51 protein-coding genes, 2 pseudogenes and 1 riboswitch (1 of these 54 cut by a window edge) are annotated in these 56,311 nt (G+C 70.4%); of the genes and pseudogenes, 15 read left to right on the top strand and 38 right to left on the bottom strand.

The features are described 5' to 3' along the window. On the bottom strand, positions 1–2,458 hold the 5' portion of the coding sequence (locus tag ACZ7NC_RS29055; protein ID WP_471492445.1) for a putative bifunctional diguanylate cyclase/phosphodiesterase. Its footprint begins 560 nt before the window's first position; 2,458 of the gene's 3,018 nt are visible here — the first part of the coding sequence; its start codon is at positions 2,456–2,458; its stop codon lies off the left edge, out of view. Positions 2,459–2,901: 443 nt separating this feature from the next. Further along, positions 2,902–3,852 (bottom strand): 2-hydroxyacid dehydrogenase, encoded by a 951-nt coding sequence (locus ACZ7NC_RS29050; RefSeq protein ID WP_471492444.1) that lies wholly within the window; start codon positions 3,850–3,852, stop codon positions 2,902–2,904. A gap of 161 nt (positions 3,853–4,013) precedes the next feature. Here ACZ7NC_RS29050 and ACZ7NC_RS29045 point away from each other — a divergent pair, with 161 nt between their 5' ends. Both ACZ7NC_RS29045 and ACZ7NC_RS29040 read left to right on the top strand, forming a co-directional pair. Continuing rightward, complete coding sequence (locus ACZ7NC_RS29045) at positions 4,014–5,012, top strand: aldo/keto reductase (RefSeq protein WP_471492443.1); 999 nt, start codon at positions 4,014–4,016, stop codon at positions 5,010–5,012. 143 nt (positions 5,013–5,155) lie between these two features. Beyond that, complete coding sequence (locus tag ACZ7NC_RS29040) at positions 5,156–6,298, top strand: PQQ-dependent sugar dehydrogenase (protein ID WP_471492442.1); 1,143 nt, start codon at positions 5,156–5,158, stop codon at positions 6,296–6,298. Positions 6,299–6,320: 22 nt separating this feature from the next. Here the strand turns inward: ACZ7NC_RS29040 and ACZ7NC_RS29035 are convergent, their stop codons facing one another. The 7 genes from ACZ7NC_RS29035 to ACZ7NC_RS29005 form a co-directional block, all read right to left on the bottom strand. Continuing rightward, positions 6,321–6,539, bottom strand: coding sequence for a DUF6191 domain-containing protein (locus ACZ7NC_RS29035; protein ID WP_471492441.1), 219 nt, complete (start codon positions 6,537–6,539; stop codon positions 6,321–6,323). Positions 6,540–6,576: 37 nt separating this feature from the next. Continuing rightward, positions 6,577–9,624 (bottom strand): helix-turn-helix transcriptional regulator, encoded by a 3,048-nt coding sequence (locus ACZ7NC_RS29030; protein ID WP_471492440.1) that lies wholly within the window; start codon positions 9,622–9,624, stop codon positions 6,577–6,579. A gap of 59 nt (positions 9,625–9,683) precedes the next feature. Next, entirely contained in the window at positions 9,684–9,881 is a 198-nt protein-coding gene (locus tag ACZ7NC_RS29025) for a hypothetical protein (protein ID WP_471492439.1), read from the bottom strand. Positions 9,882–10,087: 206 nt separating this feature from the next. After that, the gene (locus ACZ7NC_RS29020) at positions 10,088–10,669 is read right to left on the bottom strand and encodes a hypothetical protein (RefSeq protein WP_471492438.1); all 582 of its coding nucleotides are present in this window, start codon (positions 10,667–10,669) and stop codon (positions 10,088–10,090) included. A gap of 54 nt (positions 10,670–10,723) precedes the next feature. Then, positions 10,724–11,299 (bottom strand): GNAT family N-acetyltransferase, encoded by a 576-nt coding sequence (locus ACZ7NC_RS29015; RefSeq protein WP_471492437.1) that lies wholly within the window; start codon positions 11,297–11,299, stop codon positions 10,724–10,726. Next, positions 11,277–13,523, bottom strand: a complete 2,247-nt coding sequence (locus ACZ7NC_RS29010; RefSeq protein ID WP_471492436.1) for an MMPL family transporter — start codon at positions 13,521–13,523, stop codon at positions 11,277–11,279. The genes ACZ7NC_RS29015 and ACZ7NC_RS29010 overlap by 23 nt, the downstream gene beginning before the upstream one ends. Before the next feature lie 210 nt (positions 13,524–13,733). Continuing rightward, on the bottom strand, positions 13,734–14,084 hold the full coding sequence (locus ACZ7NC_RS29005; RefSeq protein ID WP_471492435.1) for a hypothetical protein: 351 nt from the start codon (positions 14,082–14,084) through the stop codon (positions 13,734–13,736). Between the two features lie 187 nt (positions 14,085–14,271). Between ACZ7NC_RS29005 and ACZ7NC_RS29000 the strand changes: the two genes are divergently transcribed. Beyond that, positions 14,272–15,075 (top strand): SAM-dependent methyltransferase, encoded by an 804-nt coding sequence (locus ACZ7NC_RS29000; protein WP_471492434.1) that lies wholly within the window; start codon positions 14,272–14,274, stop codon positions 15,073–15,075. Between the two features lie 60 nt (positions 15,076–15,135). On the opposite strand, the gene gatB is transcribed toward ACZ7NC_RS29000, so the two are convergent. The 5 genes from gatB to ACZ7NC_RS28975 form a co-directional block, all read right to left on the bottom strand. Then, positions 15,136–16,650 (bottom strand): Asp-tRNA(Asn)/Glu-tRNA(Gln) amidotransferase subunit GatB, encoded by a 1,515-nt coding sequence (gatB, locus tag ACZ7NC_RS28995; protein WP_471492433.1) that lies wholly within the window; start codon positions 16,648–16,650, stop codon positions 15,136–15,138. A gap of 15 nt (positions 16,651–16,665) precedes the next feature. Next, on the bottom strand, positions 16,666–16,905 hold the full coding sequence (locus ACZ7NC_RS28990; RefSeq protein WP_194040287.1) for a hypothetical protein: 240 nt from the start codon (positions 16,903–16,905) through the stop codon (positions 16,666–16,668). Continuing rightward, entirely contained in the window at positions 16,902–18,395 is a 1,494-nt protein-coding gene (gatA, locus tag ACZ7NC_RS28985; RefSeq protein WP_471492432.1) for an Asp-tRNA(Asn)/Glu-tRNA(Gln) amidotransferase subunit GatA, read from the bottom strand. The genes ACZ7NC_RS28990 and gatA overlap by 4 nt, the downstream gene beginning before the upstream one ends. A 3-nt stretch (positions 18,396–18,398) precedes the next feature. Then, positions 18,399–18,695, bottom strand: a complete 297-nt coding sequence (gene gatC, locus ACZ7NC_RS28980; RefSeq protein WP_007384860.1) for an Asp-tRNA(Asn)/Glu-tRNA(Gln) amidotransferase subunit GatC — start codon at positions 18,693–18,695, stop codon at positions 18,399–18,401. Positions 18,696–18,819: 124 nt separating this feature from the next. Then, positions 18,820–19,191, bottom strand: coding sequence for a DUF4267 domain-containing protein (locus ACZ7NC_RS28975; RefSeq protein ID WP_471492431.1), 372 nt, complete (start codon positions 19,189–19,191; stop codon positions 18,820–18,822). An 87-nt stretch (positions 19,192–19,278) separates the two neighbouring features. Between ACZ7NC_RS28975 and ACZ7NC_RS28970 the strand changes: the two genes are divergently transcribed. Further along, positions 19,279–19,863, top strand: a complete 585-nt coding sequence (locus ACZ7NC_RS28970; protein ID WP_471492430.1) for a TetR/AcrR family transcriptional regulator — start codon at positions 19,279–19,281, stop codon at positions 19,861–19,863. A 104-nt stretch (positions 19,864–19,967) separates the two neighbouring features. Here the strand turns inward: ACZ7NC_RS28970 and ACZ7NC_RS28965 are convergent, their stop codons facing one another. The 5 genes from ACZ7NC_RS28965 to ACZ7NC_RS28945 form a co-directional block, all read right to left on the bottom strand. Continuing rightward, the gene (locus tag ACZ7NC_RS28965) at positions 19,968–22,211 is read right to left on the bottom strand and encodes a putative bifunctional diguanylate cyclase/phosphodiesterase (protein ID WP_471492429.1); all 2,244 of its coding nucleotides are present in this window, start codon (positions 22,209–22,211) and stop codon (positions 19,968–19,970) included. 272 nt (positions 22,212–22,483) lie between these two features. Continuing rightward, complete coding sequence (gene ligA / locus ACZ7NC_RS28960) at positions 22,484–24,679, bottom strand: NAD-dependent DNA ligase LigA (protein WP_471492428.1); 2,196 nt, start codon at positions 24,677–24,679, stop codon at positions 22,484–22,486. A 15-nt stretch (positions 24,680–24,694) separates the two neighbouring features. After that, positions 24,695–25,702: a methionine synthase gene (locus ACZ7NC_RS28955; protein WP_471492427.1), complete on the bottom strand. Its 1,008-nt coding sequence runs from the start codon at positions 25,700–25,702 to the stop codon at positions 24,695–24,697. A 64-nt stretch (positions 25,703–25,766) separates the two neighbouring features. Continuing rightward, positions 25,767–26,456 carry an SDR family oxidoreductase gene (locus ACZ7NC_RS28950; protein ID WP_471492426.1) on the bottom strand — a complete coding sequence of 230 codons (690 nt, stop codon included), beginning with the start codon at positions 26,454–26,456 and terminating at the stop codon, positions 25,767–25,769. 27 nt (positions 26,457–26,483) lie between these two features. Further along, positions 26,484–27,023: an LOG family protein gene (locus ACZ7NC_RS28945; protein WP_471492425.1), complete on the bottom strand. Its 540-nt coding sequence runs from the start codon at positions 27,021–27,023 to the stop codon at positions 26,484–26,486. Positions 27,024–27,074: 51 nt separating this feature from the next. On the opposite strand from ACZ7NC_RS28945, the gene ACZ7NC_RS28940 reads away from it, so the two are divergent. Further along, positions 27,075–27,398 (top strand): DUF427 domain-containing protein, encoded by a 324-nt coding sequence (locus tag ACZ7NC_RS28940; RefSeq protein WP_471492424.1) that lies wholly within the window; start codon positions 27,075–27,077, stop codon positions 27,396–27,398. A 37-nt stretch (positions 27,399–27,435) separates the two neighbouring features. Then, complete coding sequence (locus ACZ7NC_RS28935; RefSeq protein WP_471492423.1) at positions 27,436–28,215, top strand: alpha/beta fold hydrolase; 780 nt, start codon at positions 27,436–27,438, stop codon at positions 28,213–28,215. A 37-nt stretch (positions 28,216–28,252) separates the two neighbouring features. Here ACZ7NC_RS28935 and mnmA read toward each other — a convergent pair whose 3' ends face one another. Then, positions 28,253–29,383, bottom strand: coding sequence for a tRNA 2-thiouridine(34) synthase MnmA (mnmA, locus tag ACZ7NC_RS28930; RefSeq protein WP_471492422.1), 1,131 nt, complete (start codon positions 29,381–29,383; stop codon positions 28,253–28,255). A 60-nt stretch (positions 29,384–29,443) separates the two neighbouring features. Between mnmA and ACZ7NC_RS28925 the strand changes: the two genes are divergently transcribed. Next, positions 29,444–30,115 (top strand): N-acetylmuramoyl-L-alanine amidase, encoded by a 672-nt coding sequence (locus tag ACZ7NC_RS28925; RefSeq protein ID WP_471492421.1) that lies wholly within the window; start codon positions 29,444–29,446, stop codon positions 30,113–30,115. A gap of 3 nt (positions 30,116–30,118) precedes the next feature. Here ACZ7NC_RS28925 and ACZ7NC_RS28920 read toward each other — a convergent pair whose 3' ends face one another. The 3 genes from ACZ7NC_RS28920 to ACZ7NC_RS28910 all read right to left on the bottom strand — a co-directional run bounded on the left by ACZ7NC_RS28920 (position 30,119) and on the right by ACZ7NC_RS28910 (position 31,894). Beyond that, positions 30,119–31,294, bottom strand: coding sequence for a cysteine desulfurase family protein (locus ACZ7NC_RS28920; RefSeq protein ID WP_471492420.1), 1,176 nt, complete (start codon positions 31,292–31,294; stop codon positions 30,119–30,121). A 125-nt stretch (positions 31,295–31,419) separates the two neighbouring features. After that, positions 31,420–31,698, bottom strand: a complete 279-nt coding sequence (locus tag ACZ7NC_RS28915) for a DUF4190 domain-containing protein (protein ID WP_471492419.1) — start codon at positions 31,696–31,698, stop codon at positions 31,420–31,422. Positions 31,699–31,741: 43 nt separating this feature from the next. Further along, complete coding sequence (locus ACZ7NC_RS28910) at positions 31,742–31,894, bottom strand: hypothetical protein (protein ID WP_383482693.1); 153 nt, start codon at positions 31,892–31,894, stop codon at positions 31,742–31,744. Between the two features lie 146 nt (positions 31,895–32,040). Here ACZ7NC_RS28910 and ACZ7NC_RS28905 point away from each other — a divergent pair, with 146 nt between their 5' ends. Beyond that, the gene (locus ACZ7NC_RS28905) at positions 32,041–32,667 is read left to right on the top strand and encodes a TetR family transcriptional regulator (protein ID WP_471492418.1); all 627 of its coding nucleotides are present in this window, start codon (positions 32,041–32,043) and stop codon (positions 32,665–32,667) included. 742 nt (positions 32,668–33,409) lie between these two features. Here ACZ7NC_RS28905 and ACZ7NC_RS28900 read toward each other — a convergent pair. Next, positions 33,410–34,273 (bottom strand): thioesterase family protein, encoded by an 864-nt coding sequence (locus ACZ7NC_RS28900; protein WP_471492417.1) that lies wholly within the window; start codon positions 34,271–34,273, stop codon positions 33,410–33,412. Between the two features lie 144 nt (positions 34,274–34,417). Between ACZ7NC_RS28900 and ACZ7NC_RS28895 the strand changes: the two genes are divergently transcribed. After that, entirely contained in the window at positions 34,418–35,656 is a 1,239-nt protein-coding gene (locus ACZ7NC_RS28895; protein ID WP_471492416.1) for an alpha/beta hydrolase, read from the top strand. Here ACZ7NC_RS28895 and ACZ7NC_RS28890 read toward each other — a convergent pair. The 9 genes from ACZ7NC_RS28890 to ACZ7NC_RS28850 form a co-directional block, all read right to left on the bottom strand. Continuing rightward, entirely contained in the window at positions 35,565–36,221 is a 657-nt protein-coding gene (locus tag ACZ7NC_RS28890; protein WP_471492476.1) for a trimeric intracellular cation channel family protein, read from the bottom strand. The two genes, ACZ7NC_RS28895 and ACZ7NC_RS28890, sit on opposite strands and share 92 nt — an antisense overlap. 63 nt (positions 36,222–36,284) lie before the next feature. Beyond that, positions 36,285–37,619 carry an ABC transporter ATP-binding protein gene (locus ACZ7NC_RS28885; protein WP_471492415.1) on the bottom strand — a complete coding sequence of 445 codons (1,335 nt, stop codon included), beginning with the start codon at positions 37,617–37,619 and terminating at the stop codon, positions 36,285–36,287. Beyond that, positions 37,616–38,698, bottom strand: a complete 1,083-nt coding sequence (locus ACZ7NC_RS28880) for an ABC transporter ATP-binding protein (protein ID WP_471492414.1) — start codon at positions 38,696–38,698, stop codon at positions 37,616–37,618. The genes ACZ7NC_RS28885 and ACZ7NC_RS28880 overlap by 4 nt, the downstream gene beginning before the upstream one ends. After that, positions 38,695–39,705, bottom strand: a complete 1,011-nt coding sequence (locus ACZ7NC_RS28875; protein ID WP_471492413.1) for an ABC transporter permease — start codon at positions 39,703–39,705, stop codon at positions 38,695–38,697. The genes ACZ7NC_RS28880 and ACZ7NC_RS28875 overlap by 4 nt, the downstream gene beginning before the upstream one ends. A gap of 95 nt (positions 39,706–39,800) precedes the next feature. Further along, positions 39,801–41,552 (bottom strand): ABC transporter substrate-binding protein, encoded by a 1,752-nt coding sequence (locus tag ACZ7NC_RS28870; RefSeq protein WP_471492412.1) that lies wholly within the window; start codon positions 41,550–41,552, stop codon positions 39,801–39,803. Positions 41,553–41,579: 27 nt separating this feature from the next. Further along, on the bottom strand, positions 41,580–42,578 hold the full coding sequence (locus tag ACZ7NC_RS28865) for an ABC transporter permease (protein WP_471492411.1): 999 nt from the start codon (positions 42,576–42,578) through the stop codon (positions 41,580–41,582). A 361-nt stretch (positions 42,579–42,939) separates the two neighbouring features. Then, a complete protein-coding gene (locus tag ACZ7NC_RS28860; RefSeq protein ID WP_471492410.1) occupies positions 42,940–43,734 on the bottom strand; it encodes an enhanced serine sensitivity protein SseB C-terminal domain-containing protein in 795 nt (264 codons plus the stop codon). A 108-nt stretch (positions 43,735–43,842) separates the two neighbouring features. After that, positions 43,843–44,631: an enhanced serine sensitivity protein SseB gene (locus ACZ7NC_RS28855; RefSeq protein ID WP_471492409.1), complete on the bottom strand. Its 789-nt coding sequence runs from the start codon at positions 44,629–44,631 to the stop codon at positions 43,843–43,845. A 584-nt stretch (positions 44,632–45,215) separates the two neighbouring features. Next, the gene (locus ACZ7NC_RS28850; protein ID WP_471492408.1) at positions 45,216–45,890 is read right to left on the bottom strand and encodes an AAA family ATPase; all 675 of its coding nucleotides are present in this window, start codon (positions 45,888–45,890) and stop codon (positions 45,216–45,218) included. A gap of 170 nt (positions 45,891–46,060) precedes the next feature. Next, positions 46,061–46,159: riboswitch (glycine riboswitch) on the top strand. A 199-nt stretch (positions 46,160–46,358) separates the two neighbouring features. Between ACZ7NC_RS28850 and gcvT the strand changes: the two genes are divergently transcribed. The 5 genes from gcvT to ACZ7NC_RS28825 all read left to right on the top strand — a co-directional run bounded on the left by gcvT (position 46,359) and on the right by ACZ7NC_RS28825 (position 51,412). Then, positions 46,359–47,486 (top strand): glycine cleavage system aminomethyltransferase GcvT, encoded by a 1,128-nt coding sequence (gcvT, locus tag ACZ7NC_RS28845; protein ID WP_471492407.1) that lies wholly within the window; start codon positions 46,359–46,361, stop codon positions 47,484–47,486. Positions 47,487–47,608: 122 nt separating this feature from the next. Next, positions 47,609–47,986 (top strand): glycine cleavage system protein GcvH, encoded by a 378-nt coding sequence (gene gcvH, locus ACZ7NC_RS28840; protein ID WP_471492406.1) that lies wholly within the window; start codon positions 47,609–47,611, stop codon positions 47,984–47,986. Positions 47,987–48,025: 39 nt separating this feature from the next. After that, positions 48,026–49,300 (top strand): serine hydroxymethyltransferase, encoded by a 1,275-nt coding sequence (gene glyA / locus ACZ7NC_RS28835; RefSeq protein ID WP_471492405.1) that lies wholly within the window; start codon positions 48,026–48,028, stop codon positions 49,298–49,300. Positions 49,301–49,393: 93 nt separating this feature from the next. Then, positions 49,394–50,761, top strand: coding sequence for an L-serine ammonia-lyase (locus ACZ7NC_RS28830; protein ID WP_471492404.1), 1,368 nt, complete (start codon positions 49,394–49,396; stop codon positions 50,759–50,761). Between the two features lie 93 nt (positions 50,762–50,854). Then, positions 50,855–51,412 (top strand): glycoside hydrolase family 25 protein, encoded by a 558-nt coding sequence (locus ACZ7NC_RS28825; RefSeq protein ID WP_471492403.1) that lies wholly within the window; start codon positions 50,855–50,857, stop codon positions 51,410–51,412. Between the two features lie 45 nt (positions 51,413–51,457). On the opposite strand, the gene ACZ7NC_RS28820 is transcribed toward ACZ7NC_RS28825, so the two are convergent. Beyond that, entirely contained in the window at positions 51,458–51,676 is a 219-nt protein-coding gene (locus ACZ7NC_RS28820) for an EF-hand domain-containing protein (protein ID WP_471492402.1), read from the bottom strand. Between the two features lie 117 nt (positions 51,677–51,793). Between ACZ7NC_RS28820 and ACZ7NC_RS28815 the strand changes: the two are divergent. Next, a pseudogene (locus ACZ7NC_RS28815) lies at positions 51,794–52,429 on the top strand (GNAT family N-acetyltransferase); the annotation flags it as partial. Between the two features lie 3 nt (positions 52,430–52,432). On the opposite strand, the pseudogene ACZ7NC_RS28810 reads toward ACZ7NC_RS28815, so the two are convergent. The 4 genes and pseudogenes from ACZ7NC_RS28810 to ACZ7NC_RS28795 form a co-directional block, all read right to left on the bottom strand. Continuing rightward, positions 52,433–52,696 (bottom strand): annotated as a pseudogene (locus tag ACZ7NC_RS28810) (ADP-ribosyltransferase); the annotation flags it as partial. Between the two features lie 89 nt (positions 52,697–52,785). Continuing rightward, on the bottom strand, positions 52,786–53,967 hold the full coding sequence (locus ACZ7NC_RS28805; protein ID WP_471492401.1) for a YVTN family beta-propeller repeat protein: 1,182 nt from the start codon (positions 53,965–53,967) through the stop codon (positions 52,786–52,788). A 572-nt stretch (positions 53,968–54,539) separates the two neighbouring features. Further along, positions 54,540–55,043, bottom strand: a complete 504-nt coding sequence (locus ACZ7NC_RS28800; RefSeq protein WP_471492400.1) for an ATP-binding protein — start codon at positions 55,041–55,043, stop codon at positions 54,540–54,542. A 287-nt stretch (positions 55,044–55,330) separates the two neighbouring features. Beyond that, a complete protein-coding gene (locus tag ACZ7NC_RS28795; protein WP_471492399.1) occupies positions 55,331–56,098 on the bottom strand; it encodes an enoyl-CoA hydratase/isomerase family protein in 768 nt (255 codons plus the stop codon). Between the last annotated feature and the right edge of the window lie 213 nt (positions 56,099–56,311).

Raw genomic sequence — 56,311 nt, 5'->3', positions numbered from 1 at the left:
TCAGCAGCGCCTCGATCGAGCCGAGCGGCATCGACCGGTCCAGCAGCCGGCGCGCGCTCATCCGCACCGCGACGGGTACGGCGAGCCCGGTCGCGGTGCGTTCGGCGGCCTGCTCCACGGCCTCCTCCAGCATCCAGCGGCCCAGCTCGGCGGTCTTGTCGCTGTCCTCGGCCACCCTGAGGAACTCGGCGGGCGTGAACAGCACCCCTTGCGAGGACCGCCAGCGCGCCTGGGCGGCGACCGAGGTGATCCGGCCGTCCTCCAGACACACCACCGGCTGGTGCAGCAGCGCGAACTCGCCGTCGTGCAGCGCGGCACGCAGACGCGTGGCCAGCTCCGCCTTGCGTACGACGTCCTGCTGCATCTGCGGCTTGTAGAGCTCCACGCGGCCCTTGCCGCCCGCCTTGGCGCGGTACATGGCGAGGTCGGCGTTGCGCAGCAGCTCCCCCGCGCCGAGGCCCGGTTCGGCGAAGGCGACGCCGATGGAGGCGTTGACCCGGACATCGTTGCCGTCGATGAGGTAGGGCTGTGACAGCGTCATCCTGAGGCGGTCGGCGAGCTCCAGGATGTGTCGTTCGCGGGCGGTGCGGTCACGGGTGTGGTCCCCGGCGATCAGGGCCGCGAACTCGTCGCCGCCCAGCCGGGAGGCGGTGTCCCCGCCCCGGACCGCGTCCTGGAGCCTGCGGGCGGCCTGGACGAGCAGCTCGTCCCCGGCCTGGTGCCCGATCGTGTCGTTGACGCCCTTGAAGCCGTCGAGGTCGATGAACAGGACCGCCGTGTTGCGCAGGGCGATGCCACGGTCGGAGGCGCGGCGGCCGGACAGGGCCTGCTGGACGCGCTGGGTGAACAGCGCGCGGTTGGGCAGGTCGGTGAGCGGGTCGTGCTCGGCGTTGTGCTGGAGCTGCGCCTGCAGGCGCACTCTTTCGGTCACGTCCCGGCTGTTGAAGATGAGGCCGCCGTGGTGCCGGTTGACGGTCGACTCGACGTTGAGCCAGCCGTCCTCGCCGGACCGGAAGCGGCACTCGATGCGCGTAGTGGGTTCCTCAAGTGGGCTGGCGGCGAGGAAGCGGCGCACTTCGTGCACCACGCAGCCCAGGTCCTCCGGGTGGATGAGATTGGCCAGTTCCGTACCCACCAGGTCCTCGGCGGAGCGGCCGTAGACCCCGGCGGCGGCCGGGGAGACGTACCGGAGGATGCCGTTGGGAGCGGCGATCATGATGACGTCGCTGGAGCCCTGTACCAGGGAGCGGAAGTGGTTCTCCTTCTGCGCCAGTTCCTGGGTGAGGGTGATGTTGTCGAGCAGCATGATGCCCTGGCGGACCACGAGGGCCAGCACCACGGTGCCGCCGGTGATGAGCACCACGCGGTCGACGCTGCGGCCGTTGAGGACGTTGTAGAGGATCCCCAGGGTGCAGACGGCCGCGGCGAGGTAGGGCGTGAGCGCGGCCAGGGAGCCGGCGATCGGGCGGTTGGCCGAGTACCGGGTGTGATCACCTCCCTGCGCGGGCGGGTGGTGGTGGCTTCCGCCGCGCTGTCCGGGCACGTGCTCGTGCACCACGCGCGTGTGCCCCGCCCGGTCGTGCCGGTCGCCGTCCTCCTGCCCGTGCCGGGGCGCGGCCCACGGGGCGTACGCCAGGAGCAGCGAGCCGGCGAACCAGCCCGCGTCGAGCAACTGGCCGGAGCGGTAGCTGTTGTGCAGCAGCGGCGAGGTGAACAGGGCGTCGCACATCACGGTCAGGGCGAGCGCGCCGATCGCGGTGTTGACCGCGGTGCGGTTGGCCGAGGAGCGCCGGAAGTGCAGCGCCAGCACCATGCTGACCAGGGCGATGTCGAGCAGCGGATAGGCCAGCGAGAGCGCGGTGTGCGCCACGCTCACCCCGCCGCCGGCGTCGATCTTGGCCGCCTGGGCGAGCGCGAGGCTCCAGGCCAGCGTCAGCAGCGAGCCGCCGATCAGCCAGGCGTCGAGCCCGAGGCACACCCAGCCGGCCTTGGTCACCGGCCGCTTGGCGAGCACCAGGAGTCCCACGATGGCGGGCGGCGCGAAGCACAGGAAGAACCCGTCGGCGTAGGAGGGGCTGGGCACGGGCCGCTCCAGGACGACCTCGTACCACCCCCAGACCACGTTGCCGAGGGCCGCCATGGCCGAGGAGAGCGCGAACAGCAGCCAGGCGGGTCGAAAGCGGATATGGCGGCTACGGGCGTAGCGGAAGCAGGAGAGGGCGGCCGCGCCGGCCGCCGCGGCCAGCCCGAAGTCGCCCATGATCAGCGCGACTTGGTCCGAACCCCAGCCGAGCGCGGAACCGACGGCGTATCCCGCGCACACCAGGGCCAGAACGAGTTGCGGCAGCATTCCCGAGCCGTTGCCCCTGGACGAGGGCCCAGGCAGCCTGATCGGCGACGAACGCCGCGCCCGCAGCGCTCCGTCGAGCGTGGTCGTGGGGTGCGGTGGCGAGCTCACCGGTCCCTCCCGGTCCGCGCCGCTCGCGGGTCCCGGTGCGCCGGGTGCGCATGCCGCCTGCGGCTGCTGTGCTTGGGGTGGTGATGGTTGTGACGGCAGCCGTGGGTGCCGTGCTGACCGCGTCTGCGGCCGGCCGTTCGCCAGGGTCGCCGCCGACGGCCCCGTCGCGTGGGATCGCTCGTCCATAGGCCGTGCATCGCCCGTCGCCCCCCTCACAAATCTGAAATGTCCATCCCCGGCGCCGAATACTGCGCGGCGCTGCCCCTGTCGGGACGATACACCAGTCTCGTCACTCAGGGACATAGCATCTCTACGCTCCGTGACGACCAGCGCATATGCGAGTACGGACCGCTTCCGTGAGGTTGCGGACGGTACTCGAAACGGATTATGGGCCGGTTGCACGCGACACGCGCGGCGTCCGCGCGATGGTCAGCCGTTCGGCGTCACGTGTGCGTCGCGCCCGTCGTAAGGATCACGTTGCGCAGGGGCTCCCGGTTCACATAACGAGTCAACTGGTCCACCAGAAGCCGCTTGGCGCGCGGCAGGAACGCGGACGTCGGACCTCCCACATGCGGGCTGATCAGCACTCCCGGCGCGCGCCACAGGGGGTGCTCCCGGGGCAGCGGTTCGGGGTCGGTGACGTCGAGCGCGGCGGTGATGCGCCCGGTCTCCAGCTCGGCCAGCAGCGCCTTGGTGTCCACGACTCCGCCGCGGGCGACGTTGACCAGCAGCGCGCCGTCCTTCATCCGGGCCAGGAAGTCGGAGTTCACCAGGTGGCGGGTGGCGTCCGTCAAGGGCGTGGACAGGATGACGACGTCCGCTTCCGGGAGCAGTGCGGGCAGTTCGGTGAGCGGATGCACATGTCCGCGCGCCGTGGTGCGCTCAGAGCGCGCGACGCGCGCCACCCGCGCGAGTTCAAACGGTGCGAGCCGGTCTTCGATGGCGGCCCCGATCGAGCCGTATCCCACGATGAGGACGCTCTTGTCGGCCAGCGCGGGCCGGAACCCACCGAGCCACTCCCCTCTGTCCTGGGCCCGTACGAAGTCGGGGACGCCGCGCAGCGAGGCGAGGATCAGCGTGAGCGTGAGCTCGCCGGTGCTCGCCTCGTGCACCCCGCGCGCGTTGCACAACCGCACGCCGGGCCGCAGATGCCGCAGTCCCGGCTCCACATGATCGGTGCCGGCGGAGAGCGTCTGCACGACCTCCACACCCGTCATCTCCGGCAGGGGACGCTGCCCGAGCCCGGGCGGCTTCATGTACGGGACGACGTAGAAGACGCACTGGGCCGGGTCGGCGGGGAAGTCCTCGGCACCGTTCCAGTAGCGGTAGTCGAGGCCTTCCGGCAGGCCCTCGATGTCTTCCGGCGGAATGGGGAGCCATACGTCAGGAGTCATGGTCAGGAGGCTAGGGCCTTCCCGGCGGGTCAGGCCCGAGAAAAGTAACGGTGCCTGATCAACCCCGCGCCCCGGCAAGACCCGTCGGGAAGGCCCTAGGGCAGGCGAACTGGAGTGCAGAGGTTAGGTTGGGGTGCCGGAAGAGGGAGGGTTACGGCCAGGTGGAGCGCAGGACGATCGGCGCGGCGGCACTCGCGGTGGGGGCCGTCGGGCTCGGGTGCATGCCGATGAGCTGGGCGTACAGCTCGTCGCGGCAGCGGGGCGAGGAGTCGGTCAGGGCGGTGCACCGGGCGCTCGATCTGGGCTCGACGCTGCTGGACACGGCCGATATGTACGGCCCGTTCACCAATGAGCTGCTGGTGGGGCGGGTGTTGAAGGAACGCCGCCAGGACGCGTTCGTGTCGACCAAGGTCGGTCTGCTGGTGGGCGAACAACACATCGTGGCCAACGGCCGCCCCGGCTATGTGAAGCGGGCCTGCGACGCCTCGCTGCGCCGTCTGCAGACGGACGTCATCGACCTCTACCAGTTGCACCGCGCGGACCCCGAGATCCCCGTAGAGGAGACCTGGGGCGCGATGGCGGAGCTCGTCCGGGCCGGAAAGGTACGGGCGTTGGGGCTGTGCGCGATGGGCGCGCGAGGTGGCCGGCGCTTCGGAACGAACCTGCACGACGCGACGATCCGGCAGTTGCAGCGGGTGCAGCAGGTCTTCCCGGTGAGCGCGGTGCAGGCCGAGCTGTCGGTCTGGTCGCCCGAGGCGCTGGAGGCGCTGCTGCCGTGGTGCGAGGCACGAGGCATCGGGTTCCTGGCGGCGATGCCGCTGGGCAACGGCTTCCTCACCGGCACACTGACCCCCGGCCAGGGCTTCGAACCGGACGACGTGCGCGCCCGGCACCCCCGCTTCACGGCGGAGATGATGGCGGCGAACCAGCCGATAGTGGCCGCCCTGCGCCGCGTCGCGGCCCGGCAGGGGGACGGGGTCACACCGGCACAGGTGGCGCTGGCGTGGGTGCTGGCGCAGGGGCGGCACGTGGTGGCGCTGCCCGGCACGAAGCGGGAACGCTGGGTGACGGAGAACGCGGGTGCCGAGGGGTTGCGGCTGACCGCGCGGGACCTGGCCGAGGTGGCGGAGGTGCCGCGGGCCCGGGGATCCTGGGACTGACGTCATCGGTTGATTCAAGGATCATGGAAAAGACACTGGTGATCCCCAACCCGGGAACCTGAGAGGCGCTTGCGGTGTATGACAGGTGGAACCCGCTTCGGGACCACCGCATCGAAGGGACCGTGATCGTGCAACGTCGAGCTGTGTCGGCCGTGTTGGCCACGGCCGCACTCCTGCTGACGGCCGGCTGTTCCTCCGACGACGGGGGATCGCCGGGCGAGGGCGGAAACAAGGCACCTGGCACCAGCACCGCGGCCTCACCCACCCAGCGGGCGGCCGAGACCCCACCGGCGCGGGGCTCGGTCAAGGTGGTCCGCACGGTCGCCGAGGGCCTGGGCACGCCCTGGGGCCTGGCCCCGCTGCCCGACGGCGACCTGCTGGTCTCCTCCCGCGACGACGCCACGATCACCCGGGTCGACGGGGAGACCGGCAAGAAGACCGAGCTGGGCGAGGTACCGGGAGTGTCACCGGCGGGCGAGGGCGGCCTCATGGGCCTGGCGCTGTCCCCTGACTACGCCTCCGACCACATGGTCTACGCCTACTTCACCTCGGCCTCCGACAACCGCATCGTCCGCATGCTGTACGACGAGCAGCGCTCCCCCGGCGACCAGCTCGGCGCGCCCGACACAATCTTCAAGGGCATCCCCAAGGGCTATATCCACAACGGCGGCCGGATCACCTTCGGCCCGGACAAGATGCTGTACGCGGGCACCGGGGAGAGCGGCGACAGGGGCCTTTCCCAGAACAAGGACTCCCTGGGCGGCAAGATCCTCCGCCTGACCCCGGAGGGCGAACCGGCGCCGGGCAACCCCTTCCCCGACTCCCCCGTGTACTCGTACGGCCATCGCAACGTCCAGGGCTTGGCCTGGGACTCCCAACAGCGCCTTTTCGCCGCGGAGTTCGGCCAGGACACCTGGGACGAGCTGAACGCGATCAAGCCGGGCGGCAACTACGGCTGGCCGGAGGCCGAGGGCAAGTCGGACGACTCCGCGTACCTCAACCCCCTGGCCCAGTGGGGCACCGACGACGCCTCCCCCAGCGGCATCGCCCACGCCGAGGGCTCCATCTGGATGGCCGGCCTCAAGGGCCAGCGGCTTTGGCGCATCCCGCTGAACGGCACGGAGGCCTCTGCCGACCCGCAGGCGTTCCTGGAGGGCGAGTACGGCCGGCTGCGGACGGTGGTGTCGGCGGGCGGCGACAAGCTGTGGCTGGTGACCAGCAACACGGACGGGCGGGGCGAACCCCAGGACGGGGACGACCGGATTCTGGAGCTGCAGGTGACCTGAGCGGCCCTTGCTCCTGGCGTCGTCACTCCTTGCCGTCGCCGCTCTTCTCGCCGCTGTCCTCGCCGCTGTTCTCGTCCGACGGCTCGGGCGGTCGGACGACGACCTTCCCGGACGCGAGGTCTATCGGTCCTCGCCCGGGGTCGTTGTCCCCGACGTCCTCGCGGGTCAGTTCCAGGCGGTTCTGTTCGTCGCGGGTGTGCTTGCGGCCCGGGGCGAAGAGTTCCTCGAACGCGTTGAACACGCAACCTCCCTGGCCGGCGTCCCTTACAGCGTAAGCCTCAGCTCGTCGTCCCCGACGTGAGCTTTTCGGCCGGAAACAGACCCGTTCGGTGCGCCACCGCCGCCGCCTCGCCCCTCCCGGAGACACCGAGCTTTCCCAGGATGTTCGAGACATGGACGCTGGCCGTCTTCGGGGAGATGAAGAGTTCCTCGGCGATCTGGCGGTTGGTGCGGCCGGCGGCGACCAGGCGCAGGACGTCTCGTTCGCGGGTGGTGAGGCCGAGGGAGCCGGCCGGGTCGGTCGGGGGCGGCGCCGTCGTGAGGCTGAGGCGGGCCCGCTGGGCCAGGTGTGTGGCGGCGTCGACGAGGGGGCGGGCGCGCAGGTGGCCGGCGGTCGCTCGGGTGAGGCGGAGCAGTTCCGTGGCGCGGGCGCGCTCGTCGTCGCCGCCGATGGCGAGCAGTGCCTCGGCCAGACGGTGGCGGACCTGGGCCAGGTCGTAGGGGCGCTCCAGGGCTTCGAAGGCGTTGACCACGTCCGACCAGGTGTCGGGGGTGCTCCGGCCCGCGGCCCGGTCGAGTTCGGCTCGGGTCCATCTCTCGTACGCCAGCCAGAGGGGGGCGCCCGTGGTGAGCTTGCGGACGGCCTCGAAGAGCCGTTCCAGGAAGGCGGCGCGGCCCTCCTGCGCGGCGGGCAGCGCATGGGCGCGGGCGTCGGACTCGGCGGTGGCGGCGGCCAGCAGCAGCGGCCACGCGTAGCGCTGGGTGCCGGGCGGGAAGCCCGCGCTCAGGGCGCGGTCGGCCTCCGCGCGGGCGTCGAGGAGACGGCCCTCGGCGGCGGCTATGCCGAGGGCGAGGAAGGACATCGGCAGGCTGTTCTGCGGCATGGGGTCGTGCGTGCCGTAGTGGGCGCGGGCGGCGGCGAGATGGCGGGCGGCCTCGGTGATCTCACCGCGGGCGAGTGCGAGTTGGGCGAGGCGGTTGGAGCCGCCGCCGCGCGGCTTGGCGGACTGTCCGGTGCGCTGGGCGTTCACGGCGGCCTCGGCGGCCTCGTCCCAGCGGCCCAGGGAGATCAGTGACTCGGCGAGGTTCGTCCAGATCCAGGCCTCCGAGTCGCGCAGGCCCCACTCCTGGGTGAGGCGCAGACCCTCGCGCAGGATGCGGACGGATTCCTCGGAGCGGCCGACGCCTTCGAGGACGGACGGGAGGTTCACATGACTGCGGCTCACCACGGCGGTGAGGCCACGGGCCAGTACCTCGTCCTTGACCTCGTACATCTGCGCCACCCCGGCCTCGATCTCGCCGGCGTCGACCGTGAGCACGCCGAGGGTGAGGCGCGCGTTGAGTTCGATGTCCTCGGCGCCCACCATGCGCGCGTACTCGACGGCCCGCTCGGCGGCGGACATGGCGTCGGGGCCGGGGGCGCGGAGCATCGACCAGTTGGCCGCGGCGGCCAGTACCTCGGCGTGCACCTCGGACGGCGGCAGGCCGCGCACCAGGTCCTGTGCGATGCCCAGTTCCTTCCAGCCGTCACCGCGGGCCTGCGCCTGGACGAGCCGGGAGCGCTGGACCCAGAACCAGGCGGCGCGCAGGGGGTCGCGCTCGTCCTCCAGCAGGTGCAGGGCCCGCTTGGTGATCTTCAGGGCGCGTTCGCGTTCCCCGCACAGCCGTCCGGCCACAGCGGCCTCGGCCATGAGGTCGAGGTAGCGCAGGGGTGTGGTCGCGGGGTCGCAGCCGCAGGGCGGGTAGACCTCCGCGTAGTCGACGGGGCGCAGGGTGGCGCGGATGTCCTCGGGGGCGGTGTCCCACAGCTCCATCGCCCGCTCCAGCAGCCGCAGTTGCTCGGCGTGGGCGTGTCGGCGGCGGGCGGTGACGGAGGCGTCCAGGACGGCGGGCAGGGCTTTGGCGGGGTCGTGGGCGTGGTACCAGTAGCTGGCCAGCCGCATGACGCGCTCGCCGGCCGGGACGAGCGTCGGGTCGGCCTCCAGGGCCTCGGCGTAGCGGCGGTTGAGGCGGGAGCGCTCGCCGGGCAGCAGGTCGTCGCCGACGGCCTCGCGGACCAGGGAGTGCCGGAAGCGGTAGCCGTCGCCGCCGGGCGCGGCGATGAGGATGTTGGCGTTGACGGCGGCCCGCAGTGCCTCGATGAGGTCGTCCTCGGCGAGCTGGGCGACGGCGGCCAGCAGCCGGTACTCGACGGTGGAGCCGCCCTCGGCGACGATCCGGGCGACCCGCTGGGCGCTCTCTGGCAGGCTCTCGACACGGACCAGGAGCAGATCGCGCAGGGAGTCGGTGAGGCCGGTGCGGCTGCCCTCATGGGCGGCGACGGCGAGTTCCTCGACGAAGAAGGCGTTGCCGTCGGAGCGTTCGAAGATGGCGTCGACCTGGGCCGGATCGGGCTCGTGGGCCAGGATCCCGGCGATCTGACGGCCGACCTCGGCGCGGTTGAAGCGGCCGAGTTCGATACGGCGGACGGTGCGCAGCCGGTCCAGTTCGGCGAGCAGGGGCCGCAGCGGGTGGCGTCGGTGGATGTCGTCGGAGCGGTAGGTGGCGAGGACGACCAGGCGGCCGGTGCGCAGGGTGCGGAAGAGATAGGCGAGGAGATGGCGGGTGGAGGCGTCCGCCCAGTGCAGGTCCTCCAGCACGACGACGACCGTACGGGCGGCCGTGACGCGCTCCAGGAGGCGGGCGGTGAGTTCGAAGAGGCGGGCCATGCCCTCCTCGTCGGAACGGTCCGCTCCGCGAGCCGGAGCGCTCTCGCCCAACTCGGGCAGCAGCCGGGCCAGTTCCTCCTCCTGACCGGCGGCAGCGGCGGCGAGTTCCGCGGGCAGTTCGCGGCTCAGGGCGCGCAGCGCGGTGGAGAACGGGGCGAACGGCAGTCCGTCGGCGCCGATCTCCACGCAACCGCCGAGCGCGACGACGGCACCCTCGCCCGCGGCGGCGGCGAACTCCTCGACCAGGCGGGTCTTGCCGACCCCGGCCTCGCCGCCGATCACCAACGCCTGCGGTTCGCCCCCGGCGGCACGCGCGAGGGCGTCGTTCAGGGTCTCCAACTCGGCCGCGCGACCGATGAACACGGGACTGACGGACCTGCTCTCCACGGGGCCGAGCATGTCATGCGACGCCGACGCTGCGGCACCGGTTTTCGCCGAGCTCGGCGTCGCGGGTGCCGTCACGCCGCGCGCGGATGCCGATGCCTGCGGAAGCGGGACGTATGCGCCTCCGGTTCCGCCGCGCTCTCGGCGGAGCGCTTCGCGGCCTCGCGGCGCGCGGCGCGGCGGACGCGGACCGCCTCGCGGACCAGGCGCTCGTGCTCGGCCTGGCGGATCAGGTCGGCGGAACGGAGGTGGTGGAGTTCGTACTCGTACATGGCGGGGCCCTCGTACTTCCTGGTGGGAGTCGGGTTTCGGCATCGCTTGCTGCGATGACCCAACCTTCGTCTCCCAGGCGGGTCCGCCACATCGGGAGAGTTCCGCATCTTTGCCGGTGGGAGGGGCCTTAGACGCGCGTGAGGGGCCTCAGACGCGCCGTAAGTACGTTACGGAGCGTCTAAGACCCCTCGGGACCTGCGGTGACTCAGCCCACGGAGGGAACGCTGAGCAGGACGTCGGTGTACTTGAGAACCGCCAGCAGCAGGCCGACGACGCCGAGCGCGACACCGCCCCAGGCGACCGACTTGATCCAGGTGGCCTGCGGCTTGCCGGGAACCCCGAACGCCGGGCGGATGAGCACCACGACGCCCACGATCAGCGCGACCAGCCCGAACAGCCCGGCCCAGAGGGCGGCGGCGTGCCAGCCGTCGACGTAGCCCGCCTGGATCAGCTTGTTGACGTCCGAGTTGGACGAGTTCTCCAGCTGACCGAGGAGGTTCTCCCGGGCGGTGGCGATCGTGCCGATCCAGCTGCCGGTCAGCGACACGAAGCCCAGTGCCACGGAGACGACGGCGCCCGCGCCCTGGCCGACGCCGGAGGCGCTCTCTTCCGTCGCCTCGGCGGCCACCTCCTCGTCGGCCTCGGCGGCCTCGTCGGTCTCCGTCACCTCGTCGGCGTCGGCGGAGCCGGTGGCCTCGGTCGCCTTCACGACGTCCACCTTCTCCTCGTCGGTCTTCGCCTCGGTGCCGGTGTCGGCCCCGCTCTCGTCCACTGTCTTCGTTCCCATGCCTCGCACCGTACGGACGCTGTCTGAGAGGTCTCTTAATGATCGTCGAGACTCTCAATGGTCGTTGTGGGCGGCACGCGCGCGTGCCTCACGCCACTCGGGGGCCAGAATCGACCACACCTCGAGGTCGTGCCGCACCCCACGATAGGGGTAGCTCTCCCGGCGCACTCCGTCGCGGGTCATGCCGAGCCGCCGGGCCACGTTCAGGCTGGCCGTGTTCCCGGCCGAGGCGATCCACTCGACGCGGTGGATGCCGCGCCGCTCGATCGCGAAGTCGACGAGGACGCGCATCGCGCGCGTGACGAGCCCGCGCCCGGTGCCGGCGGGTTCCAGCCAGCAGCCGACCTCGCAGTTGGCGTTCTCGGCGTCGAAGTTGAGGAAGAGCACCCCGCCGACGAGTTTTCCGTCCAGCCAGATGCCGTGCAGGGACCCGGTGTCGGCAGCCCGCATGTCGGCGTAGCGCTGGAGCGCCTCGCGCGCGGAGTCCGCGTCCGTGGCCTTGGAGCCGAAGGGGACGTACTGGTTGATGAAGTCCCGTCCTCGCTCCAGGTGGGCCAGGAACTCCTCGGCGTGCCAGGGCTCCAGGGGGCGCAGCTCGGCTCCGTCGTCACCCAGCGATATCGCGTACATCCCGCTGTCGCTCCTCCTCGGCCAGCACGTCCGCCACCTCGGCGTCCGTCGCGGCGGCCAGCCTCTCATGGGCGGCCCGGGACTCGGGCGGCTCGATGCTGATGCGGGGCATGCGCTTGTCGAGCCAGCGGGGCAGCCACCAGTTGGCATCGCCGAGCATGTGCATCAGGGCGGGGACGAGAAGCGTGCGCAGGACGAAGGCGTCCAGGGCCACGGCGGCGGCGAGGGCGATGCCGAACATGGCGATCACGCGGTCGCCGCTGAGGACGAAGGCGAGGAAGACCGAGATCATGATGACCGCGGCGGAGTTGATCACCCGGCTGGTCTCGGCGAGGCCGACCCGGACGGCCCGCCGGTTGTCGCCGGTCTCCAGCCACTCCTCGTACATCCGGCTGACCAGGAAGACCTGGTAGTCCATGGAGAGGCCGAACAGCACCGACACCATGATGACCGGCAGGAACGGCTCGATCGGGCCCGCGCGGCCCAGGCCCAGCAGTTCGCTCCCCCAGCCCCACTGGAAGATCGCGACGACCACACCGAAGGCGGCGGCGACGGCGGCCACGTTCATCGCGGCGGCCTTCAGCGGGATGCCGACGGACCGGAAGGCGAGCAGGAGCAGCAGACAGCCCAGGCCGATGACGACGCCGACGAACAGCGGCAGCTTGCCGACGATCACGTCGGCGAAGTCGTCGTAGCCGGCGGTCATGCCGCCGACCTGCACATCGAGCGAGGTGCCGGTCTCGGCGCGGGGCAGGACCTCCTCGCGCAGCCGGTCGACGAGATCGCTGGTCTGCCGCGACTGCGGGGAGGACTCCGGTACGACGGTGAGGTACGCGGTGTCGCCGCCGGCGTTGTACGTCACCGGGGTCACCGAAGCGACGCCCTCGGTGCCCCGCAGGGTGGCGTCGAGGTTGTCGAGGGCGAGCTTGTCGTCGCCGCCGTCGACCTCGGTGACCAGGGTGAGCGGGCCGTTCACGCCGGGGCCGAAGCCATCGGCGAGGAGGTCGTAGGCCTGGCGGGTGGTGGAGGTCTCGGGGCCGTTGCCCTGGTCGGAGGTGCCCAGGCGCAGGCCGAGGGTGGGCAGCGCGAGGACCGTGATGACGGCCAGGGCGAGGGCGCCGAGCGCCTTGGGGTGGCGCTCCACGAACGCCGACCAGCGGGCGGCGAACCCGGTCGGCAGCTCGGGCTCGGGCCCGTGTTCGGCCAGCCGGCGTCGCTCGCGGCGGCTGAGGGCGCGCATGCCGATGAAGGCCAGCAGGGCGGGCAGCAGGGTCACGGAGGCGGCGACCGTGAGGACCACGGTCAGCGAGGCGGCGATCGCGACGCCGTTGAGGAAGCTCAGCCGCAGGATCAGCATCCCGAGCAGGGCTATGCACACGGTCGCGCCCGCGAAGACGACGGCGCGTCCGGTGGTCGCCACGGCGTTCGTGATCGACTCGGTGACGGACAGGCCGCGTTTCAGGCCGCGCCGGTGTCGGGTGACGATGAACAGCGCGTAGTCGATGCCGACGCCGAGCCCGATGAGCATGCCGAGCATGGGGGCGAAGTCGGCCACGGTCATGGCGTGTCCGAGGAGCACCGTCCCGGCGTACGCGGTGCCGACGCTGACCAGCGCGGTGGCGATGGGCAGCAGGGATGCGGCGAGGGAGCCGAAGGCCAGGAACAGCACGGCGGCGGCGACGGCCACCCCGACGACCTCGGCGAGATGCCCGCCGGACGACTCGGTGAGCGCGACGGCGCTGCCGCCCAGCTCCACCTGGAGCCCGTCCGCCTGCGCGTCCTCGGCCGCGTCCACGACGGCCTGTGCCTCGCCGCTGTCGAGGTTCTCGGCGCTGTCGTCGAAGGTGACGGTGGCGTACGCCGTCTTCCCGTTCTCGCTGATCTGGGCGGCGCCCTGCTTGGCGTACGGGCTGCCGACGGCCGCGACGCCGTGCAGTTCGGCGATCTCGTCCAGGGTGTGCGTCATGGTCTGTTCGACGTCGGCGGCCTGGACGGTGCCGGACGTGGTGTGCCAGACGACGGTGTCGCTGTCGCCGCCGAGGCCGGGGAAGCCGTCCTCGAGGAGCTGGGTGGCGCGGCCCGATTCGGTGCCGGGGACGTCGTAGTCGTTCGAGTACGCGGAGCCTGTCACCGCGGCGGCCGCGGTGACCCCGCCGAAGGCGAGCAACCAGAGCAGTACGGCGACGAGGCGGCGTTGAACACACCAGCGTGCAAGAGCTGCCACGAACGTGCTCCCGGGGCGATTTGTGGATCTTTGGCCGGGAACCGTCGTCCATGAAGTGAACAGCCCGCAAAGAACGCATGAGCGATGTGAAGCAAACTCTCGCAGGCGGGGGAGATCGTTTGCCGCGTTCGTGGGTTTATTCACAGGAATGGGAGCCAGATCACAGGACAGTAACGGCCACTGTGTCGTCCGGGCGTGACGCCTTTCACCTCAGTCGAACTGATCTCCCAGCGCCATCACCATCACGCCGGTGACGAGCAGCCACAGCGCCCGGCGGGTGCGACCCCGCGAGCCGAGGAAGGCGGCGAGCGCGCAGACCGCGGCGCCGACGGCATAGGCGGCCGGGACCAGGGCCGGGGCGGACCCGCTCGCCCGCCCCGCCGACGCGGCCAGCCCGGCGAGAGTGAGGAGCGCCCCGGTCACCATCGCCGTCCAGCGGGCCCGCCGCGCCACCCACGCAGGGTCCTCGACGTCCTCCCGGTCTTTGGCCTGTTCGTCGTCCGGCGTCTCGAACCGCTCCTCCCGCGTCCCGGATATCTCGGAATCACCGCGTCCACTCATGGCGGGCGAGCGTAGCGCGTCGCGCCGAGAAACCGGATGCGGGACCGTACGGCCGGCTGTTAGCTTCCGAAGGTCAGCCGTAGTGCGGCACACCGCCGCCGACCTGGGCAGGTGCATTGTTTGAGCGTCCGGCCGAGCTCCTCCGTATCCCTTTCCGCTTCCCCGGACTCAAGGAGCCGTTTCACCGATGCCGGACATCACCCCGAGGACCTCGGATGAGGACCTCGCCAAGCGGCTGACCCACCCCCGCTACCCGCTCAGCAACAGCTACGACCCCCGCTGGGTCGTCGAGAACCAGATGGGCCCGAACGCACTCTGGCTGCTGGAGTGGCTGGCCCCCGCCCTCGGCCTGGACGCCCTGCGCCCCGGTGCCCGCGTCCTCGACCTGGGCTGCGGCCGGGCGATGACCTCCGTCTTCCTGGCCAGGGAGTACGACGCCCAGGTCACCGCCGCCGACCTGTGGATCGAACCCGACGACAACGCCCGACGCGTCGCCGAGGCCGGTTTCGCCGACCGTGTGCTGCCCGTGCGCGTGGAGGCGCACGACCTGTCGTTCGCCGAGGGCAGCTTCGACACGATCGTGAGCATCGACGCGTACCAGTACTTCGGCACCAACGATCTGTATCTGCCCACGCTCACCCGCCTGTTGAGGCCGGGCGGGCGGATCGGTGTCGTCGTACCGGCACTGCGTGAGGAGCCGGCCGGCATCGAGCCGCCGGAGCATCTGAAGCCCTACTGGGAGCCCGGCTACTGGTGCTTCCACTCCGCCGACTGGTGGCGGCGGCACTGGACCCGCAGCGGCGCCGTCGAGGTCGAGGTCGCCGAGTGGCAGCCGGACGGCTGGCGGGACTGGCTGCTGTGGTGCGACGTGATCGCCGAGGAGAGCCCGGAGGAGTTCCATCGCACGATGGCCCGCCGGGTCGGCGAGATGGTGCGGCTGGACGAGGGGCGCGCGCTGGGTTTCGTACGGCTCGTGGGGCGTCGTAAGTGACCCCGTGAGCAGCACAACGGCCCCGGATGACCTTGCCTCCGGGGCCGTACGCGCTGTGTCTCAGCCTTCGCTGACGCCCAGCTTCTCCAGAATCAGCTCCTTGACGCGAGCCGCGTCGGCCTGGCCCCGGGTCGCCTTCATGACCGCGCCGACCAGGGCGCCGGCCGCGGCCACCTTGCCGCCGCGGATCTTGTCCGCGATGGCCGGGTTGCCGGCGATGGCCTCCTCGACGGCGGTGCCCAGGGCACCCTCGTCGGAGACGACCTTCAGACCGCGCTTGTCCACGACCTCGTCCGGGGTGCCCTCGCCCGCGAGAACGCCCTCGATGACCTGGCGGGCCAGCTTGTCGTTCAGGTCGCCCTTCGAGACCAGCTCGGAGACCCGGGCGACCTGGGCCGGCGTGATGGGCAGCTCGTCCAGCGACTTGCCCGACTCGTTGGCGCTGCGCGCCAGTTCGCCCATCCACCACTTGCGGGCGGAGCCTGCGTCGGCACCGGCGTCGATCGTGGCGACGATCGGGTCCAGCGCGCCGGCGTTGAGGATCGCCTGCATGTCGGTGGCCGAGATGTCCCACTCCGCGAGGAGCCGGGTGCGGCGGGCCAGCGGCAGCTCGGGCAGGGCCGCCCGGATCTCCTCCACCCACTCACGGGACGGGGCCACCGGGACCAGGTCCGGCTCCGGGAAGTACCGGTAGTCCTCGGCCTCTTCCTTCACTCGGCCCGAGGTCGTGGACCCGGTGTCCTCGTGGAAGTGACGGGTCTCCTGGATGATCGTCCCGCCACTGCTCAGGACGGCCGCGTGCCGCTGGATCTCGAAGCGGGCCGCACGCTCCACGGAACGCAGCGAGTTCACGTTCTTCGTCTCGGAACGCGTGCCGAACTTCTCGGTGCCGTTCGGGCGCAGCGACAGGTTCACGTCGCAGCGCATCTGCCCCATCTCCATGCGGGCTTCCGAGACACCGAGCGCCCTGATGAGCTCGCGCAGCTCACGGACGTACGCCCGCGCGACCTCGGGAGCACGCTCGCCCGCACCCTCGATCGGCTTGGTGACGATCTCGATGAGCGGGATGCCGGCGCGGTTGTAGTCCAGCAGCGAGTGCGAGGCGCCGTGGATACGGCCCGTCGCGCCGCCGACGTGCGTCGACTTGCCGGTGTCCTCCTCCATGTGGGCGCGCTCGATCTCCACGCGGAAGGTCTCGCCGTCCTCCAGCTGGACGTCGAGGTAGCCGTTGAAGGCGATCGGCTCGTCGTACTGGGAGGTCTGGAAGTTCTTCGGCATGTCCGGATAGAAATAGTTCTTCCGGGCGAAGCGGCACCACTCGGCGATCTCGCAGTTCAGCGCGAGACCGATCTTGATCGCGGACTCGACGCCGGTCGCGTTGACGACCGGGAGCGCGCCGGGCAGGCCGAGGCAGGTCGGGCAGGTCTGCGAGTTGGGGTCGGAGCCCAGCTCGGTGGAGCACCCGCAGAACATCTTGGTCTTGGTGCCGAGTTCGACATGGACCTCGAGGCCCATGACGGGGTCGTACGACGCCAGCGCGTCCTCGTACGACACCAGGTCGGTCGTGGTGGTCACGGTGAAACTTCCCTCTCAGCCCAGCAGGACGTCGTCGTCGCCCAGCCGCTTCAGCTCGCGGTAGAGGATGGCGAGGCCGGTGACGATGGCGGCGGCGGACACGGCGGCGTCGATCAGGACCAGCGTGTCGCTCTCGGCACGCGCCTTCTTGAACCGCTTGGCGACACCGACGGCGCCGAACGCCGTGGTGGCGATGGACAGGTACGTACCGGACTTGGACTTCTTGAAGTCCTTGGCCTTGGACAGCTTGCTCACAGCGACGGAGCCTCCTCCAGGAGCGGGTGCCCCCACCTTTCCACGAAGGCCGCCTCGACGGCGGCGCCGACCTTGTACAGACGGTCGTCCTTCAAGGCCGGGGCGATGATCTGCAGGCCGACCGGCAGGTTGTCCTCCGGAGCCAGGCCGCAGGGCAGCGACATGGCGGCGTTGCCCGCGAGGTTCGTCGGGATGGTGCACAGGTCGGCGAGGTACATCGCCATCGGGTCGTCGGCGCGCTCACCGATCGCGAAGGCGGTGGTCGGCGTCGTCGGGGAGACGATCACGTCGACCTGCTCGAAGGCCTTCTCGAAGTCGCGCGTGATGAGCGTACGGACCTTCTGGGCGCTGCCGTAGTACGCGTCGTAGTACCCGCTCGACAGGGCGTAGGTGCCGAGCATGATGCGGCGCTTGACCTCGGGGCCGAAGCCCGCCTCACGGGTGAGGGAGGTGACCTCCTCGGCCGAGTGGCCGCCGTCGTCGCCGGTCCGCAGGCCGTAGCGCAGGCCGTCGAAGCGGGCGAGGTTGGAGGAGCACTCGGAGGGCGCGATCAGGTAGTACGCCGAGAGCGCCAGGTCGAAGGACGGGCAGTCCAGCTCGACGATCTCCGCGCCCAGTTCCTTGAGCAGCTCGACGGACTCGTCGAAGCGCTGGATGACGCCGGCCTGGTAGCCCTCGCCGCGGAACTGCTTGACGACGCCGACGCGCATGCCCTGCACGCTGCCGTTGCGGGCGGCCTCGACGACCGGCGGGACCGGGGCGTCGATGGAGGTGGAGTCCAGCGGGTCGTGCCCGGCGATGACCTCGTGCAGCAGGGCCGCGTCCAGGACCGTACGGGCGCAGGGACCGCCCTGGTCGAGGGAGCTGGAGAAGGCGACCATGCCGTACCGCGAGACCGCGCCGTACGTCGGCTTCACACCGACCGTGCCGGTGACGGAGGCCGGCTGGCGGATGGAGCCGCCGGTGTCGGTGCCGATGGCGAGGGGTGCCTGGAAGGAGGCGAGCGCGGCGGAGGAGCCGCCACCGGAGCCGCCGGGGATCTTGGTCAGGTCCCAGGGGTTGCCGGTCGGGCCGTAGGCGCTGTTCTCGGTGGAGGACCCCATGGCGAACTCGTCCATGTTGGTCTTGCCGAGGATGATCACGTCGGCGGCCTTCAGCCGCTTGGTGAGCGTGGCGTCGTACGGCGGGATCCAGCCTTCGAGGATCTTGGAACCGACCGTCGTGGGGATGCCCTCGGTGGTGAAGATGTCCTTCAGCGCGAGCGGGACGCCGGCTAGCGGACCGAGCTTCTCGCCCTTGGCACGCTTCTCGTCGACGGCGCGGGCCTGGGCGAGGGCACCCTCGCGGTCGACGTGCAGGAAGGCGTGCACCTTCTCGTCGACGGCCTCGATGCGGGCCAGGTGGGCCTCGGTGACCTGTACGGCCGTGAGCTCGCCGGAGGCGATCTTCTCAGCCGTCTCAGCGGCGGTGAGCTTGATGATGTCCGTCATGGCTTAGTCCTCCCCCAGGATCTGCGGCACCTTGAAACGCTGCTGCTCCTGGGCCGGGGCGCCGGAGAGCGCCTGCTCGGGGGTGAGCGACGGACGGACCTCGTCCGCCCGCATGACATTCGTCAGCGGGAGCGGGTGCGAGGTCGGCGGTACGTCTTGGTCGGCGACCTCACTGACGCGTGCGACCGCGCCGATGATGTCGTCCAGCTGTCCCGCGAAGTGCTCGAGCTCTTCGGGCTTCAGCTCCAGACGCGCCAGCCGTGCGAGGTGGGCGACCTCCTCGCGCGTGATGCCAGGCATGCAGCGATCCTCTGGGGTGAGTGTGTTGGGTTTCGGCCCAATCCTATGGGTCGGAGGGCGGTGGCCGTGAAACGGTTTCCCCCGACCCTCGCCCGCCAGTGACGGCGGACGAACGCGGACCGGCTCAGACGAGGAAGAGCAGAACGGCACTGATCAGTACAACGACCGCCGTGGCGAAGTGGATCCCGAACGCGACGGCCTTCGTACCGCCGTGCCGCAGCACTATCAGCGTGTCGACGAGCGGCACGATCGCCACGGCGAGCATGAAGCAGGCCTCGGCGCGGGTGCCGACGAAGAACAGCAGCGCGAGGCCCGCCAGGCCGAGGGTGCCGTCCCTCAGTCCCTTGATCGAGAGATAGGCGCCGGCGTCGCCCTCCGGCCGTGCGGGGACGCCGTAGCCGGCGGCGGCGGAGGCGGGCTGGAACAGGAACCGGTACCCGAGGAACAGGCAGAACAGGTTGAGCACGACGGCCAGGGTGTAGGCGGCCACGGTCATGTCTTCACTCCTCGCTAGCAGCGCTAGGTACAAGAGCCAAGCTAGCAGAGCATCGACAGTTGCGCTAGCGCTGCTAGAATTCCTGGCATGTCGATCCAGACGCGCAAGGAGCGCGAACGAGCGGAACGCGAACGGCTGATCGTCACGGCCGCGCGGGAGCTCGCCGAGGCGGAGGGCTGGGACGCGGTGACGACCCGGCGGCTGGCGGCGGAGATCGAGTACAGCCAGCCGGTCCTCTACAGCCACTTCAAGGGCAAGGACGCGATCATGGCCGCGGTGGCCGTGCGGGGTTTCGCCGACCTGGCCGCCGAGTTGCGTACGGCCCGTTCGGCGGCGAAGGGAGAGCGCGCGGCGCTGGCCGCGGTGGGTGAGGCGTACGCGGCCTTCGGGCGACGCCGACCGGCCCTGTACGACGCGATGTTCACACACCCGGTGGAGCTCCCGTTCGCCACGGAGACGGCTCCGGAGCCGCTGAAGGAGGCGTTCGGGGAACTGCTGCAAGCGGTCGCACCCATCGCTGCCGAGGGCGACGATCCGCGCCTGCTGACGGAGACGTACTGGGCGGGGCTGCACGGTCTGGTGACGCTCATGCGCAGCCGGCGGCTGCCGGAGAGGGCGCACGAGCAGCGGCTGGCGCTGCTGATCGGGCACTTCACGGCGGGGACGAGCTGACGGGTTGACCTGACCGGGCGACCTGACCGGGCGACTTCCCGGCGGGAGGAGCGGTCCGGGCGCTTGACCGGCGGGAGCGGGCTGACCGGCCCCCAAAAGTCAGGTCATTCGTCGGTCGCCGCGGCCGGCAGTGCCGCGCGCGGGCGCTGCCACCCTCGCGACCCCCGTGCCCGCAGCCACGCCGTCGTCTCCTCGGGCGGCATCGCGGCGGCCACCAGCCATCCCTGCACCGCGTCGCAGCCCAGATCCCGCAGCCGCTCCCACGTCTCGTCGTCCTCGACGCCCTCGGCGACCACGAGCAGCCCCAGCGAATGCGCCAGATCCACGGTGCAGCGCACGATCTCCGCGTCCTCGGTGTCCACCGCGAGCCGCGCCACGAACGACCGGTCGATCTTCAGCTCGCTCACCGGAAGCCGTCGCAGATGCACCAGGGACGAGTACCCCGTGCCGAAATCGTCCAGCGACATCTTCACGCCGTGCCCGGTCAGCGCGGCCAGCGTGTCCGCGGCGCGCTGCGGGTCCTCAAGGAGGACGTGTTCCGTTATCTCCAGCTGGAGCGCTCCCGCCGGGACGCCGTGCCGGGCGAGCCGTGCGGCGACGGAGCCCGCGAAGCCGGGGGTGTGGACATCGCGCGGCGAGACATTGACCGCGACGGGCACGAACAGGCCCTGGGACCGCCACTGCGCCACCTGCCCGAGCGCCGTCTCCAGCACGTACTCCGTCAGATGCGGCATCAGCCCGGACGACTCGGCGATCGCTATGAACTCGTCCGGAGGCACCCTCCCGCGTTCGGGATGCACCCACCGCACCAGGGCCTCCAGCCCAGCGACCTGCCCGTCGAAGCGGACCTTGGGCTGGTAGTGCAGCTCGACCTCGTGCGCGTCGAGGGCGCGGCGCAGATCCCCCAACAGCCCCAGCCGGTCCGGGGTGTTCGAGTCGCGTTTGGACTCGTAGACCTCCACGGCCGTACGGTCTCGCTTCGCCTGGTACATCGCCACGTCCGCGCGGCGCAGCAGCCCCTCGGCGTCGAGGGCGTGGTCCGGGAAGACGGCGACGCCGGCGCTGGCCTCCAGGACCAGGGTGAGACCGTCGAGGTCCAGCGGGGAGCTGAGGGCGGTGACCAGGCTCCGGGCGACCCGGGTCGCGGACGTCGTGGAGTCGGCGACCGGCAGTAAGACGGCGAACTCGTCACCGCCGAGTCGCGCGGCCTCCGCTCCGCGCGGCAGGGCGAGACGCAGCCGGTCCGCGATCTGCAACAGCAGCCGGTCACCGGCCAGATGACCGAGCGTGTCATTGACCGATCGGAACCGGTCGAGGTCGATCAGCATCAGGGCGGACCGGGCGCCGATGCGCTCGGCGTCGTCGAGCGCGGTCCAGATGCGCTCCAGCAGCCACTGACGGTTGGGCAGGCCGGTCAGCGGATCGCGCAGCTGCTCCTCCGCCCGGGCCCTGGCGATCCACAGCGTGGAGTCCAGGGCGACGAGGGGGATCGAGAACAGCGGCAGCAGCAGGGGCTTGGCGATGGCGACGACGCACACCAGCGGTGCGATGCCGAGCAGCGCGACCGCGACCAGGCCCTGTCTCACCAGCGCGGTGCGCTCGACGGTGGGCAGGCCGCCGCGTGGGGACTGGAGGTACCACAGCAGGACCCGGGTGACCGCGAGATAGGCGACGGCGACGAGCACCACGCCGGGGGCGGCATACAGCGTCCAGGTGTCGGGGTTCCAGGGGGTCTCGACGGTGGGCACCCGGCCGAAGGCGGCCAGCACGAGGGCGCCGGCGGCGATGCCGAGGATGTCCACCGCGCCGTGCAGCACGCCCTGCCGCCAGCGGTTGCGGCGGGCGACACCGACCAGGACGACGACGGTGAGGCTGACCATGCCGGCGGGCACCCAGCCGTACAGCATCAGCACGGCGATGGTGAGGGCGGCGCCGGAGCCGGTGCCGCCCCACCAGCGGGCGCGGCCGAGCGCGACCAGATGGCCGACGATGATGCCGGTCAGCACGGCCAGCGACCAGCCGACCGTGCCGGACGGGAAGAGGGCGTGGTTGTCGGTGAACGCCCGGTAGAACCCGGCGCCGAGGACGAACCCGGCCGCCGCGACGACCGCCGCGGGCAGCGCGGGCCAGGACAGGTGCCGTTCGTGATCGGGGTCCGGCAGCCCGGCGGTGCGCTCGGGGCCGAGCTGCACCGCGGTTCGGCCGTCCGCCGCGGTGGGCGGCCCGACGGCGCTCCCCGCGCCTCTTTCCGCGCGCGGACGCTCCGCGGTCCGCGACGCCCCTCCCCGCCATGCACCGGCCAGCCGGCGCAGACGCGAGCGCGGGGCGGCGCTCTCGGTCGGTTCCATTCCCGTCCCTCTCACACCCGGCGGTGCCCACGCCACGCGGCCCGATGCCCGACAACAACCTTCAACGGCACCGCGTTGGAAAACCCTTCCCCTCGCCCTTCGAAGCCCTTCAAGAGCAAGGGGATGCCCCGACCGCAGCTGGGCACGGCAGGCGCATATCTCAACAGTAGGCCGCAGAAGGCTTCCACGGGCAGCGGTCGTCGACGGTTGCCCGAATGCGCCCCAACCACCCGTATGCATCTGGTATGCGCCGATCGGGGGGCCTTCAACCGCTACTCCTCCACGGGGAGGGCAACTTCGGCCGCCGCGTCGGGCCCCTGTTCCAGCAGGACATTGAAGCCGTCCTCGTTCAGAACAGGCACCTTGAGCTGCATGGCCTTGTCGTACTTGGACCCAGGGTTGTCACCTACGACAACAAAGGATGTCTTCTTCGAAACGGAACCGGTCACTTTCGCTCCGCGGCTCTGGAGCGCGTCCTTGGCCCCGTCGCGCGTGAAGTGCTCCAGTGTGCCGGTGACGACGACGGTAAGCCCTTCCAGCGGGCGGGGGCCTTCGTCCTCGCCGGAGCTCTCCTCCTCCATCCGGACACCGGCCGCCTTCCACTTGCGGAGGATCTCCTGGTGCCACTCCTCGGCGAACCACTCCTTGAGCGAGGCCGCGATGATCGAGCCGACGCCTTCGGTGTTCGCCAACTCCTCCTCGCTCGCCTGCTCGATGCGGTCGATGGAGCGGAACTCACGGGCCAGCGCCTCGGCGGCGACCGGGCCCACGTGACGGATCGACAGGCCGGTGAGGATACGGGCGAGCGGGCGCTCCTTGGCCGCGGCGATGTTCTCCAGCATCGCGGCCGCGTTCTTCTTCAGCTCGCCCTGCTGGTTGGCGAAGACCGTGGCGATCTTCTCCTCGCCGGTCTTCGGGTCACGCTTGGGCAGACCGCTGTCCTGGTCGAGGACGTACGCCTTGATGGGCAGCAGTTGCTCGGCGGACAGGTCGAACAGGTCGCCCTCGTCCACCAGCGGCGGCTCGGCCGGCTCCAGCGGCTTGGTGAGCGCGGCGGCTGCGACATAGCCGAAGTGCTCGATGTCCAGCGCCTTGCGGCCGGCCAGGTAGAACAGCCGCTCACGCAACTGGGCCGGGCAGGTCCGGGAGTTCGGGCAGCGTAGGTCGACGTCGCCCTCCTTCATGGGCCTGAGCGCCGTACCGCACTCCGGGCACTCGGACGGCATCACGAACTCGCGCTCGCTGCCGTCGCGCAGGTCGGCCACGGGTCCGAGGATCTCCGGGATGACATCACCGGCCTTGCGCAGCACCACCGTGTCGCCGATCAGGACACCCTTGGCCTTGACGACGTCCTGGTTGTGCAGGGTGGCGAACTCGACCTCCGAGCCCGCGACGGTGACCGGCTCGACCTGGGCGTACGGCGTGACCCGGCCCGTACGGCCCACGCCCACACGGATGTTGATGAGCTTGGTGTTGACCTCCTCCGGCGCGTACTTGTACGCGATCGCCCAGCGCGGTGCGCGCGCGGTGGAGCCCAGGCGGCCCTGGAGCCGGATCTCGTCGAGCTTGACGACGACTCCGTCGATCTCGTGCTCCACGGAGTGGCGGTTCTCGCCGTAGTGGGCGATGAACTCCCTTACCCCGCCGAGGTCCTCGACCACCCGGTTGTGCGGCGAGGTGGGCAGGCCCCAGGTCTTGAGGAGGTCATAAGCCTGGGAGAGGCGGCTCATGCCCGTGAAGCCCTCCAGGGCCCCGATGCCGTGGACGACCATGTGCAGCGGGCGCGTGGCGGTGACGCGCGGGTCCTTCTGGCGCAGCGAACCGGCGGCGGCGTTGCGGGGGTTGGCGAAGGGCTTGTCGCCCGCGGCGACCAGGCGCTCATTGAGCTCGAGGAACTTCTCCATCGGGAAGTAGACCTCGCCGCGGATCTCCACCAGGTCGGGGATCCTGTCGCCGTGCAGGCGGTCCGGGATCTCCGCGATCGTACGGACGTTGGGGGTGATGTCCTCGCCGGTGCGGCCGTCGCCACGGGTGGCCGCGCGCGTGAGACGGCCCTTCTCGTACGTGAGGTTGACGGCGAGGCCGTCCACCTTCAGCTCGCACAAGAAGTGGTACTCCTGCTCGCCCAGTTCCCGTGCGATGCGGTCGGCCCAGGCGGCGAGTTCGTCGTCGTTGAAGGTGTTGTCGAGCGAGAGCATCCGCTCGCGGTGCTCGACCGCCGTGAACTCCGTCTCGTACGACCCAGAGACCTTCTGGGTCGGCGAGTCCGGGGTGCGCAGCTCCGGATACTTCTCCTCCAGCGCCTCCAGAGTCTTCAGCAACCTGTCGAACTCGGCGTCGCTGACGACCGGAGCGTCCTTCACGTAGTACCGGAAGCGGTGCTCCTCGACCTGCTCCGCCAGCTGCGCGTGCTGTTCGCGGGCCTCGGCGGGCACCGCCGTCGTCTCCGCTTGCTTGTCGCCGGCCACCGTGTTGTCCTCCCGTTACTCTGGGTTGTCCGCGAGGGATCTCGCCGCCCGGACGCAGTGGGCGAGAGCCCTGCGTGCGTAGTCGGGGGAAGCCCCCGCGAGTCCGCACGACGGAGTGACCGTGACGGCCTCCGCGAGAAGCGCCGGTGACAGCCCCAGCCTGCGCCACAACGTCCTGACACCCATGACGCTACCGGCAGGGTCTGACAACGGGCCGTCCGTGCCCGGGACGACACCTGCGAAGAGCCGGGTGCCGTCCTCCACCGCCTCACCGATCGCGTCGTCGTCACGCTCGGTGAGCAGCGAGAAGTCGAAGGAGATCGCCGCCGCGCCCGCCCGGCGCAGCAGGGCGAACGGGACGTCCGGTGCGCACGAGTGGACCACGACGGGGCCGTCGCCGTGAACCCCGACGACGTCGCGGAGGGTCGCCTCGACGATCTGCCGGTCCATGGCCCGGTGGGTCCGGTATCCGCTGGCCGTCCTGACCTGGCCGCGCAGTACGGCGACGAGGGAGGGCTCGTCGAGCTGGAGGACGAGTCGGGCGCCGGGGACACGGCGCTTGACCTCCGCGAGGTGCTCGCGCAGTCCTTCGGTGAGCGAGGCGGCGAGGTCGCGGCAGGCGCCGGCGTCGGAGAGCGCGGACTCGCCGTTCCTCAGCTCCAGCGCGGCGGCGAGGGTCCAGGGGCCGACGGCCTGGACCTTCAGCAGCCCGTCGTACCCCTGGGTGAACTCCTCCAGCGCGTCGAGGTCCTCCCCCAGCCACGACCTGGCCCGCCTGGTGTCCCGGCCCGGCCGGTCCCCGATCCGCCACCCACTGGGCTCCACGCGCGCGTACAACTCGACGAGCATCCCGGCGGTCCGGCCGATCATGTCGGCGCCGGGGCCGCGGGCGGGCAGCTCGGCGAGGAACGGGAAGTCCTCGAAGGATCCGGTGACGGTCTTGGCGGCCTCACGGGCGTCGCCGCCGGGCATGGAGCCGATACCGGTGGCGGGGGCGAAGGTGAACGGGCTGTTTTCACTCACCCGGGAAGCCTATGCAACCCGCGGCACCGGTCTTCACCCTCCGGCTCTTCACCCTCCGGCTCGGTCAGCGGCCCGGCCGCACCGTCAGGTCGTTCACCTCCGCGTCCCTGGGCAGGTCCAGGGCCATCAGGATCGTCGTCGCCACCGACTCGGGGTCGATCCACTTCTCGGGGTCGTATTCCTTGCCCTCCTGCTGGTGGACCTTGGCCTGCATGGGGCTGGCCGTGCGGCCGGGGTAGACGGAGGTCACCCGGACTCCGTTGCCGTGTTCCTCGTGACGCAGGGAGTCCGCCAGGGCCCTCAGGCCGTGCTTGGACGCGGCGTACGCGGACCACTCGGCGTGGGCGTTGATGCCGGCGCCGGAGTTCACGAAGATCACGTGGCCGCGGGCGGCGCGGAGTTGGGGCAGGAAGTGGCGGGTCAGCTCGGCCGGGGAGATCAGGTTGACGTTGAGCTGGTGGCGCCAGGACTTCGGGGTCAGGTCGCCCACCGGGCCCAGGTCCACGACTCCGGCGATGTGCAGCAGGGAGTCCACCCGGTCCGGAAGTGACTGGTGGGAGAAGGCCCAGGACAGCTTGTCCGGGTCGGCGAGGTCGCCGACCAGCGTCTTCGCGCCGGGGAACGCCGCCGCCAGTTCCTTCGCGCGGCCCGCGTCGCGCGCGTGCAGGACGAGATCGTCCCCGCGCGCGTGCAGGCGGCGGGCGACGGCCGCGCCGATGCCGGAACCCGCTCCGGTGATCACATGTGTAGCCATGCCCGCCATGCTCGCATCAGCGCGGACTCACTCCACCCCCTGGCTCTCCTCCAGGTACGCCAGCGCCCCCACCGGCTCCTCCGCGAAGAACACCAGGTCGGTCAGCGGGCGGGGCAGGAAGCCCTCGTCCTCCATGCGACGGAACTGCTCCTTCAGGCCGTCGTAGAAGCCCGCGGTGTTGAGCAGGACGACCGGCTTGTCCGTGTGGCCGTGCTTCTTCAGCTCCAGGATCTCCGTGGCCTCGTCCAGGGTCCCGGTGCCGCCGACCATGATCACCACGGCGTCGGCCTTCTCAAGGAGCAGCCTCTTGCGCTCGGCGAGGTCCCTGGCGATGGCCATCTCGTCGGCACCCTGGCGGGCCTTGGCCGCCAGGAAGTCCACGGAGACCCCGCACAGGCGCCCCCCGGCCTCCTGCACACCGTCGGCGACCACCTTCATCAGCCCGACGTCGGAGCCGCCCCACACGAGCGTGTGCCCGCCCTTGCCCAGCAGTTTCGCGAACTCGCGCGCGGGGCGCGTGTAACGGTCGTCGAGGTCGGCGGCGGAGAGGAAGACGCAGATTCGCATGCAGTCACCGTACGCGGGAAGAACCCGGCGCCCGCGAGCGCTTTCGCGGATATGACTGAAGGACACACGATCACGATCGAGCAGGGCACGCGGCGCGTGCGGGTGGTCCACGGCGACCAGGTCCTCGCGGACAGCGACCGGCCTCTCGTCCTGCGGGAGACAGGCTGTCCCGTGCGCTACTACATCCCGCCCGAGGACGTACGCCTGGACCTGCTGAAGCCCTCCGACACGCACACCTACTGCCCGTTCAAGGGCACCGCCTCCTACTGGTCGCTGCCGGACGCGGCCGATCTCGTATGGGCCTATCCGGACCCGAAGCCGGACGTGGCGGAGATCAAGGACCACCTCTGCTTCTACGAAGTCGATGTGTCATGAGTGATTAGTTCCGTGCCGTACGGCAATCTCCACAGACATGGATAAGAACACCATCTCGGCCGACGGCACCTCCATCGCGTACGAGATCACCGGCGAGGGCCCGGCGGTGATCCTGATCAGTGGGGCGATGTCCACGGGGGGCACGGTGGCGCCGCTGGCCGTGCCTCTGTCGGAGCGCTGCAGAGTCGTCGTGTACGACCGGCGGGGGCGTGGGGAGAGCGGTGACACGCCGCCCTACGCGGTGGAGCGCGAGGTCGAGGACCTTGCCACGCTGATCGAGGCGGTGGGCGGCGAGGCCGCGCTGTACGGCACCTCGTCGGGCGGTGCGCTGGCGCTGGAGGCGGCGGCGAGCGGGCTGCCGGTGCGTCAGGTCGCGGTGTACGAGGTGCCGTTCGCCGTCTACGAGGGCGGCGCGAAGGAGCGCGCGGAGTACACCGAGCGGCTGACGGAGGCGCTCGGCGAGGGCAGGCGCGGGGACGCGGTCGAGCTGTTCCTGCGGCTGACCGGGATGGCCGAGCAGATGATCCAGGGCGCCCGCCAGTCCCCCATGTGGCGCGGCATGGAGACGATCGCGCCGAGCCTGGCCTACGACAACGCCGTGATGGGCGACGGCCTGGTGCCCCGGGACCGGCTGGCCTCGATCACGGTCCCGGTGCTGGCCGTCGCCGGCAGCGCGAGCCCCGCGTGGATGCAGGAGGCGGCACGCGCGGTCGCCGAGACCGTGCCCGGTGGGTCGTACCGGAGCCTTCCGGGGCAGACGCACATGGTGGAGCCGGAGGTGCTGGGGCCGGTGCTGATGGAGTTCTTCGGGGCGTGACCGGGGCCGGCCGCTGAACAGCCCCGGGTCCCGCTGCTCAGACGGCCGTGGGCGTGGCCCGTACCGTCGACGCGATCGTCGCCGAGCCCACCACGCGCGTGCCATCGTACAGCACGATCGCCTGGCCGGGGGCGACGCCGCGGACCGGCTCCGCGAAGGTGACCTCCAGGGAGCCGTCGATCAGTTCGGCGGTGACCTCGGTCTCGCCGCCGTGGGCGCGGAGCTGGGCGGTGTAGGTGCCGGGGCCGGTCGGGGCGGCGCCGCACCAGCGGGGCTTGACGGCGCTGAGGGCGCTGACGTCCAGGGACGCCGCCGGGCCGACCGTCACCGTGTTGTTCACCGGTGAGATGTCCAGGACGTAGCGAGGCTTGCCGTCGGCGGCGGGCGTGCCGATGCGCAGGCCCTTGCGCTGGCCGATGGTGAAGCCGTACGCGCCCTCGTGCGTGCCGAGCTTGGCTCCCGACTCGTCGACGATGTCACCCTCGGCCTTGCCCAGGCGGTTCGCGAGGAAGCCCTGGGTGTCGCCGTCGGCGATGAAGCAGATGTCGTGCGAGTCGGGCTTCTTCGCGACCGCGAGGCCCCGGCGCTCGGCCTCCGCGCGGATCTCGTCCTTGGTCGTCACCGTGTCGCCGAGCGGGAACATCGCGTGGGCGAGCTGCTTGTCGTCGAGCACGCCGAGCACGTACGACTGGTCCTTGGCCATGTCGGAGGCGCGGTGCAGCTCGCGCGTGCCGTCCTCGCGCAGCACGACCTGCGCGTAGTGGCCGGTGCAGACCGCGTCGAAGCCGAGGGCCAGCGCCTTGTCCAGCAGGGCGGCGAACTTGATCTTCTCGTTGCAGCGCAGGCACGGGTTCGGGGTGCGGCCGGCCTCGTACTCGGCGACGAAGTCCTCGACCACGTCCTCGCGGAAGCGGTCGGCGAGGTCCCAGACGTAGAACGGGATGCCGATCACGTCCGCGGCGCGGCGGGCGTCGCGTGAGTCCTCGATGGTGCAACAGCCCCGCGCGCCCGTGCGGAAGGATTGGGGGTTCGCGGAGAGCGCGAGGTGGACGCCGGTCACGTCGTGCCCCGCTTCGGCGGCTCGGGCGGCGGCGACGGCGGAGTCGACCCCGCCGGACATGGCGGCGAGGACGCGGAGGGGGCGGGAGGGCTGCGCGGTGTCAGTCATAACCCTTCCAGGGTAAGGGGGCGCGGGAACCAGGGCCCCCGAGTATCCGTTGACGATCACATGGGACAGCGGAAGGCTCCGAAGGACGGCGACCGGAAGGTCGGGCGTCGTGCGTTGCTCATCGGCGGGACGGCGGCTGCCCTGGGCTCGGCCGTGCTGGCCCGCGACGAGCTGGCGCGCCTGTGGTGGCGGGTGCCGGGCGTGGAGAAGCCGCGCAAGGAGGGCGAGGTCGACTTCGCCGGGGCGCGGTGGGTGGCGGCGTCGGACGCCAACTGGCGGCGGGCGGACCGCCCCGACGACTACGGCATAGACATGGTGATCATCCATGTCACCCAGGGCAGCTTCGACAGCGCGGTGAAGGTGTTCCAGGACCCGGAGCACGGTGCGGCCGCGCACTACATCGTCCGCAAGGACGGCCACATCACCCAGATGATCCGCGAGCTGGACGTCGCGTACCACGCGGGCAACCGCGACTACAACGAGCGCAGTGTCGGCATCGAGCACGAGGGCTTCGTGGACCGCCCCCAGGACCTCACCGACAAGATGTACGAAGCCTCGGCCCGGCTCACGGCCCGGATATGCGCGCGCTACGACATCCCCGTCGACCGCGAGCACATCATCGGGCATGTGGAGGTGCCGGGCACCGATCACACGGATCCCGGGGAGCACTGGGACTGGGACCGGTACATGAAGCTCGTACGGAAGGCTCGTACGGCTCCGGCTCCGGCGTAGCGCCTACGTCAGCCCTGCCGCCCGCGCCCGTTCCACCGCCGGCCCGATCGCCTTGGCGACCGCCTCGACGTCGGCCTCCGTGGAGGTGTGGCCGAGGGAGAAGCGGAGGGTGCCGCGGGCCAGGTCGGGGTCGGTGCCGGTGGCCAGGAGGACGTGGCTGGGCTGGGCGACGCCCGCGGTGCAGGCGGAGCCGGTGGAGCACTCGATGCCCTGGGCGTCGAGGAGCAGGAGCAGGGAGTCGCCCTCGCAGCCGGGGAAGGTGAAGTGGGCGTTCGCCGGGAGGCGGCCCCCCCGGGCCGGGTCGCCGCCGAGGATGGCGTCCGGGACCGCCGTACGGACCGCCTCGACCAGGGCGTCGCGCAGGGCGCCGATCTCGCGGGCGAACCACTCCTGCTGTTCGGCGGCGAGGCGGCCGGCGACGGCGAAGGAGGCGATGGCGGGTACGTCGAGGGTGCCGGAGCGGACGTGGCGTTCCTGGCCGCCGCCGTGCAGGACGGGTACGGGCGTCTGATCACGGCCGAGGATCAGCGCGCCGATGCCGTACGGGCCGCCGATCTTGTGGCCGGACACCGTCATCGCGGCGAGGCCGGAGGAGCCGAAGTCGACGGGGACCTGACCGAAGGCCTGGACGGCGTCGGCGTGCAGGGGGACGTCGAACTCCTTTGCCGCCTCGGCCAGTTCGCGGATCGGCAGGACCGTACCGATCTCGTTGTTGGCCCACATCACGGTGGCCAGGGCGACGTCGTGCGGATTGCGGGCGATGGCTTCGCGCAGGGCGTCCGGGTGGACCCGGCCGTGGGAGTCGACGGGGAGGTACTCGACGTCGGCGCCCTCGTGTTCGGCGAGCCAGTGGACGGCGTCGAGGACGGCGTGGTGTTCGACGGGGCTGGCCAGGACGCGGGTGCGGGACCTCGCCGGGTCGGCGTCGCGGCGGGACCAGTACAGGCCCTTGACCGCGAGGTTGTCGGCCTCGGTGCCGCCGGAGGTGAAGACGACCTCGCTGGGGCGGGCGCCGAGAGCTTCCGCGAGGGTTTCGCGGGCCTCCTCGACGGTTCGCCTCGCGCGGCGGCCGGATGCGTGGAGGGAGGAGGCGTTGCCGGTGACGCTCAGCTGGGAGGTCAGCGCCTCTGCCGCCTCCGGGAGCATGGGGGTCGTCGCGGCGTGGTCGAGGTAAGCCATGGTGGCCACGATTCTAAAGGGCGCGGGTAAGCGACCTCGCTTCGTATCGAGGTTGCCCCGGCCTCGGCCGGCTCATGCGCCCTTGCCGCGTCCCCCCTGGGGGCGGCAGCCGTGCTCGGCTGCCGCTAGAAGCTCCAGGACAGCGTGCTGTCCATCTGCATGATCACCAGCAGGACCAGCAGGTCGGCGACCCCCAGCCCCATGCCCAGGTAGGCCCGCCCCTTGCGCCGGGTGCCCCGCCAGAGGGACGCCGCGGCCAGCACGATGGCGGTCGGGCCGAGGAAGATGTTGAAGACCAGGAGGCCGAGGAGGCCGAGGATGAAGGACGCCACGGCCATGCCGTCGGCGTCGCGGGTGCGTGTGCGGGTGCCGGGGCGGCCCGCGGCCGGTGCGGTGAGTTGCATGGGTGTCAGCTCCTGAGAGGTCGGTTCGGACCGGTTGGCGATGTCAGTTGCGGCGGGCGTGACGCTCGCGGGCGGCGAAGATGCCCAGCCAGACGGCGATCACGGCGGCGGTGACGGCGGTGAAGGCGAGCGGCGCGTGGGCGACGGTGCCCAGCAGCACGCCCAGCAACAGGAGCGCGGCGACGAGGAACAACATGGGTCGGATCCCCCTTCGAGATCTCTCGCGTGGATCTCTCTCGTTACAGTTCGGTGAACAGTTGTAGTAACACTTGTTCACTGACTCCCAAGTCTAGCGCGCCCTACGGCTTTTCAATTCCAGAGAACAGTTGTTAACTGCATGGCATGAGTCACACCCTCGGCATTCGGCAGGCCCAGAAACAGAAGACCCGGCAGTCGCTCCTGGACGCGGCGCTGGGACTGCTGGAGGAGCAGAGTCTGAGCAGTCTGGGCCTGCGCGAGGTCACCCGCGCCGTCGGCGTCGCCCCGACGGCCTTCTACCGGCACTTCCGCTCCACCGCCGACCTCGGCGTCGCCCTCGTCGAGGAGGCACTCGGCAGTCTGCATCCGATGATCCGCACGATCGTCTCCTCGGCCGGCGACAGCGACCAACGCATAGAGAGCGCTGTCGCGTTGATCGCCCGTCATGTCGAGACGCACCCGGCGCACGTGCGCTTCATCGCCCGTGAGCGGCACGGCGGGGTGCAGTCGGTCCGGGAGGCGATCCAGGACCAACTGGCCCGGTTCGCCGAGGAAGTGAAGGTCGCGCTCGCCAAGGACCGCGTCTCCGAGGGCTGGAACGACGACGACCTCCTCATGCTCGCCAACCTCTACGTCGACCAGATGCTGATGACGGCCTCGCTGTTCCTGGACGTCCTGGAGGCACCGGAGGACAAGCGGCAGCGCGTCGCCCAGGTCGCGACCCGCCAGATGCGGCTGATCAGCATCGGCCGCGCGCACTGGCTGGACTGAGCACCAGGCCCACCCGGCACCGGCGAGACGACAAGGGGCGGCACCCCCCGTCCATCGGGAGTACCGCCCGTGTCGTACGGCATACGTCGTACGGCATTCAGGGCGTCGTACGGCGTCCGCGTCAGCTCCTCGTCGCCGAAGCCGCCGCGCTCGGCGCCCCGCTCGGGGCACCGCCGGGAGCCGCCCCGCCGCCCTGGCCCCCGCCCGGACCGCCGCAACCGCCACCCTGGCCTCCGCTCTGACCCCCACCGGGAGCACCGCTGGGAGCGCCACCGGGGGCGCCACTGGGAGCACGGCTGGGCGCCCCGGTGGCCCCGGCCGAAGGTGCCCCGCCCGGCATACCCGAAGGCGCCCCGCTGGGCGCTCCGCTCGGCGCCCCCGACGGCTGCCGGCACGAGGACGACGGCTGACCGGAGTTGCCGCTGTCCGAGGTCGACGACTAGTCGCCGGACCCGCAGGCCACCAGGGCCAGGGGCGAGAGCGCCAGCAGGGCCACGGCGGGGAGGAGACGCGCATGCTTCATGAGAAACAGCTCCATGGAGGATGAGGAAAGTCCTTGGGGCGGGAACTCAACCAACGCCGCTCAGGGCTTCCTTGAGGGCGTGCTGTCGACGGCCTGCGCGCCGGGCAAAGCACACCTCAAGGCGCCTCGACGAACTGCGTCTTTCCTCGGATCCGCGCGCTGCTCGCTGGTACAGGGCCGTGACAGAAGCCGCCGCCCGCGCCACGACCGGAGCGTGTGTCAGCCGAGCCGTGCCCGCGCCAGCTGCCTCGACTGGGCGACCAGCCGGTCCGCGCTGTCCCATACCTCCGCGTCCTCCTCCAGGAAGCCGCCCGCGAGGTTGCGCGTGGTGATCGACACCCGCAGCGGGCCCGGCGCCGGGCGGGACCGGACATGCACCGTCAGCTCCACCGTCGGGACCCAGCCCGAGATGCCGATCTCGAACGCGGTCGGGGGCAGCGCGTCGACCGCCAGCAGCAGGGAGAACGGGTCGGCGTCGCGCCCGTCGGCCAGGCCGAACCATGCGCGCATCTCACCCTTGCCCGAGGGCCGGCCGAGCGCCCAGCCCAGGGTCGACGGGTCCAGCTTGAGCATCAGGCGGTCGGCGATGGCCGAGCTGCCGGAGACCGGCGCCGGGCCGTCCTCGGGGCCGAAGCAGTGCTCCAGGGGCGGAAACTCGGGCGGCTCGGCCGTCGTACGGACATCGTCCGGGAGGGAGTCGAGGTCGCCGTAGGAGGCGAGGACGCGGATCCGCTCGACCTCGCGGCCCTGCTCGTCGTACTGGAAGAGCGAGGCCTGGCCGGTCGACAGCGTCCGGCCGGTGCGCACCACGTCCGTGCGGACGACCGCCGGGCCCGGCTGGGACGCCGTCAGGTAGTGCGCGGAGATCGTGAACGGGTCGCTGTGCGGCAGGGCGTCCGCGAGGGCTCGGCCGAGGACGGCCAGCAGATAGCCGCCGTTGACGGCGCTGATGATGGTCCAGCCGGCGGAGAGGTCGATGTCGTAGACGCCGGGCTCGCGGCGGGTGACCGCGGTGTCGCGGTCGAACTCGCTGTCGCCGATCGTGGCCCGCGGGGCCGTCGGGGCAGAGGCTGCTTCTGGCATGGATGAACGGTACAACAGCAAACTACTAAGCGGTAGCTTTCCCGTGGTGACCCACCCTGCGCCCTCGACGAGATGCGGGCAACTTTTCGGTAAGTGTCCCTGCTCGCCCGAAACCCGAGGCCCGATCTCCCCCTCTATCAGGACATGAGTCTCACCGGGACCCCATTCCTCTACACGCTCGTCGCGCTCTGCGTCGTCGCCGTCGTGCTGCCGCTGGGCCTCTGGTCGCGGGTGCGCGGCCCGAAGGCGGTGCGGGCAATCGCCCGGGTGCTGATGGTGCTGTTCGCGCAGGGCACCGCGGTCGCCCTGGTCTTCGCGCTGGTCAACAACTCCAACCAGCTGTACGACAACTGGGGCGACCTGCTCGGCACCAGCGACCATGTGCACGAGGCCGCCGACCTCGGCGCGAGCGGCACCGGCGGGATCGCCCTGGAGAAGCTGCCCAAGGTCCGGCAGACCTTCAAGCGGGCCAAGGGTCCGGGCATGCGCGCGGAGGGCGGGGTGCTCGTCACACAACTCAAGGGCCGGGTGTCCGGCGTGCACGCCGAGGTCAACGTCTGGCTGCCGCCGCAGTACCACGAGCCCGCCTACCGCAATCACAGGTTCCCGGTCGTCGAGGTGCTGCCGGGCTACCCGGGCTCGTCGAAGGCCTGGTACGGCACCATGGACGCGCCCCAGCAGCTGGCCCCGCTGATGCGCGGCGGTCAGGTCGAGCCGTTCATCATCGTCTCGCCCCGCACCACACTGCTGCCCGGCAAGGACACCGGCTGCGCGAACATCCCGGGCAAGGTCAACGCCGACAGCTGGCTCAGCGTCGACGTACCGAAGATGGTCATGGACAACTTCCGGGCCAAGGCCGCGCCGGACGGCTGGGCGGTGGCCGGGTACTCGGCGGGCGCGCACTGCGCGGCGAAGCTGGCGGTCGCCCACCCCGACCGGTACCGGGCCGCGGTCAGCATGTCCGGCTACAACGACCCGGTCGCCGTGCCCCAGTCGCTCGCCGGCAAGTCCCCGGCGCTGCGGGCGGCGAACAACCCGTATGCGCTCCTCAGGGACTCCCGTGTCCCGCCGCGCGTCGCGCTCTACCTGTCCGGTCAGCCGAACGACGGGTACGAGGCGGCCATGGCGCTCCAGCGGATCGCGAAGGCGCCCACGACCGTGAACGTGGTGTTCGTCCCGAGCGGCGCCGGCGGCCACACCATGGCGCTGTGGAAGCCCCAGGTCGTCCCGGCGTTCCGCTGGCTGACCGAGGTGATGGGGAACGAGCACCGGGCTCGCACGGCGCCGGGGACTACTCCTCTCGCACCGTCGACCGCCGGTTCCAGGCACGCGGAGCTCGCCAGTGGAACCTCATCGCCAGCAGCCGCAGCACGAAGGCCGTGACGGCCGCGAGGCTGCTGGTGAGCGGATTCAGGGCGTCGTAGTGGATGCACAGGACGGTCAACGAGGCGCCGACGATCGCCGGGACGGCGTACAGGTCGCGGTCCCAGCGCAGCAGGGACGGCACCTCGTTGGCCAGGACGTCGCGCAGCACACCGCCGCCCACGGCGGTCGCCAGGCCCAGGGCCACGGAGGAGGTGAGATTGAGGCCGTAGTCGTACGCCTTCGTCGTCCCGGCGACGCAGAACAGACCGAGGCCCGCGGCGTCGAAGACGTTCACGCCGGTCTGGATGCGCTCCACCTGCGGATGGAGGAAGAAGACGAGGACCGCGGCGAGCAGCGGGGTGAGGAAGTAGCCCAGATCCGTGAAGGCGGCCGGGGGTACGGCACCGATGACGACGTCCCGGAACAGCCCGCCGCCCAGGGCGGTGACCTCGGCGAGGACGGCGATGCCGAAGACGTCGAAGTTCTTGCGGACGGCCAGCAGGGCGCCGGAGATCGCGAAGACGAAGATGCCGATCAGGTCGAGCGTGTGCTGGACGGACGGGCTGAACAGTTGCTGGAGCACCCGTACATTCTTGCGTAGCACGAGCCCCCCGCCTTGCAAAGGAAGGCGGGGGGCCAGGCGGGGTTACTTGTCGTCGGCCGTGTTTTCTCCGGACGTTTCCTCGGACGTCGCCTCCGAGGCGGCCTCCGCGGACGTCTCCTCTTCGGAGGTCGCAGCCTCAGGGGCCTCCTCGGACACCGCAGTCTCGGAAGGCTCCTCCGAAGCCACAGCCTCGGACACCCCGACTTCGGAAGCCACGGCCTCCGACGCCACGGCCTCAGACGCCACAGCCTCCGATGCCCCCGTCGGCACCAGTACCGCAGCCTCCTTGGCCACGGACAGCAGCACCGTGTCCTGCGGCTGCTGGTCCTCGAAGTTCTCCGGGTGGTGGCACGCCACTCGCTGGCCCGGCTTCAGCTCCGCCAGCGGCGGCTCCGTCGTCCGGCAGATCTCCGTCGCCTTCCAGCACCGGGTGTGGAAGCGGCAGCCGCTCGGCGGGGCGATCGGCGAGGGCACGTCACCGCGGAGCAGGATGCGATCGCTCTTGACGCCCCGGCGCTTCGGGTCCGGGATGGGCACGGCCGACATCAGGGCCTTGGTGTACGGGTGCATCGGCGCCGTGTAGAGCGACTCACGGTCGGCGAGCTCGACGATCTTGCCGAGGTACATCACGGCGATACGGTCCGAGACATGCCGTACGACCGACAGGTCGTGGGCGATGATCACGTACGTGAGGCCGAGCTCCTGCTGGAGGTCGTCCAGCAGGTTCACGACCTGCGCCTGGATCGACACGTCGAGGGCGGAGACGGGCTCGTCCGCCACGACCAGCTTGGGGTTGAGCGCGAGGGCGCGGGCGATGCCGATGCGCTGGCGCTGGCCGCCGGAGAACTCGTGGGGGTAGCGGTTGTAGTGCTCGGGGTTGAGACCGACCACCGACAGCAGCCGCTGGACCTCCTTCTTGATGCCGCCCTCGGGCTCGACGCCCTGGAGCTTGAAGGGGGCGCCGACGATCGTGCCGATGGTGTGCCGGGGGTTCAGCGAGGAGTACGGGTCCTGGAAGATCATCTGCACGTCACGGCGCATCGGGCGCATCTGCCCGATACCGAGATGCGTGATGTCCCGCCCCTCGAACTCGACCGTGCCGCCGGTCGGTTCGAGCAGCCGGGTGATCAGCCGGCCCATCGTCGACTTGCCGCAGCCCGACTCGCCGACGACGCCCAGGGTCTCGCCCTTGCGCACCTCGAAGTCGATGCCGTCGACCGCGCGCACCGCGCCGGTCTGCCGCTGGAGCAGGCCCTTGCGGATCGGGAAGTGCTTCTGAAGGTCCTTCACCCTCAGCAGGACCTCGCCGTCGGCGGCGCCGTCTTTCGTGAGGGTGTCCTTCTGCGCGGGGATGTTCACCGCTTTTTCGTCGCTCACAGCTTCGGCGCAATCTCTTCGGTCCAGATACGCTCCCGCTGCTCCTGGCTCATGTGGCAGGCGGCCCAGTGCCGGGTGCCGACCTCGGCCAGCTCGGGGCGGACCGTGCGGGTGACGTTGTCCTTCGGGATGTCCGCGTACGGGCAGCGCGGGTGGAACGGGCAGCCGGACGGGACGTTGATCAGGGAGGGCGGCGCGCCCTTGATCGGGATGAGCCGTTCGGTCTCCTCGCGGTCCAGGCGCGGCATCGAACCGAGCAGGCCCCAGGTGTAGGGGTGGCGGGGCTCGGAGAAGATCGACTCGGCGGGGCCGCGCTCCACGGGCCGGCCCGCGTACATGACCAGCAGGTCGTCGGCCATCTCGGCGACGACGCCCAGGTCGTGCGTGATCATGATGACCGCGGAGCCGAACTCCTTCTGCAGATCCCGGATCAGGTCGAGGATCTGCGCCTGCACGGTGACGTCCAGGGCGGTGGTCGGCTCGTCGGCGATGAGCAGCTCGGGGTTGTTCACCAGGGCCATGGCGATCATGGCGCGCTGGCGCATACCGCCGGAGAACTCGTGCGGGTAGCCGTCGACGCGCTTGTCGGGCTCGGGGATGCCCACCCGGTCCAGCATCTCGACGGCCCGCTTGCGGGCCTCCTTCTTGCTGACCTTGTTGTGGACCCGGTACGCCTCGATGATCTGCTGGCCCACCGAGTAGTAGGGGTGCATCGCGGACAGCGGGTCCTGGAAGATCATCGCCATCTTGCGGCCACGCAGCCGGCGTACCTCGTCGGGGTCGGCGGCGATCAGCTCCTGGCCGTCCAGCCAGACCTCGCCGGACACCTTGGCGCGCGCCGAGCGGTGCAGGCCCATCACCCCGAGCGAGGTGACGGACTTGCCGGAGCCGGACTCGCCGACGATGCCCAGGGTCCGCCCGCGCTGCACGTCGAAGCTGACGCCGTCCACGGACTTGACCAGGCCGTCGTCCGTGTCGAAGTGGATGCGCAGATCGCGCACGGACAGGAACGCGTCGTCCGTGTCGGACGGGGCGGCGACGGCGGGTTCGCCGAGCGCCGCTTTCTCGAGCTTGCTCACGAGTACCTCACCCGGGGGTCGATGGCGGCGTACACCAGGTCGACGATGAGATTGCAGAAGACGATGAAGAAGGCCGCGACCAGGGTGACGCCCATGACGATGGGCAGGTCGTTGTCCTTGATGGACTGGACCGCGTAGGCACCGATGCCCTGCAGGGAGAAGACGGTCTCGGTGAGCACCGCCGTGCCGACGAGGGTGCCGAAGTCCATGCCGAAGATGGTGACGATCGGGGTCAGCGCGGCGCGCAGGCCGTGCTTGGTGACGACCGTCGTCTCCTTGAGACCCTTGGCCCTGGCCGTACGGATGTAGTCCTCGCCCATCGTCTCCAGCATGCCCGCCCGGGTGAGTCGGGCGTAGAGCGCGGAGAAGAGGAAGGCGAGGCTGACCCAGGGCAGTACCAGGTGCCAGGCCCATTCGGCGGGGTTGTCGGTGAACGGGACGTAGTCGATGCTCTCCCAGATGGGGATCTCGTACACGAAGAGGGCGAGAAGCACCTGGCCGGTGAAGAAGATCGGCAGGGAGACGCCGGCGAGCGCGATGAACATCGAGATGCGGTCGATCGGACGGCCCTTGCGCAGCGCCGAGACGACTCCGATCGTGACACCGGAGATCACCCAGATCACGGCCGCGCCGACGGCCAGCGAGAACGAGACCGGGATCCGTTCCTGCAGCTGGGGCCACACCTCGACGTGACTCTTGAAGGAGTAGCCGAAGCACGGGGCGTCACAATGGGTGGCGTCGGGACCGAACTTGTAGTCGGCGCCCACCACGAGGCCCTTGATGTAGTCCCAGTACTGGACGGCGATGGGCTGGTCCAGCCCGAGGTTCCGCTTGATGGCGGCGACGGACTCGGGGTTGGCGTCCTTGCCGACATACTGCGTGGCCAGCTGGTCGGCGGTCTGGCCACCGAGCCGTGGCACGAGGAAGAAGATCGCGAAGGTGACTGCGCTGACCACCAGCAGCAACAGCACCGCGCCGAAGACGCGTCGGATGATGTACGCAGCCACAGCTGTACGGCTCCGATCGGCCGGGGTGGGTTCTGCCCACCCCGGCCATCCGGTGCCTTCACCTGCCTTTCAGGGGGATCCGGCCTTGCTGGTTACTACTTTGTGGAGCTCATCAGCAGGTAGTCGTACATGCCGAGGTAGGCCTGCGTGACCGTGACGTTGGCCGCGGACTCCGGCCTGTACAGCAGGTTCTTGCGGTAGATCAGCGGGACGACCGAGGCGTTGTCCATCACCATCTTGTCGATGTCACCCCAGGCCTTGGTGCGGGCCGCGTCGTCGGTGTTGGCGATCGCGTCCGTCAGGGCCTTGTTGATCTTCGGGTCGTCCAGCTCCATCAGGTTGTTGCCACCGGAGGGCTTGATGGCCGCGCCGTTGACGATCTGGTCGAGGAAGCCGAAGCCGGTCGGCCAGTCAGCACCCCACGCCATCGACAGCATGCCGAGCTTGTTCTCGTGGACGTAGCTCGGGACACCGGCGAAGTTGGAGAAGTACTTACCGGACGGGAACTGCTTGATCTCGACGTTGATGCCGACCTTCTTCAGCGAGGCCTGAACGGACGTGGCCGACGCCACCTCGGCGGGACGGTCGGAACGCGCGGTCAGGATCGTGTCGAAGCCGTTCGGCTTGCCACAGGCCTTCAGCGCTTCCTTGGCCTTGGCCACGTTGCCCTTGTTGCCGTCCGTGGCATAGGTGTCGAACTTGGTGTAGCCGTTCACCGACGGCGGCAGCAGCGTGCTCGCCACGTCACCCTTCGGCGGACCACCGATGGCGTCCTGGACGGACTTCTTGTCGATGGCCCACTGCACGGCCTTGCGGCAGTCGGCGTTGTCGAACGGCTTCACGTTGACGTTGAGCGCGATGTACTGCGTCGCACCGGCGTAGGAGCCGTCCGTCGAGGCCGCGTTCTTACCCGTCAGCACCTTCGGCTGGGTCGCCGGCTGGACACCGGTGCCCGCCGCGTCGGCCGTGATCTTGTCGGAGAGCAGGTCGTTGTCGACCGTCACCGGGTTGACCTTGAACTTGATCGAGATCTTGTCCGGCAGCGCCTTGCGGACCGGGTCCGTCTTGGCGTCCCAGTTCTTGTTGCGGACGAGGGTGGCGCTACGGCCCTCCTCGTAGGACTCGAACTGGTAGGGGCCGGAGGACACGATGTTCTGCACGTACTTCGCGCCGGTGTCCTTGGCCTGCGGCACCGGGGCCGTCTGCGAGAACGTCGCCAGGTAGTCGAAGTCCGCGAACGGCGCCTTCAACTTGAAGACGATCGTGTTGTCGTCCGGCGTCTCGATGGACTTCAGGCCCTCGGCGGACTTGTCCTTGTACGGGCCCTTGTACTTGTCGCCACCGTCGAGGTACGCCTTGAAGTACGTCGGGCCGTTGGACAGCGCCTCGGGCGCGAAGTTGGAACGCTCGATGGCGTACTTCACGTCCTTGGACGTGATCGGCGTGCCGTCCTGGTACTTCAGACCCTTGCGGAGCTTGTACGTCCAGGTCTTGGCGTCGGCGCTGGGCGTACCCAGGGACTCCGCCAGGTCGGGAACGACCTCGAGGCCTTCCTTGCCGGCCGCCGGCTTGAACGTGGTGAGCGCACGCGCGTAGAGACGGGAGAAGTTCTGCACCCATCCGTAGTACGTGTTGCCCGGGTCAAGGGAGTCCGGCACGTCCGAGTGCTCGTACGTGACCGTGCCTCCCTTCTTGTTCGACGCGTTCACGATGGAGGTCAGCGCGGCGTCCTTCTTGCCGTTGCCTCCGCCGTTGCCGTCGTTGTCATCTCCGCCACCACACGCGGCAGCACCCAGTGAGAGCGCTACGACCGACGCGATGGCGGCGGTCACCCTTCTCGTCTTCACCTGAGGAAAGCCCCCTCAATCGATGGATCACTTGCTGCGAGGGTCGAGGGCGTCACGCAGCCCGTCACCCAGCAGGTTGAAGGCCAGGACGGTGATGAAGATCGCCAATCCGGGCACGAACATGTACTGCGGATCCGCTGTGTAGAGATCCACAGCGTTGCTGAGCATTCCGCCCCAGGAGGCCTGTGGCGGAGCGATGCCGACTCCGAGGAAGCTCAGCGCGGCCTCGAAGAGGATGTTCGTCGGGATGATCAGCGTCGAGTAGACGAGGATCGGCGCGACGAGATTGGGGAGCAACTCGCGGAACAGGATGTACGGGCCGCGTGCGCCCAGGCTCGTGGAGGCCTCGATGAACTCCCGCCTGCGCAGGGTCATGGTCTGCGCGCGCACGATGCGGCCGATGTACGGCCAGCTGAAGAAGCCGATCACGAAGATCAGCACGCAGATGCGCAGCGGAAGCCCTTGGAGCCCGAAGAAACCGTCCTGCACGGAGGCCGAGATCGAGATCGCGAACAGCAGCAGCGGGAACGCCAGGAAGGTGTCCATCAGCCTGCTGATCACGCTGTCGACCACACCGCCGTAGTACCCGGCGACCACGCCGAGCACGGTGCCGATGCACACGGACAGGAGCGTGGCGCCGCCCGCGACGAGCAGCGACACCCAGGAGCCGTCGATGATGCGGGCGAGCATGTCACGGCCGTACTGGGGGTCGACGCCCAGCGGGTGGTCCCAGCTCATTCCGCCCCAGCCGCCCTTGGGGGCGAGCAGGGCCGGGTCGATCAGGTCCTGGTTGAACTGGTTGGGGTCGAGGTCGAACACCCACAGGATCGGCTTGGAGAGCACCGCCATGATCACGAGGCAGATGACGACGACGCCACCGGCCATCGCGACCTTGTCCCGCTTGAAGCGCATCCAAGCGATCTGGCTGAGCGAACGCCCCTCGATCTGGCTCTTCTTGACTCCGGCGAGCACGGCCTCGGGCTGTGCTTCGGCCTCCGCTCCCGTTGTCTCGATCGGTGCGGTCACGGTGAGATTGACCCCTCTCGGCCGACGGTTGCCGACCCCCTTGCTGCCGCTGTAGCGGTTGCTTTATCTCGTACACAGGACCGACCGGCCCGTGTCTTGCGGGGAGTCTTCAACGCATTGGCGATCTGTTGCCAGAGCTGGCGGGGAAAGGATGCGCAACCGTGATGCTGTCTGTGGGGTTCCGTTATCCGAACAGCGGGTAACGATCGGCGGACGTGCGCCAGTCGGGGCGTATGAGGGCGGACCGGGACCTTCCGATCGCATCTACGCGCGGAGATGTGCCTGTGAAACCGCAGCCAGCGGACGCATGCACCTACGAAGTCGGGCTGCCGACTGAACGGTAGGTTAGCGCGTCAAATGATCAGTAACGGCCCTGTGCCGGAGGGTAACCGTAGCCACCCGCGGGGGCCTGCGCGGGGGCGGCGTGTGCCTCGCGGTCGTAGAACGGGCGGGCGCCCGCCCGCATCCACATCGCGACCGGATCGTCCTCGTCGGACATCGCCACGGTCGAGACCGGCAGCCCGTCCGGGACCGCGCCGATCGACTGGAGCATCATCGCGCGCACCGAGTCCACCGCGGGCGGGCTCGTGTCGTACACGTCGAGCCCGATGGCGAGATACGGCGCGCCGAGCGCCGGCTGCACCCAGGCGCGGCGCAGGGAGCGGACGGCCGGGGTGCGGTGGGCGTTCTGCGTGAGCAGGGCGTAGAACTGCGGGATCTCGATGCCGGGCTCCGACAGGCGCAGCGGTCCGGCGGGCTGGCGGTCCAGGCCGGTGGCGATGCGACGCAGGTCGAGCCAGGGGATGCCGACGCCGCCGCCCGGGGCGTGCGGGTTCAGCCAGAGGCCGAAGTGGTCCGGATACAGGGCGCGGGCCACCTCGACGCCGTCGACGACCTCGTAGCTGCGGTTCCAGCCGCTGGCCGACAGCTCCTGGGCGGAGGTGACGCACGGGGCGTAGCCGTAGCCGTCGACCTCCATGTTTCCGTACTGGGCGTCCGGGGAGCCGGTCTGGCCGTGCCACAGCAGCATCCAGATCTGGCCGGTGTTCGGGGTCGCGAGCGCGCGCAGGAGTGCCTCGTAGGCGTCGTAGCGCCCGGGGGTCACCTGGCGCAGCATGTGCTCGACCTGTCCGGTCGAGGTTGTGCCAGCGCTCACTTTCTACCGCCCCTCCGTACAACACCTTGCCCGAACTGTGCCCCTAGCTTAAGCCCGCCCAGGAGCTCGGAACTTGCTGCCACATCGCGGCTGTCGGGGGCGCTTCGCCTAGCCGCGTTGGTAGAAGGGCCGTACCTTCGCCCGCATCCACTCGATCACCGGGTCCTGAGCCACGTCCAGCAGCACCAGGTTGACGGGCCAGGCGACCGGCGCGCGGCCCAGGGCGCGGGCGAGGGCGTCCATGGGTGCGGCCCGCAAGTCGCCCTCCCAGTGGGAGAGTTCCACGCCTATGAACATCACCGGGTCGGCCGTCTCGATGGCCGCCAGGCAGCGGCGGGCCGTAGTGACCACGCCGGTCTCGGCGAACGTGGCCGACGCCGCCGCGAGGAAGTCGACCGGGTCGTCCTGCCAGTCGGGCTCGTAGAGCTTGACGCGGCCGCCGGAGGTGAGACCGTCCAGCGGGGTGCGGCCCACCCGGCAGAGCTCGGCGACCGCCGCCGGGGGCAGGGGGACGCCGACCACGCCGTCCGGGTTCAGGGCGATGCCCATGTGCGGGGGCAGACCGCGGGCGAACTCCACGGCCGGGGCGATCGTGTACGACATGTGGGCGCCGACGACCTGGCGGAACTGTTCCTCGGAGCTGAAGACCGGGACGTATCCCTGGCCCTCGATCTCCACCGTCGGCAGGTCCAGCGGGCCGCTGTGCGGGCCGCCGCCGCTGGGCAGGGGCACCCAGACGAAGCTGCGGCCGAGCACCTCGATGATCCTCCCGCCCGCCGAGGGCAGGCCGAGGGAGGCCGAGAGCACCTCCTCCAGCTCGTTGCCGGGCCAACCGCCGTGCGGATGGAGGTGTGCCGGTGCCGGGAAGTCCGCGGGGAGATCCGCTGCGAAGTCCATCTGTCTGACCGCCTGCTGTGAACCACGTCTGAGGCCAAAAGGCTAGCTGGTGTCCGGCCGGCGCAGGTCTACGGGCGGTCATCCAGCGAATACGACCGGTCAGCCCACGGCCCACCTACCAGCCGACCGCCCCCACGCATGGCCGCTCGACCCCGCGAACCCGACCCGCCGTATCCCGGCCGGGCCGCGGCCAGACAGCCGGCCTGCGATGGCACAGGAAGGCCCACCGCGGACACCTCGCCACGCTGGGGATAGCCGTCCGGGCCGGTGCGGGGGGCAGCCCCACCGCCCTCCCGCCCCCGCGTATGGCACTCACCCCGCGACCCAGATCCCACCGCAGCGAGACACCTCGCCAAGCTTGCGACAGCCCTCCGGACCGGTGCGGGGGGCAGCCCCACCGCCCTCCCGCCCCCGCGTATGGCACTCACCCGCGACCCAGATCCCACCGCAGCGAGACACCTCGCCAAGCTTGCGACAGCCCTCCGGGCCGGTGCGGGGGGGGCGGCAGCCCACCGCCTCGACCGCCAAAGTCCGACCCGCCCCCGCCCACGACCGCTCAGCCGCCCGCCCGTGCCGGCGACCAGTCACCCGGTGAAGCCGATCCGGCGCAGTACATCCGCCGCATCGCGGTCGACCAGTACCGCCGAGCCGCACCCCGGCGGCAGGTCGCCCTTTGCCACCGAGCGCAGTAGGCGGGAGGCGGCGGTGCGGTGGCGTAGGAAGGCGTAGCGCGAGACGCCTCGGCCTCGCTCTCGTTGGCCCTCCAGCGCGGTGCCGGGGGTCACGTCGAGCAGCAGCAGGTGGAGGGTGCCGCCGCGGCGGCGGGCCTCGCGGGCCAGCCAGGCGCGCACCCAGGTCTGCGTACCGCAGTCGTGCACGACGACGCCCTCGCCGCTGCGCAGGGCGCGGCGCAGCCCGGCGTAGTGGGCGAGGCGGACCAGGGGCCGGTAGAAGGCGTAGGGGACGAAGCCCGGCATCCGGTCGTCCCAGCGGTCCCGGGTGTCCTGGGAGTCGACACGCAGGCCCTTCACGGTCCGCTTCATCAGCGTGGACTTGCCGCTGCCGGGCAGGCCGGTGATGACGACGAGGTCCCTGGGACCGAAGAGCAGCGCGTGCGGGCTGTGCCCGGAGCGCTCACGCAGATCGCGGACCACGGGCGCGGGGCACATGGCGCGGGCCTCGGCGGCCGGGGCGGCGGGCTGCTTGGGCAGCGCAAGGCCCGAGGTCGTCGCGTACGCCGTGGTGCGGTTCACCGTCATCGTCCTCCTCCGGGGTCAGGATTCCCCATCCCCACTGAGCGTAAAGAGAAGGTAATAGAGCATCCCTCGCTTTTTCGTTCGCTTACTGCCACAAGCCGGTTACAGACATGGCCCTGCCACGGACGAGCCCGGCATGCAATGATGTCCGCGCCAACTGCATACCGGCCGTTTGAATCCGCGCGGGAGAGTCCTCGGCAGTGCATCGCCGGGGCGCCGAAGGAGCAAGTCCCTCCCTTGAATCTCTCAGGCCCCGTTACCGCGCGGGCGAGGCACATCTGAAAAGCGGGCCACCCCTCTCTTCGAGAGCGGGCGTGGCTCCACCCAAGGTGCAAGTCCTGATCGTCCCCGTGGCGGTCGTGGCGAACCTCTCAGGTTCCGATGACAGATGGGGAGGAACGACCTCGCCCTCCCCCACGCTCGAATTCGCTCGCGCGGGGGGACCCCCATCGCCTTGGGAGACACCGACCGATGAGCAGTACCAAATCCCCCGACCAGCGGCGTACCGCGCTCGATGCCCTGCATCGCTCGCTCGGCGCGACGATGACCGACTTCGCCGGCTGGGACATGCCCCTGCGCTACGCCTCCGAGCGCGACGAGCACAACGCCGTACGCACCAAGGCCGGCCTGTTCGACCTCTCGCACATGGGCGAGATCACCGTCACCGGCCCGCAGGCCGCCGCGCTGCTGAACCACGCCCTCGTCGGCAACATCGCCTCGATCGGCGTCGGCCGCGCCCGCTACACCATGATCTGCCAGGCCGACGGCGGCATCCTCGACGACCTGATCGTCTACCGGCTCGCCGAGACCGAGTACATGATCGTCGCCAACGCCTCCAACGCCCAGGTCGTGCTGGACGCGGTCACCGAGCGCGCCGCCGGCTTCGACGCCGAGGTGCGCGACGACCGGGACGCGTACGCGCTGCTCGCCGTACAGGGCCCCGAGTCCCCGGGCATCCTGAAGTCGCTGACCGACGCCGACCTCGACGGCCTGAAGTACTACGCCGGCCTGCCCGGCACCGTCGCCGGCATCCCCGCGCTCATCGCCCGCACGGGTTACACCGGCGAGGACGGCTTCGAGCTGTTCGTGAAGCCGGAGCACGCCGTCGAGCTGTGGCAGGCGCTGACCAAGGCGGGCGAGAGCGCCGGCCTGGTCCCCTGCGGGCTGTCCTGCCGCGACACCCTGCGCCTCGAAGCGGGCATGCCGCTGTACGGCCATGAGCTGACGACCTCCCTCACCCCCTTCGACGCCGGGCTCGGCCGGGTGGTGAAGTTCGAGAAGGAGGGCGACTTCGTCGGGCGCGAGGCGCTGGCCGAAGCCGCCGACCGTGCCGACCGGAACCCGCCGCGCGTCCTGGTCGGCCTGGTCGCCGAGGGGCGTCGCGTCCCGCGCGCCGGGTACCCGGTCGTCGCCGGCGGCGAGGTCATCGGCGAGGTCACCTCCGGCGCGCCCTCCCCCACCCTGGGCAAGCCCATCGCCATGGCGTACGTCGACGCCGCGCACTCGGCGCCCGGCACGGCCGGAGTCGGCGTGGACATCCGCGGCAGCCACGAGCCGTACGAGGTCGTGGCCCTGCCGTTCTACAAGCGGCAGAAGTAACGCCAGACGTAGAGACTGGCAGCGGACGAGCGCGTGACCCTGCGCACATTTCCGCTGCTCACACACGTTTTCAGCAGTCCCCCATTCACCACCACTCCCGCGCGTACAGGAGAATTCAGGCCATGAGCAACCCCCAGCAGCTGCGCTACAGCAAGGAGCACGAGTGGCTGTCGACCGCCGAGGACGGCGTCTCGACGGTCGGCATCACGGAGTTCGCGGCCAACGCGCTCGGCGATGTCGTCTACGCCCAGCTCCCCGAGGTCGGCTCGACGGTGACCGCGGGCGAGACCTGCGGCGAGCTGGAGTCGACCAAGTCGGTGTCCGACCTGTACTCCCCGGTCACCGGTGAGGTCACCGAGATCAACGAGGACGTGGTGAACGACCCGGCGCTGGTGAACTCCGCGCCCTTCGAGGGCGGCTGGCTGTTCAAGGTACGGATCACGGAGGAGCCGGCCGACCTGCTCTCCGCCGACGAGTACGTCACCCACACCGCCGGCTGAGGAGTCGTATCCCTTATGTCTGCCCACATGTCTGCTTCCATGCCTGACAAGTCTCTTCTGAACGCGCCCCTGCACGAGCTGGATCCGGCGATCGCCGCCGCGCTCGACGCCGAGTTGGAGCGCCAGCAGTCCACCCTGGAGATGATCGCCTCCGAGAACTTCGCGCCGGTCGCGGTGATGGAGGCGCAGGGCTCGGTCGCCACCAACAAGTACGCCGAGGGCTATCCCGGCCGCCGCTACTACGGCGGCTGTGAGCACGTCGACGTCGCCGAGCAGATCGCCATCGACCGGGTCAAGGAGCTGTTCGGCGCCGAGTACGCCAACGTGCAGCCGCACTCGGGCGCCTCCGCCAACCAGGCCGCGCTGTTCGCGCTGGCCCAGCCCGGCGACACCATCCTCGGCCTGGACCTGGCGCACGGCGGCCACCTCACGCACGGGATGCGGCTGAACTTCTCCGGCAAGCAGTTCAAGGTCGTCCCGTACCACGTGGACACCGAGACCGGCCTGGTCGACATGGCCGAGGTCGAGAAGCTCGCCAAGGAGCACAAGCCCAAGGTGATCATCGCGGGCTGGTCGGCGTACCCGCGCCGGCTGGACTTCGCCGAGTTCCGCCGGATCGCCGACGAGGTCGAGGCGTACCTGTGGGTCGACATGGCGCACTTCGCGGGCCTGGTCGCCGCCGGTCTCCACCCGAACCCGGTCGAGTACGCGGACGTCGTCACCTCCACCACCCACAAGACGCTGGGCGGTCCGCGCGGCGGCATCATCCTGGCCAAGAAGGACTTCGCGAAGAAGCTGAACTCGTCCGTGTTCCCGGGCTTCCAGGGCGGCCCCTTGGAGCATGTGATCGCGGCCAAGGCGGTGTCCTTCAAGGTCGCCGCGAGCGAGGAGTTCAAGGAGCGCCAGCGCCGCACGGTCGAGGGCGCGCGCATTCTCGCGGAGCGCCTCACGGCCGCCGACGCCCGCGAGGCCGGCGTGAACGTCCTGTCCGGCGGCACGGACGTGCACCTGATCCTCGTCGACCTGCGCGAGTCGGAGCTGGACGGCCAGCAGGCCGAGGACCGCCTCCACGAGGTCGGCATCACGGTCAACCGCAACGCCGTTCCGAACGACCCGCGCCCGCCGATGGTGACGTCGGGCCTGCGCATCGGCACGCCCGCCCTGGCCACCCGGGGCTTCACGGCCGAGGACTTCGCCGAGGTCGCGGACGTCATCGCCGAGACGCTCAAGCCGTCGTACGACGTCGACGCGCTCAAGGCCCGGGTCAAGTCGCTCGCCGACAAGCACCCGCTGTACCCCGGTCTGAACAAGTAGTTCCTTTCCGTGGGGTGTCCCGCACACTGGTCAGTGAGCGGGCGGGGCACCCCGCGGAAACCCTCCGCACCACCCCGTATTGAGGAGTTTCCCGTGGCCATCTCGGTCTTCGACCTGTTCTCGATCGGCATCGGCCCGTCCAGCTCCCACACGGTCGGCCCGATGCGCGCGGCACGTATGTTCGCCCACCGCCTGCGCAACGAGGGTGTGCTGCCCTCGGTGGCGTCCATACGCTCCGAGCTGTACGGCTCGCTCGGCGCGACCGGCCACGGCCACGGCACCCCGAAGGCCGTACTGCTCGGCCTGGAGGGCGCCTCGCCGCGCACGGTGAATGTGGAGACGGCGGACGAACGGGTCGAGAAGATCAAGTCGGGGGGCCGTCTGAGGCTGCTCGACGACCACGAGATCCCCTTCGACTTCGACAAGGACCTCGTGCTGCACCGCCGTAAGACACTGCCGTACCACGCGAACGGCATGACGCTGTGGGCGTACGACGAGTCCGGTCACGAGCTCATGTCCAAGACGTACTACTCGGTGGGCGGCGGCTTCGTCGTCGACGAGGACGCGGTCGGCGCGGACCGCATCAAGCTCGACGACACGGTCCTGAAGTACCCCTTCCGCACGGGCGACGAACTGCTGCGCCTGACGCAGGAGACGGGCCTGTCGATCGCCGCGCTGATGCTGGAGAACGAGCGGGCCTGGCGCACGGAGGAGGAGATCCGCGCGGGTCTGCTGGAGATCTGGCAGGTCACGAAGGCTTGTGTCGCGCGGGGCATGGCACGGGAGGGCATCCTGCCGGGCGGCCTGAAGGTCCGGCGCCGGGCGGCGAACACGGCCCGCAAGCTGCGCTCCGAGGGCGACCCGAAGGCGCTCGCCATGGAGTGGATCACGCTCTACGCGATGGCCGTGAACGAGGAGAACGCGGCGGGCGGCCGGGTGGTGACCGCGCCGACGAACGGCGCCGCCGGGATCATCCCCGCCGTGCTCCACTACTACATCAACTTCGTGCCGGGCGCGGATGAGGACGGGGTGGTCCGCTTCCTGCTCGCCGCGGGCGCGATCGGCATGCTCTTCAAGGAGAACGCGTCCATCTCCGGCGCCGAGGTCGGCTGCCAGGGCGAGGTCGGCTCGGCCTGCTCGATGGCGGCGGGCGCGCTGGCCGAGGTCCTCGGCGGCAGCCCGGAACAGGTGGAGAACGCCGCCGAGATCGGTATGGAACACAACCTCGGCCTCACCTGCGACCCCGTCGGCGGCCTCGTCCAGATCCCCTGCATCGAGCGCAACGGCATGGCCGCGGTCAAGGCGGTCACCGCGGCCCGCATGGCCATGCGGGGCGACGGCTCCCACAAGGTGTCCCTGGACAAGGTCATCAAGACGATGAAGGACACGGGCGCCGACATGTCGGTCAAGTACAAGGAGACGGCTCGGGGAGGGCTGGCGGTCAACATCATCGAATGTTGACAATTCCACGTCAGGTACGCGTCAGCCGTGGCACGGTGGGGCATACACCCAGTCCAACTCCTCTCCCCTCACCGGCACTTCCGGAGTCCCCCCATGATCCGCGGCATCGATGTCAGCGCGTACCAGTCCTCCTCCTACGGCACCGACGGCCTCTCCTTCGTCTTCATCAAGGCGACGGAAGGCCGCTCCTACGTCAACCCCAAACTCGCCGCCCAGACGAAGCGCGCCCGTGACGCCGGCCTGGTCGTCGGCTTCTACCACTTCCTCTGGCCCGGCAACCTCTCCGCCCAGGCTGACTACTTCGTCAGCAAGGCCCCCGAGAAGGCGGGCGACATCCTCGCCGTCGACTGGGAGACGACGAGCGAGGGAACGCACGCGAGCAACGCGGAGAAGGACCTGTTCATCCGGAAGCTGAAGGAGAAGCGACCGAACAATCCGGTCATTCTCTACGCAAATCGCCACTACTGGCTCAATGTCGACACCACGTCCTACGCCGGCGACGGCCTGTGGATCGCCGACTACGTGACGGCGGGCAAGCCCCGCATCCAGGCGAAGTGGCGCTTCCACCAGTACACGGACGACCCGGTGGACAAGAACGTGGCGAACTTCTCCAGCAAGGCGGCGTTGCGGGAGTGGGCCGAGAACGCATGACGAAGGGGCGCCCTTCCCCGTGGGGAGAGCGCCCCTTCGTAGGCGTCACTTGCTCAGGTAGGCCCAGAACTCGTCGAACGACAGGAGCTTGTCGCCGTTGAGGTCGCGGCTCTTGATGATCGCCTCCGCGACGGCCTCGGTCACGTTCCAGTCGCCACCCTGAGCCAGAGCGGACTTGAACTCGGCGGCGGTGATGGTGCCGTCACCGTCCGCATCGATGCGCTCGAACTGCTTGCGTGCTTCCTCGATGTCGATCTGCGCCACCGATCCGCCCCTTTTCGTCGTACCTTGTTGCCTTGCTGACGGAGGTCAGATTATCCGCCCACGCGAGCCACCTGTGCGGCGACCACCCAGGTGAACTACTCCTCAGGAAGCGCGAGGATGACGGCCGTGGCGGAGCGGAGTCTGCGGGACATTCTGGACGCGGTCGCGCGGGGTGTCTTTCCGCCCGCGGACGGCCGTACGACGGTCGTGCCCCAGCCCTCGCCCCGGAACGCGGGTGTTCTCGCCTTCACCGCGCACTCCGTCGTCTTCACCGACGAGGATCCGGCGTGGGTGTACGACACCCTGCGCGGCGTGGACTGCGACACGCTGGCCGCGCCGATGAACCCGAGCTTCCTCGCGGCCCTCATGGAGCGGACGGGACGTACGGCCGAGACGATCGACGCGGTCCTGGTCGGCACCCCACTGCCCGGCGAACCGCCGCTCGCGCTGCGGGAGATCGAGGACGCCGGCCACCCTCGAATCGGCTACGCCCGCGGCCGGCGCGACGAGGTGCGCGCGTGGGCGGCGCAGGGCGGGGTCCTGGTGATGGGGCGCGGGGTCGCGGGGCGGCTGGAGGTGTCGGTCGAGGTGGACGAGGCGGTACGGCACCGGGGGCTGGGGCGGCTGCTGGTGGCGGCGGCCCGGCATCTCGTCACGGAGCCGTTGTGGGCACAGGTGGCGCCGGGGAACGCCCGCAGCATGCGGGCGTTCCTGGAGGCCGGGTACCGGCCGGTGGGCGCGGAGGCGCTCCTGCACGTAGAGCGTGCCGCAGCTGGTGCGCCAGGCCGGGTCGGGGGTGATGCGGTCGACGTCGACACGGCGGTCGGCGGCGGCCTTGATCCGGTCGTCGAACTGGACGGGGCAGGCGGCCGGGGCGGGGGCGGCCTTGGCGGCGGCCGCGCGAGCCGAGGTGGCGGAGGAGGCGGGGGTCGCGGGAGCCGTGGCGGCCGTCGTGGCGAGGACGGCCGAGAGGGACAGCACGGCGGCAGCGGCCCGCCGCCGCAGGCGAGTTGTGATCATGGGAGCACGATTGCGGAGCTACGGCGACGAGTCGGGGATCTTCACTCGTTCGGCGGCGTGTCCGCCGATCGGGGTCAACCGGCCGTCGGCTAGCGGAAGATGCCGGTGTGGCCGAGGGAGTAGCGGCCCGGCTGGGGGTACACGGCGAGACCGTGCGGGCCCTTGCCGACCGGGATACGGGCGACTTCGGCGCCGGTGCGGGTGTCGATGGCGTACACCTCGGAGTCGTAGCGTCCCGACAGCCACAGCACCTTGCCGTCGGTGGAGACGCCGCCCATGTCGGGGCTGCCGCCTTCGGGGAGCCGCCACTTCTTGGTGAGCTGGTTCCGGGTGAAGTCGAAGACGGAGACGGTGCCCTCGCCGCGGTTGGAGACGTACATCTCGCGGGAGTCGCGGCTGACGTAGAGGCCGTGGCAGCCCTTGCCGGTGGGCAGGAAGGCGGGCTTGCTGAACCTGTCGCCGTCCAGCACCCACATGCCGTCCGCCATCATGTCGGCGATGTAGAACCGCTTGCCGTCGGGCGAGATCTTGACGTCCTGGGGCATGGCGCCGTCGAAGGGGAGCTTCTGCTGTCCGACGACCTTCATCTTCTCGGTGTCGACCTTCAGCAGTTCGCCGCTGAACTCGCAGGACACGATGAAGTAGCGGCCGTCGAGGGAGAAGTCGGCGTGGTTGACGCCGTAGCAGGAGACCGGTTCGGTCTTGATCGGCTTCATGGTGTGGGGGTCGCGGAAGACGAGTTCGCGGTCGAGGGAGGCCATGACGACGGCGTACTTGCCGTTGGGGGTGAAGTAGAGGTTGTACGGGTCGTGGACCTCGACCTCCTTGCCCGCCTTGCCGGTCTTCGGGTCGATGGGGGTGAGGGTGTGGCCGCGGTTGTTGTTGACCCAGAGGGTCTTCAGGTCCCAGGACGGGACGACGTGCTGGGGCTGGCGGCCCACGGGGATGGTCTCGATGACCTCGTACGTCTTCGGGTCGATGACGGAGACGGTGTCCGACTCGGTGTTCGGGACGTAGACGCGGGACGGGAAGTCCTTGACGACCGGGGAGAGCTTGTTCGGGCGGTCGGCGGCGTAGACGTCCTTCGGGTCGAGGACGGGAGGCATGCCGGGGAGGCCCTTGACGGTCTCCTCCTTCACCGGGGCGGGGATGGCGGCCCGGGTGCCGTGGGTTTCTTCGGCGCGGTCCCTGTTCCCGACGGACTCGGTGCCGCAGGCGGTGAGTGCGAGGAGGGTCAGGGTGGTGAGGAGGGGGCGGGGTTTGAGGTTCATCGGCAGGTCTTCCGGTGGGGGGTGTCGCGGGGGGGGTGTGGCGGTGTCTGGGTGGGGTCGCCAATGATCACGACTATTTAATGAGAATTACGCCGAAAATCACGCTATTACCCGATCAGCGTCATTTCGGGTCGCCGGCCGCTCTCTCTCGCCCCCGCCGCCCCTACCCGTCCCATCCCCAGGGGCTCCGCCCCTTCGACCCCGGGTGCCTTCTGGGGGCTGCCGCCCCCAGACCCCCGCTGTCGGCCCTGAACGGGCCTCGTCCTCAAACGCCGGACGGGCTGAGATTGCCTGGACCGGCAACCAGAGGCGACCGCAACCCGGTGACCGCCCCCAGCGGGTGGGTGGGGGCCAGGCACGGCACGGGGCTCGACCTCACACGCCGGACGGGCTGACATTGCCTGGACCGGCGACCAGAGGCGACCGCAACCCCGTGGCCGCCCCCAGCGGGTGGGTGGGGGCCAGGCACGGCACGGGGCTCGACCTCACACGCCGGACGGGCTGAAATGCCTGTACCGCCGCCACGCGAGCACACCCAGTCTCAGCCGGGGCTCAGCCGCCGGAGGCGAGCGTCAGCGGTCTGCCACCCTCATCTCGAACCACGTCGTCTTGCCGCGTGGTAGCAGGTCCACGCCCCAGCGGTCGGAGAGTTTGTCGACCAGGAACAGGCCCCGGCCGCTGATGTCCATCTCCTGGACCGGCATCAGACAGGGCAGGCCCCTGGACGGGTCGCGGACCTCGATGCGGATCCAGCCGCGGCGGCGGCGCATACGGAGGCCGAAGACGCGGGCGCCGGTGTGGCGGACGGCGTTGCCGACCAGTTCCGAGACCAGCAGGACCGCGTCCTCCGTCATTTTCGGAGTCAGGCCCCACTGCCGTAACACCACCACCTGGGCCAGCCGGCGTGCCGTCGCGGCCGACTCCGGGCGGGACGGGAGCGGAACTTCCGCCTCCGTGGGATTGCCGAACAGTTCCAGCGCCTTCGATGCAGCTTCGTCCTCGACCGCCGGCGACCAGCGCGCCGCAGCCGCACGGCCGTTTCCCCGCGGGTGTTCGACACCCTCCAGCCCCGCCATGCCCCCATCATGGCCGCCCGCAGCGCCCGCCGTGGCCGTTCCTGAGGAATACACCCCCCGGAAGCCCTCATTCCGCCGCACTCGGCTGGCATATGACAGGGGCAGTTCGGGGCTCTCAACAGCCTGTCTGACCTGCGACGAAGGGTCTGTTGACGGCAATCGACGGGCTCCCTCGACAAGACACGCTTAAGGCTGCCTTAAGGCTGCCATAAACCGCCCCATCGAGGGACCCGGATCAGACACCCCGTCAATTGCAAGTGCTTCGGGCGAGTTTCAGGGGTGACATTTCAGAGGAACTTCGCCTTGCCCGGCCCCTCCTCGACGAAGCTCCGCATCCCCCGCTCCCGGTCCTCCGTCGCGAACAGGCCGGCGAACCAGCCGCGTTCCACCGCAAGGCCCGTCTCGATGTCCGTCTCCAGGCCGGTGTCGATCGACTCCTTCGCGGCACGCAGCGCGATCGCCGGGCCCTGTGCCAGCTTCGCCGCCCACGCGTGCGCCTCGGCGTAGACCTGGTCCGGCGCCACGACTCGGTCCACCAGGCCCAACTCCCGTGCCTCGTCGGCCTTCACCATACGGCCGGTGAAGATCAGGTCCTTCGCCTTGGACGGGCCTACCAGCCGGGCCAGCCGCTGGGTGCCGCCCGCGCCCGGGATCAGGCCGAGCAGGATCTCCGGCTGGCCCAGCTTGGCGTTGTCCGCGGCGATCCGGTAGTCCGCGCACAGCGCCAACTCGCAGCCGCCACCGAGCGCGTAGCCCGTCACCGCCGCGACCACCGGCTTCGGGATCCGGGCCACCGCCGTGAACGACTCCTGCAGGGCCCGGCCGCGCAGGACCATCGCCGTGTGGTCCATGTCCTGCATCTCCTTGATGTCCGCGCCCGCCGCGAACACCTTCTCCCCGCCGTAGATCACCACGGCCCGCACGTCGTCACGCCGGGCCGCCTCCTCGGCCAGCTCCTTGAGCCGGTCCTGGGTGGCGACGTCCAGCGCGTTCATGGGCGGGCGGTCGAGACGGAGGGTACCGACACCTTCGGCGACTTCGAGATTCACGGTCATGCGAGCAGGTTAACGGGGGCTAACGAAGTGTGGTGGAGTGCGGTCAGCCACACCCGGCCGGGGATCTGGGGGTTACCCCCAGACGAGCACAGCACGGGGGCCAACAGCGGGCGGTGAAGTGCGGTCAGCCACACCCGGCCGGGGATCTGGGGGTTACCCCCAGACGAGCACAGCACGGGGGCCAACAGCGGGCGGTGAAGTGCGGTCAGCCAC

Source organism: Streptomyces sp. NPDC111802 (assembly GCF_055634335.1).
This window is presented reverse-complemented; position numbering and strand designations above follow the sequence as displayed.

Excerpts from the sequence above, each read along its gene's own strand:
- ACZ7NC_RS28905 (WP_471492418.1), top strand. The coding sequence starts at position 32,041 with ATGAGTCACACCCTCGGCATTCGGCAGGCCCAGAAACAGAAGACCCGG.
- ACZ7NC_RS28805 (WP_471492401.1), bottom strand. The coding sequence starts at position 53,967 with ATGAACCTCAAACCCCGCCCCCTCCTCACCACCCTGACCCTCCTCGCA.
- ACZ7NC_RS29050 (WP_471492444.1), bottom strand. The coding sequence starts at position 3,852 with ATGACTCCTGACGTATGGCTCCCCATTCCGCCGGAAGACATCGAGGGC.
- ACZ7NC_RS29005 (WP_471492435.1), bottom strand. The coding sequence starts at position 14,084 with ATGAGTGGACGCGGTGATTCCGAGATATCCGGGACGCGGGAGGAGCGG.
- gatC (WP_007384860.1), bottom strand. The coding sequence starts at position 18,695 with ATGCCTGGCATCACGCGCGAGGAGGTCGCCCACCTCGCACGGCTGGCG.
- ACZ7NC_RS28900 (WP_471492417.1), bottom strand. The coding sequence starts at position 34,273 with ATGCCAGAAGCAGCCTCTGCCCCGACGGCCCCGCGGGCCACGATCGGC.
- ACZ7NC_RS29030 (WP_471492440.1), bottom strand. The coding sequence starts at position 9,624 with ATGCTCGGCCCCGTGGAGAGCAGGTCCGTCAGTCCCGTGTTCATCGGT.
- ACZ7NC_RS29000 (WP_471492434.1), top strand. The coding sequence starts at position 14,272 with ATGCCGGACATCACCCCGAGGACCTCGGATGAGGACCTCGCCAAGCGG.
- ACZ7NC_RS28925 (WP_471492421.1), top strand. The coding sequence starts at position 29,444 with ATGGGACAGCGGAAGGCTCCGAAGGACGGCGACCGGAAGGTCGGGCGT.
- ACZ7NC_RS28910 (WP_383482693.1), bottom strand. The coding sequence starts at position 31,894 with ATGTTGTTCCTCGTCGCCGCGCTCCTGTTGCTGGGCGTGCTGCTGGGC.
- ACZ7NC_RS28850 (WP_471492408.1), bottom strand. The coding sequence starts at position 45,890 with ATGACGGTGAACCGCACCACGGCGTACGCGACGACCTCGGGCCTTGCG.
- ACZ7NC_RS28920 (WP_471492420.1), bottom strand. The coding sequence starts at position 31,294 with ATGGCTTACCTCGACCACGCCGCGACGACCCCCATGCTCCCGGAGGCG.
- ACZ7NC_RS28795 (WP_471492399.1), bottom strand. The coding sequence starts at position 56,098 with ATGACCGTGAATCTCGAAGTCGCCGAAGGTGTCGGTACCCTCCGTCTC.
- glyA (WP_471492405.1), top strand. The coding sequence starts at position 48,026 with ATGCCTGACAAGTCTCTTCTGAACGCGCCCCTGCACGAGCTGGATCCG.
- gcvT (WP_471492407.1), top strand. The coding sequence starts at position 46,359 with ATGAGCAGTACCAAATCCCCCGACCAGCGGCGTACCGCGCTCGATGCC.
- ACZ7NC_RS28975 (WP_471492431.1), bottom strand. The coding sequence starts at position 19,191 with ATGACCGTGGCCGCCTACACCCTGGCCGTCGTGCTCAACCTGTTCTGC.
- ACZ7NC_RS28800 (WP_471492400.1), bottom strand. The coding sequence starts at position 55,043 with ATGGCGGGGCTGGAGGGTGTCGAACACCCGCGGGGAAACGGCCGTGCG.
- gcvH (WP_471492406.1), top strand. The coding sequence starts at position 47,609 with ATGAGCAACCCCCAGCAGCTGCGCTACAGCAAGGAGCACGAGTGGCTG.
- ACZ7NC_RS28965 (WP_471492429.1), bottom strand. The coding sequence starts at position 22,211 with ATGGAACCGACCGAGAGCGCCGCCCCGCGCTCGCGTCTGCGCCGGCTG.
- gatA (WP_471492432.1), bottom strand. The coding sequence starts at position 18,395 with ATGACGGACATCATCAAGCTCACCGCCGCTGAGACGGCTGAGAAGATC.
- ACZ7NC_RS28915 (WP_471492419.1), bottom strand. The coding sequence starts at position 31,698 with ATGCAACTCACCGCACCGGCCGCGGGCCGCCCCGGCACCCGCACACGC.
- mnmA (WP_471492422.1), bottom strand. The coding sequence starts at position 29,383 with ATGACTGACACCGCGCAGCCCTCCCGCCCCCTCCGCGTCCTCGCCGCC.
- ACZ7NC_RS28950 (WP_471492426.1), bottom strand. The coding sequence starts at position 26,456 with ATGGCTACACATGTGATCACCGGAGCGGGTTCCGGCATCGGCGCGGCC.
- ACZ7NC_RS28825 (WP_471492403.1), top strand. The coding sequence starts at position 50,855 with ATGATCCGCGGCATCGATGTCAGCGCGTACCAGTCCTCCTCCTACGGC.
- ACZ7NC_RS29025 (WP_471492439.1), bottom strand. The coding sequence starts at position 9,881 with ATGTACGAGTACGAACTCCACCACCTCCGTTCCGCCGACCTGATCCGC.
- ACZ7NC_RS28855 (WP_471492409.1), bottom strand. The coding sequence starts at position 44,631 with ATGGACTTCGCAGCGGATCTCCCCGCGGACTTCCCGGCACCGGCACAC.
- ACZ7NC_RS29015 (WP_471492437.1), bottom strand. The coding sequence starts at position 11,299 with ATGTACGCGATATCGCTGGGTGACGACGGAGCCGAGCTGCGCCCCCTG.
- ACZ7NC_RS28945 (WP_471492425.1), bottom strand. The coding sequence starts at position 27,023 with ATGCGAATCTGCGTCTTCCTCTCCGCCGCCGACCTCGACGACCGTTAC.
- ACZ7NC_RS28895 (WP_471492416.1), top strand. The coding sequence starts at position 34,418 with ATGAGTCTCACCGGGACCCCATTCCTCTACACGCTCGTCGCGCTCTGC.
- ACZ7NC_RS28940 (WP_471492424.1), top strand. The coding sequence starts at position 27,075 with ATGACTGAAGGACACACGATCACGATCGAGCAGGGCACGCGGCGCGTG.
- ACZ7NC_RS28970 (WP_471492430.1), top strand. The coding sequence starts at position 19,279 with ATGTCGATCCAGACGCGCAAGGAGCGCGAACGAGCGGAACGCGAACGG.
- ACZ7NC_RS28935 (WP_471492423.1), top strand. The coding sequence starts at position 27,436 with ATGGATAAGAACACCATCTCGGCCGACGGCACCTCCATCGCGTACGAG.
- ACZ7NC_RS29020 (WP_471492438.1), bottom strand. The coding sequence starts at position 10,669 with ATGGGAACGAAGACAGTGGACGAGAGCGGGGCCGACACCGGCACCGAG.